General features: G+C 61.8%; 40 protein-coding genes and 1 tRNA gene (2 of these 41 running past the window's edge). 22 read left to right on the top strand and 19 right to left on the bottom strand.

The annotated features are described in order from the left end of the window. Positions 1-4,067, bottom strand: the 5' end (the start) of a protein-coding gene (locus ACILSO_RS05825; protein ID WP_395736432.1) for an Ig-like domain-containing protein. It extends 5,689 nt beyond the left edge of the window; the window shows 4,067 of its 9,756 coding nt (coding positions 1-4,067); the start codon lies at positions 4,065-4,067; its stop codon lies beyond the left edge, outside the window. 384 nt (positions 4,068-4,451) lie between these two features. On the opposite strand from ACILSO_RS05825, the gene ACILSO_RS05820 reads away from it, so the two are divergent. Both ACILSO_RS05820 and ACILSO_RS05815 read left to right on the top strand, forming a co-directional pair. Next, positions 4,452-6,482, top strand: coding sequence for a DNA gyrase/topoisomerase IV subunit A (locus tag ACILSO_RS05820; RefSeq protein ID WP_395736431.1), 2,031 nt, complete (start codon positions 4,452-4,454; stop codon positions 6,480-6,482). 288 nt (positions 6,483-6,770) lie between these two features. After that, the gene (locus tag ACILSO_RS05815; protein WP_395736430.1) at positions 6,771-7,022 is read left to right on the top strand and encodes a hypothetical protein; all 252 of its coding nucleotides are present in this window, start codon (positions 6,771-6,773) and stop codon (positions 7,020-7,022) included. A gap of 84 nt (positions 7,023-7,106) precedes the next feature. On the opposite strand, the gene ACILSO_RS05810 is transcribed toward ACILSO_RS05815, so the two are convergent. The 3 genes from ACILSO_RS05810 to purB all read right to left on the bottom strand — a co-directional run bounded on the left by ACILSO_RS05810 (position 7,107) and on the right by purB (position 10,054). Continuing rightward, on the bottom strand, positions 7,107-7,715 hold the full coding sequence (locus ACILSO_RS05810) for a hypothetical protein (protein ID WP_395736429.1): 609 nt from the start codon (positions 7,713-7,715) through the stop codon (positions 7,107-7,109). 248 nt (positions 7,716-7,963) lie between these two features. Further along, complete coding sequence (locus tag ACILSO_RS05805; RefSeq protein ID WP_395736428.1) at positions 7,964-8,557, bottom strand: SMI1/KNR4 family protein; 594 nt, start codon at positions 8,555-8,557, stop codon at positions 7,964-7,966. 69 nt (positions 8,558-8,626) lie between these two features. Next, on the bottom strand, positions 8,627-10,054 hold the full coding sequence (purB, locus tag ACILSO_RS05800; protein ID WP_395736427.1) for an adenylosuccinate lyase: 1,428 nt from the start codon (positions 10,052-10,054) through the stop codon (positions 8,627-8,629). 486 nt (positions 10,055-10,540) lie between these two features. On the opposite strand from purB, the gene ACILSO_RS05795 reads away from it, so the two are divergent. Then, entirely contained in the window at positions 10,541-11,107 is a 567-nt protein-coding gene (locus tag ACILSO_RS05795) for a response regulator (RefSeq protein ID WP_184338467.1), read from the top strand. A 390-nt stretch (positions 11,108-11,497) separates the two neighbouring features. Here ACILSO_RS05795 and ACILSO_RS05790 read toward each other — a convergent pair whose 3' ends face one another. The 4 genes from ACILSO_RS05790 to ACILSO_RS05775 form a co-directional block, all read right to left on the bottom strand. Beyond that, complete coding sequence (locus ACILSO_RS05790) at positions 11,498-11,932, bottom strand: hypothetical protein (RefSeq protein WP_395736426.1); 435 nt, start codon at positions 11,930-11,932, stop codon at positions 11,498-11,500. A gap of 354 nt (positions 11,933-12,286) precedes the next feature. Next, positions 12,287-12,844: a putative Fe-S cluster assembly protein SufT gene (gene sufT / locus ACILSO_RS05785; RefSeq protein WP_395736425.1), complete on the bottom strand. Its 558-nt coding sequence runs from the start codon at positions 12,842-12,844 to the stop codon at positions 12,287-12,289. Positions 12,845-12,886: 42 nt separating this feature from the next. After that, positions 12,887-13,369: an iron-sulfur cluster assembly scaffold protein gene (locus ACILSO_RS05780; RefSeq protein ID WP_395736424.1), complete on the bottom strand. Its 483-nt coding sequence runs from the start codon at positions 13,367-13,369 to the stop codon at positions 12,887-12,889. Positions 13,370-13,378: 9 nt separating this feature from the next. Then, positions 13,379-13,942, bottom strand: a complete 564-nt coding sequence (locus ACILSO_RS05775; protein WP_395736423.1) for a rhodanese-like domain-containing protein — start codon at positions 13,940-13,942, stop codon at positions 13,379-13,381. A gap of 224 nt (positions 13,943-14,166) precedes the next feature. On the opposite strand from ACILSO_RS05775, the gene ACILSO_RS05770 reads away from it, so the two are divergent. From ACILSO_RS05770 to ACILSO_RS05730, 9 genes are all read left to right on the top strand, one after another. Then, positions 14,167-15,132 carry a BPSS1187 family protein gene (locus tag ACILSO_RS05770; protein ID WP_395736422.1) on the top strand — a complete coding sequence of 322 codons (966 nt, stop codon included), beginning with the start codon at positions 14,167-14,169 and terminating at the stop codon, positions 15,130-15,132. 141 nt (positions 15,133-15,273) lie between these two features. Continuing rightward, entirely contained in the window at positions 15,274-16,185 is a 912-nt protein-coding gene (gene pssA, locus ACILSO_RS05765; protein WP_395736421.1) for a CDP-diacylglycerol--serine O-phosphatidyltransferase, read from the top strand. Between the two features lie 55 nt (positions 16,186-16,240). After that, positions 16,241-17,464 carry a hypothetical protein gene (locus ACILSO_RS05760; RefSeq protein WP_395736420.1) on the top strand — a complete coding sequence of 408 codons (1,224 nt, stop codon included), beginning with the start codon at positions 16,241-16,243 and terminating at the stop codon, positions 17,462-17,464. 77 nt (positions 17,465-17,541) lie between these two features. Continuing rightward, on the top strand, positions 17,542-20,541 hold the full coding sequence (locus ACILSO_RS05755; protein ID WP_395736419.1) for a PAS domain S-box protein: 3,000 nt from the start codon (positions 17,542-17,544) through the stop codon (positions 20,539-20,541). Between the two features lie 86 nt (positions 20,542-20,627). After that, positions 20,628-21,635 carry a succinylglutamate desuccinylase/aspartoacylase family protein gene (locus ACILSO_RS05750; protein WP_395736418.1) on the top strand — a complete coding sequence of 336 codons (1,008 nt, stop codon included), beginning with the start codon at positions 20,628-20,630 and terminating at the stop codon, positions 21,633-21,635. Then, on the top strand, positions 21,632-22,900 hold the full coding sequence (locus ACILSO_RS05745; RefSeq protein WP_395736417.1) for an MFS transporter: 1,269 nt from the start codon (positions 21,632-21,634) through the stop codon (positions 22,898-22,900). Before ACILSO_RS05750 ends, ACILSO_RS05745 begins: the two co-directional genes overlap by 4 nt. 22 nt (positions 22,901-22,922) lie before the next feature. Continuing rightward, positions 22,923-25,559 carry a prolyl oligopeptidase family serine peptidase gene (locus ACILSO_RS05740; RefSeq protein ID WP_395736416.1) on the top strand — a complete coding sequence of 879 codons (2,637 nt, stop codon included), beginning with the start codon at positions 22,923-22,925 and terminating at the stop codon, positions 25,557-25,559. A gap of 12 nt (positions 25,560-25,571) precedes the next feature. Further along, positions 25,572-27,071 (top strand): M81 family metallopeptidase, encoded by a 1,500-nt coding sequence (locus tag ACILSO_RS05735; protein ID WP_395736415.1) that lies wholly within the window; start codon positions 25,572-25,574, stop codon positions 27,069-27,071. Next, complete coding sequence (locus ACILSO_RS05730; protein WP_395736414.1) at positions 27,068-28,201, top strand: mandelate racemase/muconate lactonizing enzyme family protein; 1,134 nt, start codon at positions 27,068-27,070, stop codon at positions 28,199-28,201. Before ACILSO_RS05735 ends, ACILSO_RS05730 begins: the two co-directional genes overlap by 4 nt. A gap of 374 nt (positions 28,202-28,575) precedes the next feature. Here ACILSO_RS05730 and ACILSO_RS05725 read toward each other — a convergent pair. Beyond that, positions 28,576-28,648 (bottom strand) — tRNA-Phe (locus ACILSO_RS05725). A gap of 74 nt (positions 28,649-28,722) precedes the next feature. Further along, positions 28,723-29,106 (bottom strand): DUF423 domain-containing protein, encoded by a 384-nt coding sequence (locus ACILSO_RS05720; protein WP_395736413.1) that lies wholly within the window; start codon positions 29,104-29,106, stop codon positions 28,723-28,725. A gap of 218 nt (positions 29,107-29,324) precedes the next feature. Between ACILSO_RS05720 and ACILSO_RS05715 the strand changes: the two genes are divergently transcribed. Further along, positions 29,325-30,401 carry a right-handed parallel beta-helix repeat-containing protein gene (locus ACILSO_RS05715; RefSeq protein ID WP_395736412.1) on the top strand — a complete coding sequence of 359 codons (1,077 nt, stop codon included), beginning with the start codon at positions 29,325-29,327 and terminating at the stop codon, positions 30,399-30,401. Here the strand turns inward: ACILSO_RS05715 and ACILSO_RS05710 are convergent. The 3 genes from ACILSO_RS05710 to ACILSO_RS05700 are packed head-to-tail and all read right to left on the bottom strand — an operon-like array spanning position 30,386 to position 32,178. Next, a complete protein-coding gene (locus ACILSO_RS05710; RefSeq protein ID WP_395736411.1) occupies positions 30,386-31,060 on the bottom strand; it encodes an N-(5'-phosphoribosyl)anthranilate isomerase in 675 nt (224 codons plus the stop codon). The two genes, ACILSO_RS05715 and ACILSO_RS05710, sit on opposite strands and share 16 nt — an antisense overlap. Continuing rightward, entirely contained in the window at positions 31,050-31,631 is a 582-nt protein-coding gene (locus tag ACILSO_RS05705) for a hypothetical protein (protein ID WP_395736410.1), read from the bottom strand. Before ACILSO_RS05705 ends, ACILSO_RS05710 begins: the two co-directional genes overlap by 11 nt. 10 nt (positions 31,632-31,641) lie before the next feature. Next, positions 31,642-32,178 carry a hypothetical protein gene (locus ACILSO_RS05700; RefSeq protein WP_395736409.1) on the bottom strand — a complete coding sequence of 179 codons (537 nt, stop codon included), beginning with the start codon at positions 32,176-32,178 and terminating at the stop codon, positions 31,642-31,644. Positions 32,179-32,486: 308 nt separating this feature from the next. Between ACILSO_RS05700 and ACILSO_RS05695 the strand changes: the two genes are divergently transcribed. The 4 genes from ACILSO_RS05695 (at position 32,487) to ACILSO_RS05680 (ending at position 43,148) form a co-directional block, all read left to right on the top strand. After that, positions 32,487-33,083, top strand: a complete 597-nt coding sequence (locus ACILSO_RS05695; protein WP_395736408.1) for a hypothetical protein — start codon at positions 32,487-32,489, stop codon at positions 33,081-33,083. Beyond that, positions 33,080-34,567, top strand: a complete 1,488-nt coding sequence (locus ACILSO_RS05690; protein WP_395736407.1) for an amidase — start codon at positions 33,080-33,082, stop codon at positions 34,565-34,567. Before ACILSO_RS05695 ends, ACILSO_RS05690 begins: the two co-directional genes overlap by 4 nt. Positions 34,568-34,695: 128 nt before the next feature. Beyond that, positions 34,696-42,462, top strand: a complete 7,767-nt coding sequence (locus tag ACILSO_RS05685) for a beta strand repeat-containing protein (protein ID WP_395736406.1) — start codon at positions 34,696-34,698, stop codon at positions 42,460-42,462. A 32-nt stretch (positions 42,463-42,494) separates the two neighbouring features. Beyond that, positions 42,495-43,148 carry a hypothetical protein gene (locus tag ACILSO_RS05680; protein ID WP_395736405.1) on the top strand — a complete coding sequence of 218 codons (654 nt, stop codon included), beginning with the start codon at positions 42,495-42,497 and terminating at the stop codon, positions 43,146-43,148. Between the two features lie 487 nt (positions 43,149-43,635). On the opposite strand, the gene ACILSO_RS05675 is transcribed toward ACILSO_RS05680, so the two are convergent. From ACILSO_RS05675 to ACILSO_RS05655, 5 genes are all read right to left on the bottom strand, one after another. Then, positions 43,636-45,540, bottom strand: coding sequence for a DUF3987 domain-containing protein (locus tag ACILSO_RS05675; protein ID WP_395736404.1), 1,905 nt, complete (start codon positions 45,538-45,540; stop codon positions 43,636-43,638). Positions 45,541-45,572: 32 nt separating this feature from the next. After that, complete coding sequence (locus tag ACILSO_RS05670; RefSeq protein WP_395736403.1) at positions 45,573-46,601, bottom strand: toprim domain-containing protein; 1,029 nt, start codon at positions 46,599-46,601, stop codon at positions 45,573-45,575. A gap of 108 nt (positions 46,602-46,709) precedes the next feature. Further along, positions 46,710-46,985 carry a helix-turn-helix domain-containing protein gene (locus tag ACILSO_RS05665; protein WP_395736402.1) on the bottom strand — a complete coding sequence of 92 codons (276 nt, stop codon included), beginning with the start codon at positions 46,983-46,985 and terminating at the stop codon, positions 46,710-46,712. A gap of 450 nt (positions 46,986-47,435) precedes the next feature. Beyond that, a complete protein-coding gene (locus ACILSO_RS05660) occupies positions 47,436-47,822 on the bottom strand; it encodes a sigma factor (RefSeq protein ID WP_395736401.1) in 387 nt (128 codons plus the stop codon). Between the two features lie 155 nt (positions 47,823-47,977). Continuing rightward, complete coding sequence (locus tag ACILSO_RS05655; RefSeq protein ID WP_395736400.1) at positions 47,978-48,733, bottom strand: helix-turn-helix domain-containing protein; 756 nt, start codon at positions 48,731-48,733, stop codon at positions 47,978-47,980. 72 nt (positions 48,734-48,805) lie between these two features. Between ACILSO_RS05655 and ACILSO_RS05650 the strand changes: the two genes are divergently transcribed. The 5 genes from ACILSO_RS05650 to ACILSO_RS05630 all read left to right on the top strand — a co-directional run bounded on the left by ACILSO_RS05650 (position 48,806) and on the right by ACILSO_RS05630 (position 57,642). Next, a complete protein-coding gene (locus ACILSO_RS05650) occupies positions 48,806-49,174 on the top strand; it encodes a hypothetical protein (RefSeq protein WP_395736399.1) in 369 nt (122 codons plus the stop codon). 349 nt (positions 49,175-49,523) lie between these two features. Beyond that, on the top strand, positions 49,524-52,676 hold the full coding sequence (locus ACILSO_RS05645; protein ID WP_395736398.1) for a DUF1553 domain-containing protein: 3,153 nt from the start codon (positions 49,524-49,526) through the stop codon (positions 52,674-52,676). A 148-nt stretch (positions 52,677-52,824) separates the two neighbouring features. Continuing rightward, positions 52,825-53,238, top strand: a complete 414-nt coding sequence (locus ACILSO_RS05640; protein ID WP_395736397.1) for a four helix bundle protein — start codon at positions 52,825-52,827, stop codon at positions 53,236-53,238. 72 nt (positions 53,239-53,310) lie between these two features. Then, positions 53,311-54,759, top strand: coding sequence for a DUF1501 domain-containing protein (locus tag ACILSO_RS05635; RefSeq protein WP_395736396.1), 1,449 nt, complete (start codon positions 53,311-53,313; stop codon positions 54,757-54,759). Positions 54,760-55,029: 270 nt separating this feature from the next. Next, entirely contained in the window at positions 55,030-57,642 is a 2,613-nt protein-coding gene (locus ACILSO_RS05630) for a COR domain-containing protein (RefSeq protein ID WP_395736395.1), read from the top strand. 24 nt (positions 57,643-57,666) lie between these two features. Here the strand turns inward: ACILSO_RS05630 and ACILSO_RS05625 are convergent, their stop codons facing one another. Further along, a protein-coding gene (locus ACILSO_RS05625; RefSeq protein ID WP_395736394.1) for a helix-turn-helix domain-containing protein crosses the window boundary here: on the bottom strand, positions 57,667-57,671 show its final stretch. The gene runs 703 nt beyond the window's last position; the window shows 5 of its 708 coding nt (coding positions 704-708); its start codon lies off the right edge, out of view — the gene reads right to left on this strand; its stop codon occupies positions 57,667-57,669.

Raw genomic sequence — 57,671 nt, 5'->3', positions numbered from 1 at the left:
AGCGGCGTCCCGGTGTTTTCTCCAGACACACGCGGAGTGATGAAGCGGGAGGCGTACACACGCGCGCTGTCCGCGGAGATGGACAGATGCCGCACCGGCCCTCCGGCATCCACCGCAGCCAGCTGTGCGCCGGTGCCAGGGTTCAGCTTCAGTACGGTTCCCGTGCCCTCCAGCGCCAGCCATGCGGCCGTGCCTGCTGGATCAAAGGCGAGGCCAAACGGCCGCGTGCCAGACGGGAGCGTGACAGTGGCGGCCACCGCGCGCGTGCCGGTGTTGATGATGCTGACGGTGGCGCTCTCCACATTCGTCACCCACAGCCTGCCATCCGGAGCCAGGGCCAGACTGCGCGGCGAAGTGCCCACCGTGATCTCCGCATATCGCGCACGCGTCACCACATCAAAGGCAGTCACGCTGTTGTTATCCGGATTCACACACCACACGCGGTCGTTCCCCGTGGCGGGATGTTCATAGACGATGCTGCTGGAGGCCGCAGGCTTCAGCGTGGTCAGCGCTGCATACACCGCCTGGTAAAAAGTGCTTGTGATGGTGATGCCAGTGTCATCGGTGGCCGTGAGCGTGACCAGATAGCGGCCCGGCCCGGCATACGTGTGCGTGATGCTGGTGGTCGTGAGCCATGCAGTCTCGGGTGTGCCATCGCCAAAGTTCCATTTGTAGCGTGGATTGACGCCGTTCGCGGATTGTGCGGTGAAGGTCAGCGAGCTACCCGTGGACCTCGGCGTGGCCGCCAGCGGCTGCAACGTGAGACCCGCGGAGACATTCCAGGTAAAGCTGGCAGTGCCAGGAGCGCTGATACCATCGCTGGCACGAACGGTGACGCTGTAAGTGCCTGCCGCCGTCACAGAGCCGGAGATGACGCCTGAAGTGGTGGAGATCGTCAGGCCTGTGGGCAAACCGGTGGCGCTGAAGGTGATCGGATCATTCTCGGGATCGTTGGCCACGACTGGCAGAGACACCACCGCATTGAGGAGCGAGGTCTGCGCACCGGGATCGGTGAGCTGCGGGGACTGGTTCACCACGACGATGGTGTTGGCGTGGCGCAGATCACGCAGCGCCAAAATGTCCGCCGGTGAGAGCGGCGCCTGATGCAGTGTGACCTCGTCCACCGCTCCCGCAAAGAAGGAAGTTCCAGGACTGTCCGCTGCACCGACGACGAACGGTTTGGCACCGTTTGGCACGTAGGTGCCGGTGTCTTCATTGACGAGCGTGCCGTTGATGTAGAGTCTGCGCACGCCGGTCAAGGTCTGCCCCGTGGCGCTTGTGGTTCGAAACGTGGCCGCCACATGCGTCCACTGCCCCACGGTGACGGCGCCGCCTTTCAAGCCCGAAGCATCTGCGCCGGTGCGCAACTGCCAGAAACCATCCGCCGTGACCCACAGGCCATAGCCCTTTTTGGTGCCGGTGGATTCATCCCGCGACGCGAGAATGCAGCGCACCGTGCCCAGCGCCGCATCGTTCCGCACCCACGCGGCAACAGTGAAGTCATTGGGATTCAAAGCCGCATTGTAGGGCATGACGACGCTCTGCGTGGTGCCGTTGAACTGGGCGCTGCCGCCCGTGCCTGGATTGCCGCTGAGTGCAGGATTGTTCGGCGTGGTGTTTGCGCCGCTGGACGTGCCATTGATGGCATAGAGGCTCGTCGCCGTGGACTTCACTTCGCCCGCCGTGCCGTTCCAGCTTGCTTCATCGAAGTTCCACGTGACCACCGGATTCTCGACCGGCAGATAAGGCGAGAGATAAGTGCCCGCGATGACCGCCACCGCTGTGTCTCCTGGCTTCATCCAGCCGACGGACAGGTGATCATCACCCGTGCCATCCTTCATCAGGGCCTCGATGTAGTAGCGTTTTCCGGCCTGGAGCGTGATCTGGGCGGAAGCCTGCTGCGGGTACCACGTCCACGTCTCCGGCGGGCACCATGCTGGCATGCTGGCGATCTCGACGGCATTGGCCGGATTCGCGTCCGTGCTGAGTCTCAGGCTCGACTGGTCATCACTGGCGATGTAAAAACGATACTGCCCCGTGACCGGCACGTAGAGGAATCCGCGCAGGCGCTGGCCGGTCTGGTCGTCCCAGTTCGAGGGACCTTCAAAAGAGCCGAGCATGTCGCGCCCGTTGGGATTGGCCGGAAACAGCGTGTTGTCAGTCAGGCTCGCGACGGTGATTCCATTGATGCTGGTCCAGTATTCGCGCATGATCTGGCCGGTCCCGAGATTGGGCAGCAGCACGATCCAGTTAAAGGAAACAGAGGTCACCTGCCCTGCCGCGCTCACCAGGATGGTGCTGCGATAGGTTCCCGGCGTGGCCGTAACGCTGCCGGAGATCAAACCGGTGCCTGCATCGATGTTCAACCCCGCGGGAAGTCCGCTGGCAGTATAGCTCAGCGCTCCGCCCGTGGCGCTCGCATTGATGGGCAGAGAAACCACGCTGTTTTGATTTACGGTCTGTGTACCAGGATTCGTCACCACCGGCAGCGTGGCATTCGTCACCTGAATGATGCGCGAGACGGACCATACTCCATTCGCATCCACGGCAAACATCATCCAGTAGCCCGGGGTCAGCACATTGATGCTCGAGGGCGCGGTCACGGCATACACGCCCGCCGAGGGGCTGGTATGCGTGAAGCGCACATGGCGCAGGCCGGTGCTGACCGAATGCGTGAGTGCCGACATGCTGATGGCGCTGAAGTACTGCACGCCGTTGCTGGCATTCACGGTAAACACAGACGCGGGACTGATGCGGTCCGGCGCGGCGGTGATCACAGGACGCACGGCGGGCGTGCCATCCGCGTTGAAAAGCTGCGGCGGTGTGAAGACCTGCGCATCCTGATGATCTGTGAGCGCATCTCCGGAAAGGCCGCCACCACCGGACCACACACGGCCATCGGGCAGCAGCATCGCCAGGGAGTGGTAGTTTCGCGGCACGCTCATGTCCGCCACCACACGCCATTGCCCGGTGGTGGGATTCCAGATTTCCGGTGTCATGATCGCGCCCACATCGCTGAAAAACTCACCGGTGCTGTTGCCGCCAACGACCATCACTTCCCCGTTTGGCAGGATGACGGAATTGGAAAACGAGCGCGCATTCGCCATCGACGCCGTGGGGGCGGTCACCGGCGTGGCTCCATTGAGATCCACCGTGAAAGCCTTCGTCACGACGGTTCCATCATCGATCGCCTTCAACCCGCCCGCCACGATCACCTTGCCGGGAGCATACATCGCCCATGCCCCTTGTTTCGGGTAGTGCGTACCGGGAATGCTGGCTCCAGCGGCAGTCATCGCCCCTGTGCCCGTGGCCGTGATCCAGTCCAGCGCCTGATGCGGACCAAAATGCGCCACACGGCCGTCCGGCGCCACGAGGAAGAAAGGGTGCCAGTTCGTTTCAATCGCGTTGGCGATGGGAGGGTTGGCCACCGCCTGCCAGTTGATGCCGCTCATGCGCCGCCAGCCAGAGCTGGCATTCCATTGCTCGATGGTGCCATTGCCATTCGCGCCCGCATTTCCCCCGGCGGTAAGCACCTCGCCATTAGGCAGGGAGATGCTCGTGTTGTACCAGCGGCCGTCGGCCATGGTCTGCGCCGGCACCCATTCATTCGTGCGCCAGTCAAACAAACTCGCCAGCGCCGTGGTGCCATTGATGCCATTGCCCCCGCTCACCAGCAGACGCCCGTCCTGCAGCAGCGAGAGACCGCCGCAGAACATGTCGTGCCTGCCGTTGTTGATCTCGGTGAAAATGCCCGTGGCCGGATCCCACACCGCCGCATAAGTAAACTGCGGGCCGTCAGGGAAAGTCGTGCGCTGATTGGAGGCAAAGGTCAGCAGCCTGCCGTCTGGCAGCAGCGCCGCGGAGGTGGGAATGTGCGGCGTCCAGGGAATGACGCCGCCCCAGCTGCCTTTGGTCACGTATTCGGTGGGCGAAACAACTCCGATATTCAGCACCACGGCCTCCGCCATCGGTGCCAGGCGCGCGGCTTCCGCCAGCAGCGCATCCGCCTCAGCATGGCTGCCCACATCGGCCCGCACCTCTGTCGCGGCAAGCAGCAAGAGAGGCATGCAGAGTCCACCCATGAAGCATCGCCCCGCCCCTCTAAAAAATTCGATTATGCGATTCATATTTGCACGATTTTTCAAAGTTGGAACAAGTGACCAACCCCCGTGCGGGACAATTCAGTAGATTGTAAATGAGCTTTTGAGCCCTGAACCTTTGGCAACTCCTGACAATCGCGACGCCCGGTAGCGTCCAGCGCCCGGGCGGTATCAGAAGTAGCTTTGGACTTGGTGTCCCCCAGACCCAGTCCCCCTTCCCCTCGGACACCTGCCGTACGGAGCCTGCTTCCCGCCCTGAGACAAATTTTCGGTTTGCGCAGGGCCGAATGAGTTCCTAATAGAACCGTTTGCTCAGCAACCTGTTCATCTGCACTCTGTCTCTTTCCAACCGTGGCCAAAAAATCCTCCAAAAAATCCGCTGACGAAGCCTACTCCCCCATCCTTCCCTCCGCCGCGCCGGTGGAGCACAAGCCGGTGGACACGCTCTATGGTGACTGGTTCCTCGATTATGCCAGCTACGTCATCCTGGAGCGCGCCGTTCCCCACATCAACGACGGCCTGAAGCCGGTGCATCGCCGCATCCTCCACAGCATGGACGAGCTGGAGGACGGCCGTTACAACAAGGTGGCCAACATCGTCGGCAACACGATGAAATACCATCCGCATGGCGATGCCTCCATTGGCGATGCCATGGTGCAGCTGGGCCAGAAGGACCTCCTCATCGACACCCAGGGGAACTGGGGCAACACGCTCACCGGAGACAACGCCGCCGCGCCGCGATACATCGAAGCACGCCTCTCCAAATTTGCGCTGGATGTCGTTTACAGCCCCAAGGTCACCGAATGGGTGGCCTCCTACGACGGCCGCAACAAGGAGCCCGTCACCCTGCCGGTGAAGTTCCCGCTCCTGCTCGCGCAGGGCGTGGAAGGCATCGCCGTGGGCCTGTCCTGCCGCATCCTGCCGCACAACTTCATCGAGCTGTGCGATGCCAGCATCGCCGCGCTGCGCGGTGAGGAGGTGGACCTGAAGCCCGACTTTGCCACCGGCGGCACCATGGACGCCAGCGACTACAATGGCGGCCTGCGCGGCGGACGCATCCGCGTGCGAGCGAAGATCGAGGAAGGCGACAAGAAAAACACGCTCGTCATCACAGAGATCCCCTTCAGCACCACCACGGACGGCGTGCGGGACAGCATCGTGGCCGCCAACGACAAGGGTAAAATCAAGATCGCCCGCGTCGATGACAACACGGCGGACAAAGTCGAGATCGTCGTGCAGCTCCCGCCTGGCACGGATGCGGAGCAGACCATCCAGGCGCTCTACGCTTTCACCGATTGCGAGGTCTCCATCTCGCCAAATGCCGTCGTCATTCAGGACGACAAGCCGCGCTTCCTGGGCGTGAACGATCTGCTCAAGGCCAGCGCCGAGAACACCAAGAGGATCCTCGGCGAGGAACTCGGCATCCTCCTCGGCGAACTCAACGAGAAGTGGCATTTCAGCTCGCTGGAAAAGATCTTCATCGAGAACCGCATTTACCGCCGCATCGAAGAAGCTGAAACCTGGGACGCCGTCATGGAGGCCATCTGGAAGGGCCTCAAGCCCCACCTCCATGTGCTCAAGCGCGAAGTCACCAATGACGACGTGGCGCGCCTGACCGAGATCAAGATCAAGCGCATCTCCAAGTTCAACAGCTTCGAGGCCGACGAGCACATCCGCGAGCTGGAGGAGGAGATCGACCAGGCCGAGAAGTTCCTCAAGGGCCTGACCAAGTACACCATCCGCCATTTTGAAGAACTCAAGAAGACCTACGGTGCCGGACGCGAGCGCAAGACCATCATCAGCGGCTTCGAGCGCGTGGCAGCAGCAGAAGTCATCGTGCAGGGCGAGACCTTGTACCTCAATGCCAAGGACGGCTTTGCCGGCACCAGCTTGAAGCGCGAAGGCGAACCGATCTGCAAATGCTCCCCGCTGGACGACGTGCTCTTCTTCACCCGCGAGGGCAACATGACCGTGACCAAGGCTGCCGCGAAGTTCTTCGTGGGCAAGAACCCGCTCTACGTCAATCTCTTCAAGAAGGACGAAAGCGCCGTCTATACCATGATCTACCGCGACGGCCGCCAGGGCAGCCTCATGGCCAAGCGCTTCCGCATCGGCGGCGTCACCCGCGACAAGGAATACGTCCTCACCAAGGGAACGCCTGGCAGCAACGTCCTCTACTTCATCCGCCACGAAACCGAGGAGGACTCCAACGCCCAAAACGTCGTCGTCCACCTCAAGCCCGCCCTGTATCTGCGCAACCTTTCCATCAAATTCCCCTTCAACTCCATCGCCATCAAAGGCCGCGAGTCCCAGGGGAACATCATCACCAAGCACGCCGTCGATCGCGTGGTGCGTGAGCCGAAGTCCGGAGAGACCGCCTAAAATACTGGTGAGCTTCAGCTCACACTGGAAAGCGCCGCGCCTTCCAGAGTGAGCTGAAGCTTTCGGGTGCTTCTCACCGGCTGCATGCCATGCGCCGTTCGAAAGCGGCGGCTATCGCTGCCGTACCCCTGAAGCCTCGTTGCCATCCAGTGGATGCTCGGGCCTTATCCTCGTGGCACAAACCATGCACGTCCGTTCATTTCAACGTGGACTCCGCGGGAGCCAGCCCAACCTAGCTCGGACTCCGGTGTCGGATAAATCACAAGCCAACGATTGAGCGGCTCGCCCGTGCCCTTCCATCTGCCGGAGTTGTCGGGCGGTGAACCATCCTGCCACCTGACCTCCTTGGGATTTCCCCAATCCAGTCCAGCCTTCCTGACGAACTCATTGGCGGCGGCAACGACCGTCGAAGTCGGAGTAGATGCCGACAAGGAAGCAGCGGATGCTTCCTTCTTCTGCTTTGCGGCACTGGAACAACCTGAAAGGGTGCCCACCAAAGCAATCATCAAAATCCAGGCCATCGTTTTCATTGAGTCCTAAGGAGTAACATCTGAGGCAGTGGCCCTGAAAACAAGACAAATGTGGCGTCCTTGCATTAGACCGCAAAAGCATGTCACCACTTGGTCAATTCATCACGGAAATGCGGCATGGTCTCCAAGTTTTGCATTTCTTGCAAATCGCAGTCCAGCCTGCTCTTCCACACTCGCCTGCCCATGTCTCTGGGGAGCTTGAGAAGTAAATCCATTCCATGGGAGCCAGGCATTCAAGGCATTTGGGGTAATCATCAGGCGGCTGGCCGGCATTCCCAAATGCTTTTATCTTCCCGCTAAGAACGGCCTCGATTTCTCTCCATTCGTAGGGTGGGCCGTGGTGGTTGCTCCAATTCTGGTCCTCCTCCATTTTACGCATATCATCAATGGTATAATGACGGTCACCGCCGTGCGAGTTCCATGCATCAGCCCACTCTTGCAGCCTTTGCTCTGTGGATATGTGTGCTCTTTCGAGATCCAGTGTTTCCTCAACCACCTTGCCCAGCAGCTCTTCCACCAAGTAATAAGTCCAGGATTCCCGAAGATGTTCGGGCAATTTTTTGCAATACTTCCGATGATCGACCGCATCCCACATTTTCTGAAACCGGTCTTTGAGGTCAGCGTCACCGATCAACTCCCCTTCAAACCATTCCAAGATGCGCTTCGCACCCTTCTCCAGTCCGATTACTCGATAGCGTGTCATTTTGTGTTTGGCTAAATTATTCGATGCGCCCCGTCGTTGTCGAGAACATCAAACCATTTTGCTGAGCGCCTTGAGCGTGGCCCCTGGCTAACAGCCGCGCATCTTCAACTCAAGCGTCTCAAAGTGAAACTCGCTCATGGCAGAGCATGCGGGGCAGCGAATGTCCCAATGGCGGGCAAAGTTGATTCTGCAGCCTGGAAGCTGTCGCTGCACCTCGGGGCACTGTGCCAAATACGCCTCTCACGCGGCTAGTGCGACTGCCTGCCCAAATGCAGATCCGCATCTGGGGCAGATCTGCCGGCGCACGCGGCGAGAAAGCTCGCGGCGAGCGGGACGTGCTCGTCCGGCGCCCACCCGAAGCTTCCGGCGTGTGCCCAGACGATGGGAGGTTCATCTGCCGGATCGCGCATATCGAAGAGATAAAATCCGCCGCCGCCATCCATGGCAAATGGCAGGGCAAACGGCATGTACTGGGGGATACGGTACGCCAGCAACATGGCACGCAAGCCGTGAACCGGGTCGGTGGCCGGAAAGAACTGAAACCAGCGGTCGCCGGTGCGGAACTCGCCTCCATTCGACCAGGAGAGAAAATCCAGATAGTCGGCTGGCAGAGCGCCAGCCGGGAACTTCCATCGACGCGGATCGAAGGGAGCATAGCTGGCATAGAGCGGATGAGTGGGCGGGTATGGATTGATCTGTCCAGACCTAATCGCGCTCAACTCTTCCGCCGACAAGGCCACGCCAAAAGTATGCACGAGCAACGAGATCTCATGCTCCCCAGCTCCAGGCACTGGATAAAGCTCTTCAAAGATGCGTGGCCAGTCAGTCACGTGCATAAACATCCTCTAAAAGCAGATAATGTGATGCAGAAGACCTCCAGCGTCTTGAAGATTCCCATCCAAGCTAGGGACTCACAGAATCACCCCCGGCTCATACTTCGCGGCATGGGGAAACTCCTTCTTGATGGCGGCCACCTGGTCGCAGAAGGCGTCCACCTGCTGCGGGGCATCACCGGCGTTTGCTTTGCCGGCATCCACCAGCCGCTGCATGTCTTCGGCGGTGAGGGTCAGGCGCACGTCTTCCACGAGGCGGGTGAGGAGGTCGTTCTCGCGCACCTTGCCGGTGCGCAGGTCCTTGGCGACTTGCACGGCGTGCTCCTTGATGACTTCGTGTGCGGTCTCGCGGCCGGCACCGGCTTTCACGGCTTCCATCATCACGGTGGTGGTGAGGAGGAAAGGCAGGTAGCGCATGAGCTCCTGCTCCACGACGGCATCAAAGACCTCCATCTGATTCAGCACCGTGAGCAGTGTCTCCAGCAGGCCGTCCATGGCGAGGAAAGCGTCTGGCAGCATGACGCGGCGCACCACGGAGCAAGAGACGTCCCCTTCATTCCACTGATCGCCCGCCAGCCCGGAGGCCATGGTGAGGTAGCCTTTGAGGATCACGTGCAGGCCGTTGATGCGCTCGCAGGAGCGGCTGTTCATCTTGTGCGGCATGGCGGAGGAGCCCACCTGCCCTTTGGCAAAGCCTTCGCTGGCCAGTTCCTGCCCGGCCATGAGGCGCAGCGTGCGTGCAAAGCTGGAAGGGCCGCTGGCCAGCTGGCAAAGGGACGCGACCACCTGCAGGTCCAGGCTGCGCGGGTACACCTGACCCACCGCATTGAAGGCCGCGGGCATGCCGAGGTGCTTCAGGATGCTGCTCTCCAGCTCCGCCGCTTTTTTCGCGTCTCCATTAAAGAGAGTGATCTGATCCAGCCGGGTGCCCACGGCACCCTTCAGCCCACGGGCGGGGTAGCTGGCAATGAGATGCTGCAGGTCACCAAAGGCCACGAGCAGCTCCTCGCCAAACATCGCCAGGCGCTTGCCCAGGGTGGTCACCTGCGCGGCAACATTGTGCGTGCGGGCGGTCAGCGGAATGTCCCGCGTTTCCTTGGCACGGCGCGCCAGACCCGCGAGTGCGGCCACGCATTTAGACCGGATCTCAAGAAGCGCGCGGAAAACCTGAAGTTGCTCCACGTTCTCAGTAAGGTCGCGGCTGGTCATGCCTTTATGAAGGTGCTCGTGTCCCGCGAGGTCGCAGAATTCCTCGATGCGTGCCTTCACGTCATGCCGCGTCACGCGCTCGCGCTCCATGATGGAGGCCACGTTCACCTGATCCTTCACCTTCTCATAAGCTTCGATCACCCCATCCGGCACCGGAATGCCGAGATCGCGCTGGCCTTTCAAAACTGCGATCCAGTAATCGCGCTCCAGTCTCACTTTTCCCTCGGGCGACCACAGGGCGCGCATGGAAGAGGTGGCGTAACGTTCGGCAAGGACATTGGGGATGGAATCAGACATGGGAGGGTTTCTCTAGGCCATCTGCGGCGGCTTGGCAAATGGGTGGGTGGGGTTTGCGGTGCTCTTGCTGGTTTGCAGTCGCGACGGGCTGCTTGCATCCCCTCATTGAGACAAAAACAACCATGGCCCGGGCGTGCGCGTAACTCTTTGGAATACAAACATTCATTGTAGACTCCATGGAGAATCACACAAACCTATGGACTGGCTCTATTCGGCACGCTGGTTCTGTGGGTTCTGGCTTGATGCCAGTTGTATGAAATTCTTCAGGATTTCCGAAGTTTTTTAGTTCGCATGCACTTTTGATTTGCAATTGTGGCTACAAATCGCAAATCTATCAATTATCTCGAACCACACATTTAGCTGAACGCCGATAATTCCCTTGTAATAATAGAAATTATAAACGAGCATTGTGAATAACCTTCCAACGCGACTCAATTTCGATTTTTGAAAAGACGATTCTAGGCAACACGACACCCACCTCACCTTATGGCCGACCTAGCAACACCCGAACTCATGACCGTGAAAGAGACGGCGGAATACCTCCGCATCCCTCTTCCCACAGTCTACTACCTCGTACAGCGCGGCCAGTTGCCTGCGGTGCAAATCGGTGGCCGCTGGCGCATCAAACGCAGTCTGCTCGATCGTGACGTGCTGCGCAAGGAAGACGAAGCCGGACAGCCTACCGTGATGGTGGTGGATGATGATCCCGCGCTCCAGGCGCTCTTCAAACAGTTCCTCAAGAAGGCGGGTTTCGGCCGCCTTGTGGTCGGCACCGGCGCGGAAGCCATCGCCATGGCCAAGAAGCAGAAGTTTGACTTCGTCTTCCTGGACCTCAAGCTTCCGGACGTACCTGGAGACGAAGTTTATTCCCAGCTCAAGGCCCTGTATCCGGACCTTCCCATCGTGGTGATCACCGGCTACCCTGACAGCGAAATCCTCAGCCGCATCCTCGGCCACGGCCCCGTGACCGTGATCAAGAAGCCGATCGAGTACGACCAGCTCAATCTGGCGGTGAAACAGCTCGGCCACAAAGGTGCCGAAGCCGCCGTCTGAGTCTAATTGATCGATTTCAGACACAGACAGCCAGTCGCTCTGCGATTCCCCAATTCGAAAGCCCCGTCAGCATCCCTGGCGGGGCTTTTGTTTGGACGTGGGGCGCTTTTGTCGCAGGTCGGCCGTGTTGGGCGTCGAGGGCGCTCGCAAGCTGCCTCGCTCACTCCGCCAAACCGCCCGACTGCGAGAATGTTCGTCCGCTGATGCGATTGGAGCACGGCCCTAGACGGGTGGGCGGGCGCCACACCCATCCCACGACCGGTGTCAACGCGGAGCAGCCCCAGCCCGCAGCTGCGCCGCAACCGTACAGCTTCAAATCATCCCCAGCTTCATCTTTCCTTCGATGCTGATCATGCCCTGGTCCCACGCACCCCCAGATATGTCCTTGGACTACGGCGCTACGTTCAATCCCTCCAGGCCAGCAAGCACCCGCTGCTTTTGATCGAAGCTCAGGAATGCATCCGCTTTCAGCATGACTGCTGCGGCGGTATGGGTGATGTCATAAGCACGCGAACCCGTGGTGAGCGTGTGGACAACGCTGATCCTGCGGCAGGCTTCCCAGTGCAGGTCCGAGTCCAAAGGCGCGGCTATGAGGATGCCTTGCAGCAGATCACTTTCGATTTCGGACAAGGCTCGCTTCAGCTCTGTTGACGTGATGCGCCCGCGATAGCAGGCAAGACGCAAGGCATTTTCCGTCTCAAACCGCAGTGCTCCAGTCAACAAGATCGGCTCAGCATTGGCCGCCATCCATGCACGAGCTGCCGGCGTGTTGACGTCCACACCATAAAGCGACACAAGAAAGCTGGCGTCCGCAGTGACGGTCATGCCTCGCCACGGTTTTCATTCACAATGTCTCTAAGGTCACGGTCTGGCACTGAAGCCAGAGGCGCAAACCGGCGCGCAAAAAGCTCGCTTCGGCTGCTGGCTGCCGGAAACGACGGCGAAGAAGCCTCAAGCCTGTCATCGCCCAGAGCTAGTGCAAGACTGTCGCGCAGAAGCCGCTCGAGGCGTGATGCTTTGGAGGGATCAAGGCGTTGCAGCGCAAGATCGATTTCCAGGGCCAGTGAACTCATGTCCTGAGTATCCCTGTGCGCGCTTGAATTGTCAACGGTGGGTGGGTGCGTCCGAAGTCAGGCGCCAGCCGGAGGCCAGCCTCAGCTGCGGCGCAACTGGGCGGCTTCAAATCATCCCCAGCTTCATCTTTCCTTCGATGCTGATCATGCCCTGGTTCCACGCGGGGTCCCAGACAAGTTCCACGGCAGCGTCGTCCATGTCTTCGATGGTCATGATGCGGCTCTGCGCATCCGCGGCGATCGTCGGCCCCATGCCGCAGCCGGGGGCGGTGAGGGTCATCTTCACGGTGGCTTTGTTTTTGCCTTCCGCATCGGTGTCCACCTTGCAGTCATAGACGAGCCCCAGATCCACGATGTTGACCGGGATTTCCGGGTCATAGACGTTTTTGAGCTGGTTCCACACCTGGCCTTCGAGATCGCTCACGTCCGCAGGAATGTTGGAAGAGGTGCTGTCCTGCTCCTTCTTGCTTGCTTCCGGGTCGATACCCAGGGCATCCACGTCAGCCGCCTGAATGCGTGCCAGACCAAAGTCCGTGGCCACGGTGTAGGTGCCGCCGAGCGACTGCGTGATGATGACCTTCATGCCGAGCGGCAGCTTGATCAGATCGCCACTCGGAATCTGGACGGCATCGACTTCGCGTTTGAGTTCAAGGGAGGAATGCATTTGAGGAAAGGAGGATGAGGAAGGATAAAGGCTGAAGCCGGACTAGGATGTCAGAACGATTTTGATTTTGCCCTGCGTCTTGCCAGCGGCACTGAGGGCATCTGCAAGAGTGCCGGATTGATCGACAGCCATGGGCGCGGCGGAAGCAGGCGCGGCCTTCTGTTCGGCTTCCAGCGCAGCACGCAGCGCGCCTTCCACCATCTGGCCGCAGTGAATCTTCATGGGTGGCAGCGGGCCGAGGGGCTTGCTGAGTTCTTCGGCGGAAAGGGACAGAGCTTCTTCCTTGGTTTTGCCACGAATCAACTCGGTCGCGATGCTGGCGACGGCGATGGCGGTCTGGCAGCCGAAGCTCTGGAAGCTGGCTTTGTCGATGACCTTTCTGCCGTCCTTCTCTTTGTATTTGATCCAAAGCCGCACCATGTCGCCACAGTCGGGGCTGCCCACCGTGCCCACGGCATCGGCGTCAGGCATTTCGCCGAGATTCTGGGTGTCCGTGAGGGCTTGCTGGAGGGCGGCTTCGTCCATGATTGTGGTTCAGTCTTCGATTTCGATACGATAGCGCGGCAGGCTTGGATCAACCTGCGTGCTGTAGGCGTCGATCCCGCCTGTGAGGCATTTCGTTTCCGCGAAGCCGTGCCCGATGAAATACGCCGCGGCATCCAGAGAGCGCGATCCGGTGTGGTCGTAGAGCACGAGAGTCTTTGTTTTGTCGCCGTTGGTAAAGATGTCCTGCACCAGCTCCTGGGTGAGCAGCCGTGCCCCCGGCAGCTTCACCGCCTCATGCTCCTCTCGGGTGCGCACGTCCAGCAGCGCCAGGTCGGGCATGTTGCGCAGCAGCACTTCCAGTTCCTGCGGAGAGATCTGCAGCGAGGCATCCCCCTTGTGGCTTTCCTGAATGTGCGCCACGGCCTCCGCCACAGGGATGTTTTCATTCCGCTCGCACACCTGCGCCAGCGTCTCTCCCGGCTGAAAGCCGCAGCTTTTGCAGCCGCCGATGTGATAACGCGCAAACAACGCCCTCTGCGCCCCAGGGTAGGCCTGGAGCACCTGGCTCATGGTCATGTCGCCGGTCAGTGGCGGAAGGTCAGCAGTGGGCATGGTGGAAAGGATGCCATAACGGCAAAACCACCCAATGCAAGTGGGAGGGGGTAAAGGAAGAGACCGGAGAAGCGACACGCCCGATCGGACTTCCCCCCGCCACCCCCGCTCTTTGCTCATTGCCCGCACTGTGCCCCCGCTTAGCGTGGGGCATGGCTCCCTCCCGACGTCGTCTGGTTCTTTCCTGCCTATGGCTTCTCGCCCTGGCTTCAGCTCCCTGGTGCATGGCGCAAAGGTCCCGTGTCACCGACGGCGTGACTCACACGCTTTTCAAGCCCAGCGCCATTCATCCCGATGTGGATCCCAAATTCGACGAGCCGCACTGGGTGTATGTGCAGCGGGACATCGTGGTGCAGCACAATCCCATGCTGCCTGCGGACCGGCATCAGCTGCTGCTCTTCATTCCCGGCACCAAGCCGGCGAACCAAAAGGAACTGGAGCCGGGAACGGTGCGTGTTTACGCCTCACATGCCTTCTGCCTCACGGCGGCCTCGCTGGGGTATCACGTCATCTCCTTGAGCTATCCCAACAGCATCTCCGCCTCCGCCTGCAACAAGGAGGAAGACCCCGAAGCATTCGAAAAGTTTCGCCTTAGCATCATTCAGGGCGGCACTTCCCCCTTCATCTCCGTCAATCGCGCAAACAGCATCGAGAACCGGCTCATCGAGCTTCTCGGCCTGCTTGCCAAACGCTATCCTCAGGAGGACTGGGGCGCTTACAGAAATGACGACGGCACGCCGAAGTGGGAAAAGATCGCCGTGGCCGGCCAGTCCCAGGGCGGCGGGCATGCGGCCCTCATTGGCATTCACCATAAAGTGGCCCGTGTTCTCTGTTTTGGAGCGCCCAAAGACTTCAGCGTGGCTTTGCAAAAACCCGCGGCCTGGTATCTCCGGCCCGCGGCCACGCCTGCCAGCGCCTGCTTTGCCTTCAATCACGATCAAGACCGTCAGGGGTGCACTCCCGCGCAGCAGATCGCCAATCTCAAAGCGCTCAAGCTCGATCAGTTTGGCCCGCCCACCTCGGTGGATGGCGCCGCCGCGCCTTACGGCGGCTCACACATCCTCATGACGAACCACCCTGGCACCAAGGTGGACTCCCTCACCGCTCACGGCACCATGCTCAGCCCGAAAAACAAAGAACGCTATATCGAGGCATGGAAATACATGCTCACGGCGGAGACGGAGAAGTGAGCCTGCTCAGACCGCTCCGCAGAATACGAAGAACCGGAGTCTGAACCAGCTCCGTATACTCAGTGCATTCCATGCACCCTGGCCCTCCCCTGAGCCAGCATCTAGCATTCGACATTCGCCATTCTGCATTCACCTTGTCCCATGTCTCCCGATCAAGAGCCACGCATCCCCGTCCTGCCCACAATGATGACGGCGGGAAACATTCTCTGCGGTTTCGTTGCCATCCTGGAGATTTTCGACGGCCGTCATCTGGCGATGAACACGGTCCCAAACCATTACCAGCATTACCACTACGCCATTGTTTTCATCCTGCTGGCCTGTCTGTTTGATGCACTGGACGGTCGCGTGGCCCGCATGGGCGGCACGGAGAGCCCCTTTGGCCGGGAGCTGGACTCCCTGGCGGACATCGTCTCTTTCGGGGTGGCGCCCGCGCTGCTGGTGCATGACATCGTGCTGAAAGAGATCGACACACCCAAAGGTCTCGGCTGGCTGATCTCCTGCGTGTATCTGGTGTGCGGAGCCATGCGTCTGGCGCGGTTCAACTGCCTTGCCGCAGCGGACGTGAAGTGCAGCATGAAGGGTTTCCGCGGCTGCCCCATCCCGGCGGCGGCGGGTGTCATTTCCTCATTGACGCTCCTCATCATCTGGCTGGACAGCACGGAGCGCGAGATCGGAAACTGGAAGTACGCTCTCGCCGGCCTCATGGCCCTGCTCTCCTACCTCATGGTCAGCAGCCTGGAATACCCCAGCTTCAAGGCGGTGAACTGGCGCACCAAGCGCTCCTTCCACTGGGTGCTCATCAGCATTTTCGTCGTCGCCTTCACCGTGATGAACTGGCACTGGATGCCCGCCGTGCTGTTTGTGAGCTATTTGCTCTATGGTCTGGCGCGCCCATGGGTTTCGCGCAAATGGCGGCAGGAGATCGAGATCGAAGCGGAAACACTGGAGATCGACCCCGGTTTGGAAACGCTGGCGCTCAACGGCACGGACGCCGACGCCGAAGACGATGCCAGCAGGCAGCGCCCCGGCAGCGACACTACCGTGCAGATTTAAACATTTTCGTTTCGCGCAGCGCAGGGACTGTGTATTTGAGGGTTTCCCCAACCCCATGGCAGATTTTTACCAGCACGCTCGCGTGCCCACACTCCACCACCTGGCTCACGGCGACAGCTCTGCACGTGAAGCCGAGATGCAGGACTGGGCCGCAGACAAGCCGGTGGCGCTTCTCCTGCCCGCCCTCTATGCCGAGTGCGAACGCCCTGCCCTGCCCCGTATTTTGGAGGAAGTCTCGCAGGCCGGACACATCTCGGAGGTGGTCCTGAGCATGAACGGCATGAACGCCGCCGAGCATGAGCGCGCGCTGGTCCTCATCCGCCAGAACCTCCGTGGAAAGAAAGCGCACGTGCTCTGGAATGACGGCCCGCAGCTCACGCAGGTGTATCACCGCATGGACGAGGCCGGCCTGGCCGGGCCGCATGCCGGCAAAGGCTCCAACATCTGGATGGGCATTGCCTTCCTGCATGCGCGCCGGTTTGAAGGCAACATCGTCAGTCACGACACGGACATCCTGAATTACAGCCGGGACATTCTCTGGCGTCTCTGCTACCCGCTGCTGCACCCGCGCATGGGCTACCGGTTTGCCAAAGGCTACTACAGCCGCGTCTCAGACCGCCTCTATGGCCGCGTCACCCGCCTGCTCATCTTCCCGCTCATCCAGGCCTGCCGGGATGTGCTGGGCAGCAAGCCCCTGCTCGAATACCTTGACAGCTTCCGTTATCCTCTCTCCGGCGAATTTGCCGCGGACATGCAGTCTCTGGAGCACTTCTGCCTGCCGGGAGGCTGGGGGCTGGAGATCGCCATTCTTTGCGAATCCTTCCGTCATCTGCCGTGTGAAAAACAGTGTCAGGTGGATCTTGGCTTCCACTTTGAGCACCGGCACCGCAGCCTGGCCCACGATCAGATCGGTGTGAATGAACCCGGCCTCATCAGCGCTGCGGCCGATGTGGCGCGCTGCCTTGCGTTCCAGGTTTTGCGTGAAGCCGAGCCCCGCTCTGCCGAGAGCCTCATGCGGCTCATCATTGAGCGCTACCGCCCGCGTGCCGCCGAGTGGCTGCAGCGCTACGAGCACGTGGCGCTGCTCAATGGTCTGCGGCATGATCCAGCGGAGGAAAGTGCTGCCGTCACGGCTTTCGGCCAGGCGCTGGACCGCCTGCTGCACAGCATGGGAAATGACACGCTGCACGTCCCTGCCCTGCGGGACACACCTTTCCGCACTCTGGCAAAGATTCCCGGCCTCGCCGAAGAGATCGTGGCCAGCTGCGTCACCCTCTGAGCATCAAGCCAAGGAGCTTGCTTAGATGTTCGGCAGTGGCTAGAGTCGACCCGCTAAACTCGGTGAACGTCTTTTCCATGAAGAAACCTCCCCAGACTGCATCCGCCAGACGCAAAGCCACGGCCGCGGCTGGATCTTTTCCCGGGGAAAACGCCGCACCTCCCACCAGTGAACAGTTCGCCCAGCTCTACAATCATGTGGATGCCGCGCTCTTCAGCCTCGCGGTGGAGCCGCGGCAGCAGCTGCGCCTGGTCTTTGCCAACACTTGCTTTCTTGCGACTGCCAGCCTGAAGACCGGGCAGGTCTTGGGCAGGAAGCTGGACGAATTCCTCCAGGAGCCCGCCTGCACCCGCGTGCTCAAGCACTGCCGCCAGGCCATTCGCACACGCCACACTGTGCGCTGGGACGAGACATGTGTGATCGGCTCGGAAATCAAATACGGCAAGATTTCTGTCACCCCCGTGATGGACGGCTCGGGACGTGTGACCCACCTGTCCGGCAGCATCAATGACATCACCAAGCGCCGGCGGTCGGAGATCGCCCTGCATGAGAGCGAGGAGCGATACCGCCGCATCGTGCAGACTGCCGTCGAAGGCATCTGGACCATCGATGCCGACGCCCTGACGGACTACGTCAATCCCAAGATGGCGCAGATGATGGGGTACAAGGAAAAGGAAATGATCGGCCGCCCGATCAGCGATTTCCTCGACGATGAAGGCAAAGCGCTGCTGGAATATCACCTCAGAAACCGCAGGAACGGCATCTCTGCACAGTTTGAATTCAAATACATCCGCAAGGACGGCTCCGCCCTGTGGGCCTACGTTTCCACCAACCCCATTCACAACAGCCAGGGCGTCTACGTCGGCGCGCTGGCCCTGCTGACAGACATCACCGCAAGCCGGGCTGCCGAAGAAAGCAAGCGCGAGAGCGATGCGCAGTTCCGCGCCGTCTTTGAGCAGGCCGCCATCGGCGTGGCTTTGATCGACAGCAACACGGGCCGCTTCATCAACGTCAATCAACGCGCCTGCGACATCACCCGGTTGAACTGCAAAAAAATGACCGGCTTCACCTTCGCCGACATCATTCATCCCGAAGACCTGCAGGCCAACGTGAACCACATGCAGAGCCTCAAGGCCGGGCTGCTGCAGACCTTCACCATTGAGCAGCGCCTCCTCCACAAGGATCGCAGCGTCACCTGGGTTGCACTCACGGTCTCTCCCCTCTGGAAAAAAGGCGACCCGCCCTCACGGCACATCGCCATCATGAAGGACATCACCCAGCGCAAAATCACCGAGCAAAAGCTCTCCCGCACCACCGAGCTGCTGGAGCGCACCGGGGAGATGGCGAAGATCGGGGGCTGGGAGCTGGACGTGCAAACGCAGACGCTCTTTTGGTCCCTCGAAACCTGCCGCCTGTTCGAGATCGACTCTGCCAGCGCTCCCTCTCTTGCGCAGGCGATTCAGTTTTACGCCCCGCAGGCGCAGCCGCTCATCCGTGCGGCGGTGAAAGAAGCGATCGACCATGGCAAATCCTACGAGCTGGAACTTCCTGTCATCACAGCCAAAGGCCGTCACTTCTGGGCGCGTTCTCAAGGCACCGCCGTCCGGCGCCATGGCAAGACCGTCAAGCTCATCGGCACGTTTCAGGACATCACCGAGCACAAGAAGGCGGAGCAGGACTTGATCGAAAGCGAGGTGCGCTTCCGTGCCGTCTTTGAGCAGGCCGTCGTCGGTGTGGGACTCATTGATTTTGCGACCGGCCGTTTTGTGGACGTCAACAAGCGCTACTGCACCATCACCGGCAGATCCCGCAAGGAGATGCTCAAGATCAGCTTCGAGGAGATCACCTTTCCGGATGACCGCGCCAGGAGCTGGAACCTGCACGCACAGCTCAAGGAGAGCAAATCTCCGGAATTCCAATGGGAGAAGCGCTATGTGCGCCCGGACGGCTCCGTCGTCTGGGTGAACCTCAACGCCTCGCTGCTCAGCACCATGAGCGGACGCCCCAACCAGGTGCTCGCCATGGTGGAGGACATCACCCGCCGAAAGCTTGCCGAGGCCAACTTCAGGCGCGAGCAGGCCTTCAATGAAATCCTGGCCAGCCACACCTCCGCCATCATCATCCTGCTGGACCGTCACGGCCGCCTCATTCACATGAACGAGGCCACGCTGCAGATGCTCGGCTTCAAGCGGAACGATCTGGTGGGCAAGCTGCCCCCCTGGGAGTCCAAGTTCATGGATGCCGCGGAAAAGTCCCGCTCCCAAAAACGCTTCCGCGAGATGCTCAACGGCAAGAACATCCCCACCAGCGAGGTCACTCTCATTGGCAAGGACCGCAAGCGCCACATCGTCGCCCTTTCAAGCATCATCACCAAGACTCCCGAAGGCGTCGTAGACCGCATCATTGTCACCGGCACAGACCTCACGGAGCGCTATCGCCTGCAAAAAGAGATCCTTAAAATCTCGGAGCAGGAGCAGGCGCGCATCGGCCACAATCTTCATGACGGCGTCGGTCAGACGATGACCGGCGTTTCCAGCCTGATCGAGGCCTTGGAACACGAGCTTTCTGGCGAGCAGCGCGAGAGCGCCTCCCGCATCCATCACCTCATGAAGGATGCCATTCAGGAAGTCCGCCACATGTCCCACAGCCTTTCGCCTGCCTCCGTGAAAAACCGCGGGCTCGTCGGTGCTCTTCATCTTCTGGCGGATACCATCCGCACCAATCACCGCACTGCATGCTCCTGCGAGATCGATTCCGACATCCGGATTGAGGACGCGGAGAAGGAGACGCACATCTACCGCATCGCGCAGGAAGCCGCCAACAACGCCCTGCGCCACGGCCACCCCAGCAGGATCAAGCTTTCCCTGCAGCGCCGCGGGGACCTCGAAGCCGTGCTCAAGATCGAGGACAATGGCACCGGAATCCGCAAGAACACGACGGAAAATGGGGGCATCGGCCTCCGCGTCATGCATTATCGTGCCGATCTCATCGACGGCAGCCTCACCCTCAAATCCCGCCCCCGCGGTGGTGTCAGTGTGATCTGCCGCTTCCCCTACAAAGGCGTGAAGCACGTCTGATTTTCTCATCGGTGCCGTGGCAGGCTGCGGGGCCACGATGGCAAATTAGTTCGTGAGGTGCCGCTCCCTGGCAGCGTAGGTGTTTCATGGTCATCACCTCCCTCGATTTCGGCAAACAGGGCAAGCAGCAGGGCTTTTTGCAAGTGCCCTACTCCCACAACCTCGGCGGCTGGGCCAATGTGATGATCCCCATCACCGTCGTCTCCCGCGGCAAAGGCCCGACCGTGCTCGTGCTGGGGGGCAATCATGGGGACGAGTACCAGGGCCAGATCGCCGCCATGAATCTCGCACGCGAACTCACCCCTGAAAAAGTCACGGGCCGCATCATCCTCATTCCCTCGCTGAACCTGCCCGCGGCACGTGCCGCCACGCGCCTCTCTCCGCTTGATGGCATGAACATGAACCGCGCCTTTCCTGGCGAAGCCGAAGGCCCGGTCACCAGCCAGATTGCGCATTACCTGCGCACCGTTCTGTTTCCGCTCAGCGATGTCGTCATCGACATGCACTCCGGCGGGCGCAGCATGGAGTTTGTGCCCTGCGCGCACATGCACCTGGTGCCGGACCGCGAGCAGCGCGCGCGCATGTTTGCCGCCATGCTCGCCTGGGGCACCGAGTTCTGTTTCATCTACGCGGACATCGCTGGTACAGGCCTGCTGCCGGTGGAGGCGGAGAACCAGGGGAAGCTCGTCGTCACCACCGAACTCGGCGGAGGCGAATGCATTCCCGCCAGCGTGCATCGCATCACGCAGGGCGGCTTGAAGAATGTGCTCATTCATGTGGGCGCGCTCAAAGGTCGTGTGCTGCCGCGCAAAGCGCCCGCCATCATCACGCAGGCCACCAATCGTGAAGACTACATCCTCGCGCCGGAGTCAGGCATCTTTGAAATCACCGTGGATCTCGGGGCGAAGGTCAGGAAAGGCCAGACTGTCGGCTGCATCCACCACATGGAGCGGCCTGACCGTGCGCCGGAACCCATCCTCGCGCAGAGCGCCGGCTATTTGATCACCATGCGTGCGCCCTGCCTGACGCAGCAGGGCGACTGCGTGGCAGTGATCGCCAGACAAGTCAGCGAACGTGAAGTGCTGCGCGCATGAATCCCGCACCATCGCGCCCCGTTCCACCGCAGGCTGCGAAGAGCGCCATGATGCTCGTCGCGTTCATGTGGTTCGCGTATTTCCTCAACTACTGCGACCGCCAGGCCGTCTTCTCGATGTTCCCTGCGCTGAAGACAGGGCTTCAAATGAGCGATCAGCAGCTCGGCCTCGTTGGCGCGATGTTTCTCTGGGTCTATGCCGTCGGCTGCCCGGTGTCCGGCTACCTGGGAGACCGCTTCTCCAAGCGGCTGCTGGTGGTGCTCAGTCTCGTCGTGTGGAGCCTCGTCACGGTCGGCACCGGTCTTGTCGCCTCGGGTGCGGCTCTGCTGGCCATGCGTGCGGCCATGGGTGTTTCGGAGTCTCTCTACATGTCCAGCGCTGTGGCGCTCACGGCCGCAGCCTACCCTGCGGCACGCCGCTCGCGTGCGGTGTCCGTGCTCATGACGGGGCAGATCGCAGGAACCGTGGCTGGAAGCTGGTTTGGCGGCTGGATGGCGGACCGCGGGGAATGGCGCGTGGCCTTCTTTGCGCTCGGTGCGGTCGGCGTGCTGTATGCCCTGCCTTACTTCGCCTTCCTCCGCCGCGTGGAAGAACCACGCGCGGAAGAGACCTCGGCGGCAAAGGGCCTCACCTTCAGCGCCCTCCTGCGGTCGGGCACCTTCCTGCTGCTGTGCCTCGTCTTCCCCGTGTTCGTCTTCGGCATCTGGCTGCTTTATGGCTGGCTGCCCGTTTTTCTGCACGACAAATTCCACCTCAATCAGGCAGACGCCGCCTTCAATGCCACCGTCTTCCTGCAAACGGCCACCTTTGCCGGAGTGATCGGCGGCGGCATGATCGCAGACGCGCTCTACCACCGCACCCAGTCCGCCCGCTTCTGGCTCATGGTGTGCGGCCTCGTGCTTTCCGCCCCCTGCATCCATGCGCTGGGCAACAGCGACACGCTCCTCGCCACCCGCATCGCCGCGACAGGCTTTGGACTCTTCAGCGGACTTTTCATCGCGAACATCTTTCCCGCCACCTTCGACATCATCGCCTCCTCCGCCCGCGCCACTGCCGTCGGCATGCTGAACTTCTTTGGCGCCATCACCTCCGGCTTCGCCACGCTTTTCGGCGGCATGTGGAAGCAGACGCTTGGCATTGACCGCATGCTTTCCTTCACCGCGCTGGCTTACCTCCTGGCAGGTGCCGCCCTTGTCGCTGGCATCAAAACCTGGGTCAGGCGCGACCTCGCCTCCAAACTGGAACCCCGACTGCAGAATGAGTAAACACACTCCTCATTTGAAACCGATGAGCCCCCTTCTCTCCTTCATCGCCCTCCTGCTGACGCAGGCTGGCGCGCTGTTCGCCGAGCCGCAGGACATCGCCTTCAAGTCCTCGCTTGATGGCACGGAGCAGCGCTATGTGGAGCTGCTGCCGGAGTCCTATGAATACCTGCTGGCCTGCGATGCCGTGATCGCGCTTCATGGCCATGGCTCCGACCGCTGGCAGTTCATCAAGGATCCGCGTGGTGAATGCAAAGGACTGCGCGATGTGGCGGAGAAGTTTGGACTCATCCTCGTCTCGCCCGACTACCGCGCGAGGACTTCGTGGATGGGACCTGCGGCAGAGGCGGATGTGGTGCAGATCATCAGCGAAGTGAAACGGAGGCACCATGTGAACCGCGTGTTCATCGCCGGAGGATCCATGGGTGGCACGGCGGCGCTGACTTTTGCGGCGCTGCATCCAGATCTTGTGGCAGGGGTATGCAGCCTCAATGGCACGGCCAATCTGCTGGAGTATGAAAAGTTTCAGGACGCACGCACCGCTTCCTACGGCGGCTCCAAGACTGAAAAGCCCGAGGAGTATCAGAAGCGCAGTGCTGAACTCTGGCCGGAGAAGTTCACCATGCCCGTGGCATTCACGACTGGAGGCAAGGACGACGTCGTTCCACCGCAGAGCGTGCTGCGGCTGGCGGAAACCTTGCGGCTGGGCAAACGCAAGGTGCTCAGCATCCACCGTGAGGCGGGCGGGCACTCGACGACTTACGAAGACACCGTCACCGCCATGGAATACGTGCTGCGTGAAGCAGGCGCACTGACCTTCGAGCAGAAAGGGCTGCTGGCGGTGCGGCTGTCCACCGCGCCCGTGCTGGGACGTTCTGAAATCGAGCGCGAGCGGATCAGCGGAGACATCGGCGTATTCTCGGCGGGAGTGGAGCGCGCGCTGTCCTTCGACACCGGCTTCTCACCAGCGGACATCACGCTCATCGAACGCGCCGTTGAGCGGGACGCAGAACGCATGGCATCCAAAGATGCGCCTTGGGCCGCCAAGAAGGGAAAAGTCATTCGCGGTTTCATCTCCGCCATCGACGGCTCCACGCAGCCTTATGGCGTGATCATCCCAAAAAAATACGACGGCAGCAAACCCATGCGCCTCGATGTCGTGCTGCACGGCAGCTCCAAACCCGTTGGCATGAGCGAGCTCAAGTTCATCAGCCGTTTTGATGAAGGCGACGAAGACAAAGGCAATGCGCCTGACGTGGACTACATTGAGCTGCATCCGCTGGGCCGGGTGGAAAACTGCTACCGCTGGGCGGGCGAGACGGATGTGTTTGAGGCGATCGAAGCCGTGTGCAAAAACTACAAGATCGACCGCAGCCGCATCGTGCTGCGCGGCATGTCCATGGGCGCATCGGGCACCTGGCACCTCGGCCTGAAGCACCCGGACCGCTTCGTCGCCATCGGGCCGTATTGCGGCTACGTGGACACGCACCGCTTCTCCGAAACGCCCATCCCAGGCTTCGTCAAAGTCGGTCCGCTGCCGCCGCACCAGGAGATGGGACTGCACATGCTCGACTCCGTGGACTATGCAGCCAATGCCGCCATGGTGCCTGAGATCGCCTGCATCGGCGACAAGGATGTTTTCTTCCAGGCGCACGTCATCATGGGCGAGGCGTTTGCAAAGGAAGGCGTTCCCTTCACCAATCTCATCTCCCAGGGCACGGGGCATGTCATCGAGCCCAAGACTCATGCCGAGCAGATGCGCCGCATCGGTGAATACGCCGCCAAAGGTCTCGATCACGATCCGCAGCAGCTTCGCTTCGTGACGTGGACGCTGAAATACAACCGCTGCCACTGGCTGGAAATCCTGAAGCTGGGCAGGCACTACGAGCGCGCTGAATTCCGCGCCAGCATCACCGTAGACGGCATGCGTGTGAGCGAGGCGCGCAACATCACGCGCTTTGCGATTCATCGTCCAGTGGGAACGCTGAGCATCGATGGCGTGGAGATCCCGCTCCCCGCGCAGCCGGAAGGCAGCGCCCTCGTCTTCACTCATTCCGGCGGCGCGTGGCGTTGCGAGGGTGTGCGAGAGCAGGTGGAACTCACGGGCAAACAACCCGGCCTGCAAGGCCCCATCGACGATGCCTTCACCACGCCCTTCCTCTGCGTGCGTGGCACCGGTCAGTCATGGAATGCGGCGGTGAACACGTGGGCGCATGCGGAGCTGAAGCGCTTCGAATACGAATGGGCGCGCTACATGCGTGGCAGCCTGCCCGTGAAGGACGACACCGATGTAACGGAGCAGGACCTCCGCGAAAAGAACCTCATCCTCTTTGGAGATCCCGGCAGCAATTCATGGATTGGCAAGGCGCTGCCCCAGCTTCCAGTGACGTGGACCCGCGACGAAGTCCGCCTGGGCGCGGAGGTGCAGTCGGCGCGGGATCATGCCCCGGCCTTCATCACCGCCAGTCCGCTGGCGAAAGGACGCTACCTCGTCATCAACAGCGGCCACACCTTCCATGAGAAAGAGTTTGCCGCCTTCAACTACCTGCTCTTCCCACGTCTCGGAGACTGGGCGGTCATCAAGGTGGGTGCTGAAGGAAAAACCGTCCTGGCCGGATACTTTGATGAAGACTGGCGGAAGGCTGGCGCAATTGGACCGTAGAATAGCTCTCCCATGCCCCGAATCCTCATCGCTGAATGCAAACAGGAAGTCTCCACCTTCAATCCCCACCTGAGCGGATACGATGACTTCACGCTCCGCCACGGGCAGTCGATTCTTGATTATCACCGTCAGGTACGCAGCGAGGTGGGCGGCGCGCTGAGCGTGTTCGATTCCACGCCGGGCGTGGAGCTGGTACCCACCTGCAGCGCCCACTTCATCACCTCGGGAGGCACGCTGGCAGACGCGGCATTTGAGCGCATCGCGGAGGAGATTCTCTCCAGCATTCGTGCCGCTCCGCCAGTGGACGGCATTTACTTTTCCCTGCATGGCGCGATGGCCACTCAGAGCGTGAATGATCCCGAAGGCTGGCTGCTCAAGGAGACGCGCAAGATCGTCGGCGAGAAAGTGCCCATCGTCATCTCGCTCGATCTGCATGGCATCCTCACTGAGCTGATGCTGGAGCAGAGCGATGCGGCTGTGGCTTTTCACACCTATCCGCATGTGGATTTCTTCAGCACTGGCGAACGTTCTGCACGGCTGCTTCTCCGCATCCTGGCAGGCGAGGTAAAACCCGTCACCGCCATGGTGCGTGTGCCCGCGCTGGTGCGCGGCGATGAATTGATCACCGCCTCGGGCTCCATTCGCCACGCGGTGAATGCAGCGATGGAGATCGAGCAAAGCGCGGGCGGGCTCTCCGCGGCGATGATGTGGGGCAATCCCTTCACGGACGTGCCAGCGCTCGCCTCGAACAGTTTTGTGGTCGCCAACAACGACCCAGCCTATGCCGAGCGCGAGGCCCTGCGCATCGCTGGTTTGTTTTGGGAACATCATGAGAAGATGCAGGTCCCTCTCACCAGCCTTGAGGATGCCGCGCAGCAGACCATCGCGAATGACCACGGCACCGTCGTGCTCGTGGATGCGGCGGATGCCACCAGCTCCGGCGCTTCGGGAGACAGCAATGCGATCCTGCGTGCGCTGCTTGATGCAGGCTATGCAGGCACCGCCTTGATTCCCATCGTGGATGCTGCGGCGGTGGAGGCGGCGTTTCGTGCCGGAATAGGCCAGGAGATCAGCACCACGGTCGGCGGCGCTTTGGATCCCGCACGCTTCACACCACTGCCCATCACCGGGCGCGTGCGCATGCTCTCAGACGGCTGGTTTCACAGCGAGACCACGCGTGAGCTGTGGCAGGCCGGAAACACCGCGGTGATCCAGGCGGGCGGCATCACGCTCATCGTCACCAGCCGCGCCGTGAGCCTCTATGATCGCGCACTGTTTTACGCACATGGCTGCGATCCGCAGCACTTTGGCGCCGTGGTCGTAAAGTCGCCGCAATGCGAGCGGCACATGTTCAAAGACTGGGCCGCACGCTACATTGATGTGGATGCGCCAGGCTCCACCAGCGCCAATCTTCGCAGCCTCGGCCACACCCGCTGCGCGCGGCCGATGTTTCCGCTCGACTCCGAAGTCCCCTTTCAACCCCAAGCCCGACTGTTCCAACGCCATCCATGAAAATCCGAGAAATCCGCTGCGCAGGTTTGCGCGGAGCCACCCCTGAAGGCGGCTGGAGCAATGAGCTCCGGCCCGAAGACTGTGTCCACACCCTCATCGCCGTGCATACGGACGAAGGAGCGGTGGGCCTGGGCAGTGTGTTCACCAATGATGCGCTCGTACGCTCCGCACTGGCCGTGCTGGAGCCGCTGTATCGTGGTGAAAACGCACTGGAGCCCGAGCGCGTGAGCGAAAAGCTGCACCAAAACATGTTCTGGCTCGGTCGCGGCGGCTCCATCACGCATACCATCAGCGGCATCGATATCGCGCTGTGGGATCTTCTTGGCAAAGCCACCGGACAACCTGTGGGGCGACTGCTGGGCGGGCGCTATCGCGAACGCGTGCAGCCCTATGCCTCTCTGCTCATGGACGAGCCGGAGAAGCTGCGTGATCACCTTCTGCAAGTGAAAGCCCAGGGCTTCCGCGCCTTCAAGATCGGCTGGGGGCCCTTTGGCAGGCGCAGCGCGGCCATGGATGAAGCCATCGTCCATGCCGCCCGTGAAGCCGTGGGGCCGGACAACAAGCTCATGGTCGATGCCGGCGGCAGCGATGCGCACTGGACCAACGGCTACAAGTGGGCGCTCAACACCGCCAAGATGCTTTCCGATTACGACGTGCACTGGTTTGAAGAAGCGCTCACGCCCGACTCGCTCGAAGACTTCGCCAAACTTCGTGAGCACTCGCCCGTGCCGATCAGCGGCGGCGAAGTCCTCACCCGCCGCCAGGCTTTCCAGCCCTTCCTCGAAGCGCGCGCCTTCGACATCATCCAGCCCGACGTCACCAAGGTCGGCGGCATCAGCGAAGAACGCCGCATCGCCTGGATGGCGCAGGAGCATGGCGTGCAGTTCATCCCGCACGGGTGGAACACCGCCGTCGGCCTCGCCGCGGATCTCCATCTCGCCTCCGCCTTCCCAGGCACCGATCTCGTCGAATACCTCACCGGCTCGCCGTTCATCGATGAAATCACCCTCGGCGGCTGGAAACTCGATGAGGATGGGATGCTCGCAATTCCGACGACACCTGGTTTGGGATTGGAGCTGAATCCAGAAGCGGTGGAGAAGTATACGGGAGGAGAGAGGTTGCTGGGGTGAGGTGAGGAATTCTGTGTCGATTTGTGTCTGATAAGAGCACGTGTGCAAACGCGGTTCTCCCTCTCCCCGCCCCTGGAAAACGATGACACCTGATTCTTCCTTCGGGGAGAGGGTTGGGGTGAGGGGTCAAGGCTAGACCTCGCAGGCCTTGTGTGCCCCCTCACCCGTCCTCTCCCCCCAGGTGATTCTGGGCGATGCCAAATCATCGAGGGGGAGAGGGGATTCGCGTTTGAGCACGCGAGGACAAATTTGGATGAAGGATACTAAATGTTTAAAGACGCTCGGTTAGCCCCTGGATACTCCACACGACTACGCAGTGATGCACTTGGTTGCCTCCTCGGCTTATCCTCCACCTCTTATCATCTGTTAAGAGGTGGCTCGGGACGGAATCGAACCGCCGACACGGGGATTTTCAATCCCCTGCTCTACCGACTGAGCTACCGAGCCTCTGTTTGAAGGGCCGGTATAGGAGCAAGCTCCGAACATGACGCAACGTGTTTTTCACATGTCTTGCAGATTGATCACGCCGGCTGTTTTCCCTTGGCCGACATGGCGATGAGAACCCAGCCGGTCATCAAGCTCAATCCACCGAAGGGAGTGATGGCTCCCAGCTTGGTGATGCCAGTGTAGGCAAGCAGGTAAAGCGAGCCGCTGAAGAGAAGAATGCCCGCGAAAAACAGGCGCCACGCCCAGATCATGAGCGGTCGGGTGCCTGCCAGAAGCGCCAGCAGAAGCAGCACCACCGCATGTGGCAGGTGATACTGCACCGCTGTTTCCCAGTTGGCGATTTTTCCGATGCCCACCAGCTTGTCATGCACAGGCCCATGCGCCCCCGAAGCTCCAAGCACGATGGAGAGGAAGCCCATGAGGGCGGAGATGCGGAGGCGGAGAGGATCGGGTTGCATAAAAAAGATAGGCGGGACTGCTGCTGAGCCGCACAGAACGGGAAACACAACCGCTGGCAGCCCAAAGGATACGAGGCCTATCAATGACGCTTGCCCGCTTTTGCACAAGCCCCGTCTTTTCCACTCCAAACACAGCACGACTGCCGGCCCCTGCGGCAGCCTGCTTTCAGGTCCAGATACAGCCGCACCTCCGGTCTGATGCGAATCTCAGGCAAACCATGATACGCGAAGTGCTCTGGAAATCCCCTGCTGCAAAGCCTGCCTTGCTCTGCCTCGCGCTGGCGCTGGGACTGGGACCCGCAACATCCAGCGTGGCGGAGCAGCGCCAGTCCCTTCGCGTGCCGCCCGCAGAAGGCGGCGCCGGCATCAACAAAGCACTGGCCGCACTTCAGAAAACGGGTGGCGAAGTGGTGCTCGCCTCCGGCACCTACGTCATCAGTTCGCCGGTCATCATCCATTCCGACAACATCACCCTGCGCGGTGCGGGGCCCTCCACGCTTCTCAGGCTGGCATCCAGGGCCAACTGCCCGGTGGTGGTCATCGGCGATGAAGCCAATGCACCCAGGCACACTGTGCGCGGTGTCTGCGTGGCAGACCTCCGCATCGATGGCAACCGGGCGCAGCAGCAGGGCGAATGCTGGAATGGCGTGTGCGACACCGGCCCCTCCACCGCCATCCGCAGCTCCGGCGTGGTCATTCGCCGGGCACGGGACATCCTCGTGCTGCGTGTCTCCGCCAGCCATTGCCGCTCCGGCGGCATGGTCACGGAGAAGGTGTGCCGACGGCTCGTGGTGCAGGAGTTCTCCGCCAGTGACAATGAATTCGACGGCCTGGCCTGCTACGAAACCGAGCGCAGCCAGTTCACCGGCCTGGATCTGCACCACAACAAAAGCGCGGGCATCTCCACGGACATCCACTTCGACCACAACACCTTCTTCAACGTCCGCATGTTTCACGACGGCAGCCATGGCATCTTCATGCGCAACTCCAGCGAAAACACCTTCGAGAATCTGGAGGTGCGGCACAGCGGCCGTGCAGGCATCTTTGTGGATCAGGTGGACAAAGGCAGCCGCACCGGCTCCGTGGGCAACCATTTCACGAAGGTGCAGGTCACCGCATCCGGCGGCCCCGGCTTTCAGGTCAATGCCACGAGCTGCAAGAACACGGTTTTGACCCACTCCCTGCTGGTGGACAATTCCGTGGGCGTGTGGGAGGCGGCGCCAAAACTGGTGCAGCAGGAAGACGTGGTCGTGAAAGGCAGGGGCGGCCGCGTGCAGGCTCAGCCCGGGCGCTGAGTCTCCACCGCCCAGCCTTCCCGCGCTTCCGCGATGAATTTCGCGACCTGCAGCAGATCCTTGCTGCCCGGCATGGACTCCACGCCGCTGGCCACATCCACGGCCACCGGGCGCGTCTGCTGCACCGCCTGTTTCACATTGTCCGCATTCAGTCCGCCGGAGAGCAGGATCTTTTTCCCGGGAAACATCTCCTTTGCCCGCACCGCCAGCTCCCAGGGAAAGGCGTGCCCGCCGCCGCCGTAGGTGCCGGGGTTGTAGGCATCCAGCAGGATCGACTCACAGGGAAACTCGCCGATTTTTTCCAGCGATGCCGCATCGCGCACCTGCAGCGCCTTGATGACATGGACACCGCGCTGCATCACGCGCTCCACATCGCGCGGAGTTTCATCGCCATGCAGTTGCAGCGTCTGAAAAAGCCCGCTGGAAATGGCAGCGTCCAGCTGGGCATCATCCGCATTCACCAGCACGGCCACGAGCGTGTTTTTCGCCGCCACGTTTGCCAGCGAATTCACTGCGACATCCAGCGGCATGTGGCGCTTGGACTTGGGCCACAGATTGATCCCCACCGCATCCGCGCCGAGGGCAAACAAAACGGCGGCCTGCTGCGGCGCGGTGATGCCGCAGATTTTGATGCTGAGACGCTCGGGATCAGGAAACATTCGTGGAAGGAGTGAAGGGTGGGGAAAGCGACGGAGGAAAGGCCAGGCCGCCCTGGCGCTCTGGCAGCAGCGTGGAAGTCACGGAGAGCAGTACATCCAGCTTTGGCGGCAGCGGCATGCTGCCGCGCACGCGCACATCCCGCTGCAGTTCCTGAAACTTCATCGCATCTCCCGGCTGAATGAGGAAGACCACGGGCGGCGAGGCATGCACCCCCTTGTGCACCATGGGGTAGGCCTTGCTCAGCAGGCGGTCCAGCATGTCTCCCGCCATGTCTGGCAGAGGCAGCGAGAAAAGGAAGAGCGAATACTCGCGCTGCAGCGCCAGCTCAAAGGCGCGCTCGCCGCTGGGCGCGTCATCCACCTCGCACAGGCGGAAGGCCATCAGCGCCTCGCGGATCACGCGCCGGTAGGGCAGGCTTTCCTCCGCCAGCAGCACGCGGGGAATGGCGGGCGCAGCAGGGGGCGCCGGGACGGAAAAGGGGGCGGAGGCGGCGCCCATCACAGCGGCGTCAACGAGGACACTTTTGCTCGCCTCATCGGGACTCGAGACCGGGTAAACTCTTCGTTTCATGAAAGCCCTTTCAGCTCTCAGGATACACCGCCACGGCCATCACCCCTTCGCTGGGCAGCCAGCCGACGACTTCCACGCGCTTGAGCGGCTTGGCGGAGGAGCCCATGCCTTTGCGCACGGTTTCCAAAACTTGCTTCTGCGTGTCCTCCGTGACGGTGGAGCCAAACAGTCCCGCCAGATCGGAAAGCATCGGCGCGGGGGCGCTGACGCCGCCTGCGGTCGTGACCGGCGTGCGGGTCTGGCCGCAGGCGAGAATGGTGTCCCGAATGGCTTCCGGCGTCATCGTTCCGGAAACCACCACCAGCCTGCGCAGGCGCGTCTCCGAGGTGGGAGCCTGCACGATGGACGGCGCGGGCTGTGCCACCGAAGGTTCAGTGACCGGCGGCTTGATCGACTTCGAAGGTTTCAAAAAGCCGCGGGGTCCGTTGCCAGGAAAAGCGGCCGAACCCGGCGCTCCCAAAGCCCTGGGCAGCATCGGCTCCTCCGCGACAAGGGCGGCGGCCGAGACAAGAAAGGCTGTGACGAGGCGAAGAGCGGACAATTTCACGAAAGAAGGCGCGGTTTTTATCATGCCGGCTTCCCTGAGACAATAACAAAAGTGAGAAAGGGGGGAATTTTAAGACCGACGGGAGGTTGGGGACCGATTTGGCATTTCTTCCGTGGGCTGTGTGTGGAAACTCGCCCCGGGGCGCGGAATGGATTTCGTCCTGGTATTCGAAGCCTTGGCGAATACGCCAGAACTCCGCAGGAGCAAGGCACCCGGAGCCACTCCAAAAGTCCCGCCACACCCGATGCCTAGCCGCCCGCCTGCCAAAAGCCTCGACACCCTCCCGGCTGCCACGGTAGCATCACTCCATGAAGTCTGCTTTGCTCCTCGTCATCCTTACCGTTACCATCGGCGAAGGGAGAATGAAACGAGGCGAAGGATGGGCTCGGAGTTTGATATCGAGTTGGACTCAACTTTCCTGCATGGGGGATCCCATCCCTTCATTGCTACAGGTCCCCACCCCGTCCTTGGATGAGCAGCCTGTCATTATGGATGGATTGGACGGACACCTCTACGAGCCCGATGAATTAAGCCTTCTCTACATGCCTAGCATTGATCCACTCGATGGTTGGTGGGACCAGGACAACGCCGCTTGGATCAAAACCGAGGCATTGGCTTTGCCCTCAGGCATAAGGCACATCCTCGACAAACGTGAGCTCAGGGGAGCTTACTGGATTCGAGGCCATGTACGCGAACCGTGGGTGGCGCTGGCCGATGATTCGGAGTCTGCACGGAAACGTCATCCACCGTTTTCCTGGGTGAAAGACCTCCCCGTTCCGCCGGACATTCGCACCTCCCTGTCTGACCGGTTGATGCTATATCCGCCCTTGCCCGCTCGGTCCCCCTTCGCAATGCCGCTCTATATCTTTCCTTGGTACTTGCTAAAATCCACACCGTCCCCATGAACCGCCGCCGTATGATCCTCTCCACTGCTGCTGCGACCTTGGGTCCGGCGTCCTGTGTGCGGACGCACAAGGTGCCGCCGCTTTACTCCACGCTCAGCACGCTCTCCGCGATGCTCAAGGCGGAAGAGACTGAGCCCGCGCTGCTGGTGCAGCATTTCCTCAAGCGCATCGCCGAGATCGATAAAGCGGGTCCGTGTGTGAATGCGGTGCTGGAAATCAATCCAGACGCGCAAAGGCTGGCCGACAGCGCCGCGCAAGGAGCGCTGCATGGCCTGCCCATCCTGCTCAAGGACAACATCGAAACCGCCGATGCCATGCGCACCACGGCAGGCTCGCTGGCGCTGAGAAATCACACGCCGAAGGCCGATGCTCCGCTCGTGACCAAGCTGCGGGCGGCTGGGGCCATCATCCTCGGCAAGACGAACCTCAGCGAGTGGGCAAACATCCGCTCGCCGAATTCCACCAGCGGCTGGAGCGCGCGCGGCGGCCTCACGCGCAATCCTCACAAGCTCACGCACAGCGCCAGCGGCAGCAGCTCAGGCTCCGCAGCCGCGGTGGCCGCAGGGCTGGCTCCGGCAGCGATCGGCACGGAGACAAACGGCTCCATCGTCAGCCCCGCCAGCGCCTGCGGCATCGTCGGGTTCAAGCCCACCGTCGGCCTCATCAGCGGCGCGGGCATCATCCCCATCACGCATCATCAGGACACCGCAGGCCCCATGACGCTGTCCGTGCGCGATGCCGCGCTGCTCATGCAGGTCCTCGCGAAAGACTTCAGTGTCGATCTGAAACCAGATGCCCTCAAAGGCGCACGCCTCGGCGTCCTGCGCGGCCACTGCGGCAAAAATCCGCAGGTGCTCGCGCTGTTTGAAAACGCCCTCGAAAAACTCCGCGCCGCCGGAGCCATCATCGTCGATCCCGTCAAGCTCCCGAACTTTCGCGAAGCCGGAGCCAACTCGTGGAAAGCCATGCTCATCGAGCTGCGCACGGACCTCAATGCCTACCTCGAGCAGCGCGGCGGCGATGTGCGTTCGCTGGCCGAACTCATAGCCTTCAATGAAGCGCACCGCAGCGAAGAGATGCCGCACTTTGCGCAGGAGTTCTTCGAGCAGTCGGAAAAACTCGGCACGCCCGAGATCATCGCCGAAGGAGAAACCGCCCGCGAAAAAGCCCGGCGCCTGGCCGGCCCTGAAGGCATCGATGCCGCGCTGAAGGAACACCGCCTCGACGCCCTCATCTGCCCCACCAACGATCCCGCGGGCCTCATCGACCTCGCCAAAGGAGACACCAACGAACGCGTGGCCAGCACCCCCGCCGCCGTGGCCGGTTATCCCCACCTCACCGTGCCGCTGGGCTTCGTGGACGACCTCCCCGTCGGCTTCTCCTTCATGGGCACCGCGAATGCCGATGCGCAGATCCTCGCGCTGGGGCATGCGTTTGAGGAGATCACGTTTGCGATGAAGCGGCCGCAGTTTCTGCCGGGCTGAAGGTCAGGCGCCCGAAAATATAGTTCAAACGGGAGGGTAACACAGCGGCTGAAAGGCTGTGGATGACCTCTAGTATGAATTTTTATTCAGCAACAAAGAGCCTAAGGTTCGCAATCTACGCCGCCTTTTTGGGTGGCAGCCTTGCGGCCGAACAGCCTCCCAAAGGCCTGAGCAGCTCAGACTGGCAGGGCATCCGCGCAGCGCGCGAAGCCAGGCAGCACGCCTTCGAGCCCGTGGCAGACGGCTGGCAGGCGTGGAATCCCGGCCAGCGCTGGACCACGCGGTTTGATGCCCACGGCTTCACCGCGCAGCCGCAGGGTGCTGCGTGGAGCTGGGGTCTGGAACTGCGCAGCTACGGCTTTGGCAGCCGGCAGCAGAGCGTGCCCGCCAGGGCGAAGGCCACCACCGCGGGCCAGCGCCTGAGCTACCGCTGGAGTGATGCTCTGGAGGAATGGTGGGTGAATGACAGGCGCGGCCTGGAGCACGGCTACACCGTGGCCCGGCGGCCCGAGGCTGGGAAAGACGATGCCGAGCTGGCCTTCGTGCTGGACGTGCGCGGGACGCTCAAGCCGGTGCTCAGCGCCGATGCCCAAGGCGTGATGTTTCAGGACGCCTCCGGCATCACGGTGCTGAACTACAGCGGACTGAAGGTGTGGGACGCCACCGGGAAAGTCATTCCCTCGCGTTTTGAATCCGCCGGCAGCGATTCCGTGCGCATGCTGGTGAATGACCAGGGCGCGCAGTATCCGCTGACGATCGACCCCATCGCGCAGCAGGCGTATGTGAAGGCCTCGAACACGGGGGCCAGTGACAACTTTGGGAAAGCGGTGGGGATCTCCGGAAACACGGTGGTGGTGGGAGCGTGGGACGAGGACGGCACCGGCCTGGGAGTGAACCCGGCGGACAACAACAGCGGCAGCAACACGGGCGCCGCCTATGTCTTCGTGCGAAGTGGCAGCACCTGGAGCCAGCAAGCCTATTTGAAATCCTCCACGGCCTCTTCCGTCTGGTTCGGCATCGGTGTGGCCATCGATGGTGACACGGTGGCCGTGGGTGCTGCGGACGGGGGCGGTGCCGTGCACGTCTTCACGCGCAGCGGCACCACCTGGACTTTCCAGCAGAAAGTGGTCTCCCTCAATCTCGGCGCCAGCGACAACTTCGGCCAGGCGGTTTCCTTGTCGGGAGACACGATGCTGGTGGGCGCACCGAATGAAGACGGCAGCGGCACGGGCATCAATCCCACAAGCAATGAATCCTCCTCCAATGCGGGCGCGGCCTATGCCTTTGTGCGCAGCGGCTCCACCTGGACGCAGCAGGCCTACATCAAGGCCTCGAACACGGGGTCGAGCGATGCCTTCGGTTCGGTTGTGTCGGTTTCGGGAAACACCGCAGTAGTGGGAGCACCGGCGGAGGACACGGCGGGGACGGACGCGGGCAGTGCCTATGTGTTTGTGCGCAGCGGCAGCACCTGGAGCCAGCAGGCTTTCCTCACCGGGGTGAACACCGCCGCCACTGATGGGTTTGGAAATGACGTCTCCATCTCCGGAGAAACCATCGTCGTCGGTGCTCCCAATGAGGATGGCAGCGGCACGGGCGTGAACCCGACGACCAACGAACTGGCCTCCAATGCAGGTGCGGCCTACGTGTTCATCCGCAGCGGAACCACGTGGGGGCAGCAGGCCTATTTGAAAGCGTCCAACAGCGGCACCAACGACACCTTCGGCACGGCCGTGTCCATCAGTGGAGACACCCTGGTCGTCGGGGCAAACGGCGAGGACGGCAGCGGCACGGGAGTCAATCCCACCAGCAATGAATCAGCGTCTGTCGCGGGCGCGGCTTATGTCTTCATCCGCACCAACGGCAATTGGAGCCAGCAGGCCTACCTCAAAGCCTCGAACACCGGACTGGGCGACAACTTCGGCCTGGCGGTGGCCGTCTCAGGACGCACCACGGTCATTGGGGCGCAGGCAGAAGGCGGCAGCGGCACCGGCATCAATCCGGCGGACAACAACGGAGCCTCCAGTTCGGGCGCGGCATACATCTTTGACGGCGTCGGTCCGGACCCGGCAGTCATCGCTCTCTCCGGAAACTCCGTGAACATCGTCAATGGAGACAGCACGCCGTCCACCACGGACAGCACCGACTTCGGCAGTGTGGCGGTGGCCGGCAGCGCCAGCACCTCAAAGACCTTCACCATCTCCAACACCGGCTCCACCAATCTCAACCTGAGCAGCCTCACCATCGGCGGAACCAATGCCGCAGACTTCACCCTCACCGCCGCGGCCAGCACGCCCGTCATTCCAGCCGGCACCACCACCTTCACCGTCAGCTTCAATCCCAGCTTCAGCGGCACACGCACCGCGACGATCAACATCGGCAGTGACGACACCACCCACAATCCCTTCACTTTCACCATTCAGGGCACGGGGCTGGACACGCCGCCCGTGGCCGTGGCGGACAGCTTTACCACAGCCCCGGGTGTCGGCCAGATCCTGCCCGCATCCTTTCTACTGGGCAATGACACAGACAGCGATGGTGACACGCTCACGCTGACCTCGGTGCAAAGCGCCACCAACGGCAGTGTGAGCCTGGCCAGCGGCTTCATACTTTTCACTCCCACGGCAGGCTTCAGCGGTACGGCCTCCTTCACCTACACCATCAGCGACGGCCTGGGAGGCACGGCGAACGGCACCGTCACGGTCAACGTGAACGCCACCGCACCCATCGCTGTGAATGGCGGCATGCTCGTCTTCTCCAGCAGCACCACCGTGCAGAATCCGGTGACGATGACCGGCACCAGCACGATCGACACCACGGGCACGGTGACCTTCTCCGCAGGCATCAGCGGCAGCGGGCAGATCCAGAAGACAGGAGCAGGCACGCTGAACCTGAACGCGCCCAGCACCTTCAGCGGCGGCTTTGTGGCCACGGGAGGCGAGGTGGGCATCGGCGATGACGCCGCGCTGGGCACCGGCACCGTCACGCTCGGCGGCGCCACGATCAATGCCGTGGGCGCGCAGCGTGTGCTGAGCAATCCGGTGGTGATCTCCGCCAACACCACCATCAAAGGAGAAGGCCTCGGCCTGGCGGGCACAGTGAGCGTCAGTGGTGCGCAGGTGCTCACGACCCAGGGCACGCTGGACATCGACGGCTCGGTGCAGGGCAGCGCGACGCTGGTAAAGCTCGGCAGCGGCCTGCTCATCCTCGGCGGCAGCAATACTTTCACCGGTGGCATCACCGCCACGGAAGGCTCGCTCGGCATCGCCAGCAGCACGGCAGCGGGCAGCGGCACACTCACGCTCGCAGGAGCCAGCCTGCTGATTTTTGAAGGCGCGCAGACGCTGGCAAACAATGTCGTCATCTCGAATGACACTGCCATCGCCGGAGACAACCTCACGCTGACCGGACAGGTGAATGTGCTGGGAGACCAGACGCTGCTGCTGGAGTCCCTGCTGCAGATCAGCGGCCTGCTGCGCAGCGGAAACTCCCAGACTCCGGCCAGCCTCGTGAAAGACGGCGGCGGAGAGCTGGTGCTGGGCCCTGCGAGCAAGGTGGACGTGCCCATCACCGTGAGCGATGGCGCAGTCAATCCGCTCGGCATCGTCACTGTTCCCATCCAGGTGCTCAATCCCGGCATCCCGGTGCCCACCGTGCGCGAAGGCGGCTACATCTCCCAGGCGATCGTGCAGGGCCGCCCGGCCATGAGCTTTCAGGAGTCCATCTTTGGAGATCTGAAATACCGCATCGCCTCGGACAAGGACGGCACCGCCTTTGAGCCCACCATCACCATCGACAGCGCGCAGAATGTCGGCCAGTTCACCAGCCTCTGCGTGGTGAATGGAAACCCCGCCATCTCCTACTTCGACGAAGAGAACCAGGACCTGAAATACGTGCGCGCCTCCAATGCCCTGGGCACCGCCTGGGGTGCGCCGGTCACGGTCATGTCCGCGGGAAAAGTGGGACGCCACAGCTCCCTGTGTGTGGTGGCCGGGCGTCCCGCCATCGCCTTCTATGACTCGGTGAAATGCGATCTCATGTACGTGCGCGCCAATGATGCCAGCGGCACCTCATGGCCCGCAGCGCAGCGCATCGTAAGCGACCAAAACGTGGGGCAGTTTGCCAGCATGAAAATTCTCGCCGGCATACCGGCCATCGCCTATTACAACGCCACCAACAAGAACCTGTGCATGATTTGGTCGGATGACAGCACCGGAAGTTCCTGGCCTCCCGGCACCATCACTGTGCAGAGCATGGGAAATGTCGGCCAGTATCTCTCTTTCGAAATCGTCAACGGTGGCCCCTGCTTGTCCTATTTCGATGCGACCGTCAACACCATCAACCGTTCCCAGACACACCAATACCTGACCTATGCTCAGGGATACTTGCAGTCTGTCTTGATTACTGGAGGAACGCGTCATGAAGGCTATGACGTTTACTTCGACGTACCCGTGGTGTTGGACCAGACTTCAGCCAGCGTCGGAGGTTATACTTCGCTCTCCGTCATCAACGGGCACCCGGCCGTCAGCTACCGCGACGGCGCCAACCGCACGCTCAAGTATGCATGGTCTTCCGTCGGGGATTTCATCACCTGGCCTTCCAATCAGCGCATGACTCTCCAGCCCTTGGGAGAGGTGGGCGCGGCGACCTCGCTGCGTCTGGTGGATGGCAGGCCGGGCATCGCCTACTATGACACCAGGACCTGGCAGCCGGGCTTCATGCGCTTCAAAGAAGTCAAGGACACCAGCGGCGCTCCCGTGACTGCTGCGGAGAAAATTGCCAATCGAAACATTATCCAGCGCGATCTCCCGTCCAAATACGCCACCGCAGTCTCGCTCGCCAATCAGAAGAAGCCGGTCATCAAAGGCAAGAACACGAAGAGCAAGACACCCGCGGCCACTCCCACCCATGTGGGCGGATTCGTCGGCGGCACTCCGGCGAACTTCGGTGCGGGAAATCAGGGCACCGCCGTCCACAGCATCGGTGCCAGCCCTGGCTTTGTGGAGGAGGCGAACAACCTCATTTGGGAGGCCGGATTCACCATGAACTGGGAGATCAATGACGCCACGGGCTCTGCAGGCCTGAGCTGGGACAGCACGAAGGTGGGCGGGAATCTCCAGATCATCGCCACGGCCACGGCACCGATTACGCTGGATGTGATCTCGCTGCAGGCTGACAACAGCGAGGGCGATGTGCCGCATTTCAATCCCTACATTACGCAGACGTGGAAGATCGTGAGCGCGGGCAGCATCACGGGATTCGATGCCTCGGCTTTCCAGATCCGCACGGACCGCTTCAGCAATGACACGCAGGGCGGCAGCTTTTCCCTCGCGCAATCGGGTGGCGATCTGAACCTCATCTTCACACCTGCGGTGACGACTCCACCGGACATCACCGTGCTGGATGGCAGCACCTCTCTGACCAGCGGCGGCGCGCCGATCAATCTCGGCACCATCGCGGCAGGTGCGAGCGTGACGCATACCTTCACCGTGCGCAATGACGGCGCGGCACCGCTCACGGACATCGACATCGGCGGTGGAGATCCGCTGGTGGGAGACAGCACAGTGGAGCTCTCCTTCAACGTGCCTGAAACGCCGACGCTGAACCCCGGAGATTCGCTGACCTTTGATGTCACCGTGACCAATGGCCAGGCCACCGCTGCCGCTCTTGCCTCCAGCTTTGAAATCAAAAGCAGTGATGGCGATGAAGCCGTCTTCACCATCACGCTCAGCGGCAATGGCCTCAGCACGCTCCCCGCGCCTGAGATCACCCTCGTGCGCACGGCGGGCTCCGCCAACATCACCAGCGGCGGCGCCACGGCGGTGGACTTTGGCAATGTGAACACGGGTGCCGTGGTCACGCAGACGATCACGCTTTCCAACACCGGCACCGCTGACCTGAACAACATCGACTACCTCATCGATGGCGCGAGCAGCATCGACTATCGCATTCTCGACACGATGGTCAGCTACCTCGCACCAGGAGACAGCCAGCTGCTCACCGTGGAGTTCACCCCATCCGCCTCCGGTGTGCGCAATGCGACCCTGCGCATCCGCTCCAATGACACGGACGAAACCATCTTCGCCGTGCCGCTCACCGGCATCGGCAATGCGGCGCCGGAGATCGACGTCCAGACCAGCAGCGGCAGCCTCACCAGTGCAGATGCCAATCCCGTGAGCTTTGGCGCGGTGAGTGTGAATGCCACGCAGGACGTGAGCTTCACCGTGAGCAATCTCGGCCTGCTCAATCTCACCGGCCTCACGCCCACGCTCAGCGGCACGGATTCAGGGCAGTTCGCCATCCAGACCGCGCTGACCTCCAGCACGCTCACGCCCGGCAGCTCCGGCGTGCTCGTCATCCGCTTCGCCCCCACCACCAGCGGGGCCAAGACCGCGCAGCTGCGGCTTGCCAGCAATGACGCGGATGAGAATCCCTTCATCATCAATCTCAGCGGCAGCGCAGCCATCGCGCCAGAGATCTCCGTGGAGAAATCCGGCACGGTGCTGGCGCTGAATGCCGTGGTCAATGTGGGCTCCACCTCTCCGGGCAGTTCATCGAATGTCACGCTCACCATCCGCAATCTCGGCTCCGCCAATCTCACCGGATTGACGATGTCCACCTCGGGGGATGCCGCCGCTGACTTCACGCTCGGCGCGCTCACCACCCCTGCCCCTCTCGCAGGCCCCTCCGGCAGCACGACTTTCACCGTGACCTTCAGCCCGAGCGTCGGCGGCCAGCGCCGCGCCACGCTGCAGATCCTGAGCAATGACAGCGATGAAGGCACCTTCTCGCTCGTGCTCTCCGGCGAGGGCACGGTCGCACCTACGGCCATCGCTTTGAGCTCGCAGTCCATTCAGGAAAATCGCGGACCGAATGCGCTCGTGGGCACCTTCAGCGACACGGACCTCAACAGCACCGGAGACGCCGTTTACACGCTCGTCAGCGGCAGCGGCTCCGCCGACAACAGCGCCTTCACCATTCAAGGCACCAGCTTGCTCATGAATGCCAGCGCCGACTTTGAAACGAAGGACACCTATCTCATTCGCGTGCGCGCCACGGACCCCGAAGGCCTCTTCATTGAAAGCCCCTTCACCATCACCATTCTCAATGTGAATGAAGCCCCCGGATTCACCGCAGGCGCAGACCCGAGCCTCGTCGTGGGCAATACCGCGCCGCAAGTGCTGAACAACTGGGCCTCCGGCATGAACGATGGAGACAGCACCACCGCGCAGGCGCTGAGCTTTGAGATCATTGGCAACACCAACCCCGGACTCTTCACCTCGCCGCCGGCCATCACCCCCACCGGCACGCTGGGGTATGCCGCCAGCGGCGCTGCGGGAGAGGCCGTCATCACCGTGGCGCTCACGGATGATGACACGATCGATGGCAACCCCTGGTCCGTCACGCGCACCTTCACCATCCGTGCCGTCGGCGTGCTGCAAAACTGGCGTCAGCAGCAGCTCGGCAGCTCCGCCAATTCCGGCCTCGCGGCGGACACCAGCGACTACGATGGCGATGGCGTGGTGAACCTGCTTGAGTTCGCCTTTGGCACCAATCCCGCCAGCAACGCCAGCGGCCCCTCCAAGCTCGCCTACACCGGCACCTTTGCCGGCGGCGGCACCATCTCCGCGACCGGACAGCCCACCGCAGCCTTTGAGACCACGCTCACCGTGCCGGACAACCGCGCCCTGTTTGTGCGCCGCACCGACTACTCGCTCTCCGGCCTCACCTACACCGTGCAGTTCAGCGCAGATTTGACCACCTGGCAGACCACCACCGCCACGCCCTCCGTCCTCGCCGATGACGGCACCTACCAGATCCTCAGCGTGCCTTACCTCAACTTCATCGGCGGGAAAAAGGCGCGCTACTTCCGCGTCCAGGTCAATGCAGCACCATGAAAAATCATAACATACCAGCCGAGGCTGCCTCCATGAACACCTCCCGTCTCCACTCCGGCATTCTGGCGCTCCTTTGCGCGCTCGCGCTCGCCCCGCTGCCCGCGCTGCAGGCCGCCGTCGTTTACAGCGGCGTGCAGGACGTCTCCATTCCCTTCACGCTCGACGGCGTGTATGTGAATGTCGCCACCGGAGCCACCAGCACCACCCAGCCGGGCACCTGGGACACCGCCCCGTGGATCAATCCCTTCTACGGCGGCACCCTCATCGCCAGCAACAGCGTGCTGCGCCCCAGCGTGGTCACCGGCATCTCTGGAAACGAGCGCGTGCTCAATCTGCCCTCCAGCACGCTCATCGATGCCGCCCAGCACTTCGCCGCCGGCTACAATGGCAGCGACAGCCACATCGGCGCCGCAGCAGATCAGTTTCAGACCGGCTCCCCTGGCCTGCTCGGTTTCAGCTTCGACCTCTCCGGCAGCACCTACTACGGCTGGATGCGCATGACGCCCAGCAACAGCAGCTCCGGCACCGTGGTGGACTGGGCGTATGAAGACACGCCCAACACCGCCCTCCTCGCCGGCATCACCACCTCCGCCGCGCCCGAGCCCCAGCGCCTCACCCTGCTCCTCCTCGCCTCCACCAGCCTCCTCCTGCGCCGCCAGCGCCGTTGCGGCCCTGTCTGGCATTGAGCACGCATTCATGCATCAGCTCCCGGCACTCTGGAACGTAGGTTGGGCGTGTTTGGCGCCGAGGGTGTTCACATGCTGCCTCGCACACTCCGCCAAACCGCCCGACTGCGAGGACATTCGTACGCCGCAGACCTCGCAGCACGCCCACAGACGGGCCCATTCTTCGCACTTCGTTCGTCGAAGGGCACACGGGCTTTCACCACACCCGCCCCTCCCAAACCAAGGGACCAAGATGGTCCCCCTCCTGCCGGAGGTCCGCCCGCCCTCCCATTCCCACGCCACCGGGCAAAGGCAGAAACTCCAAACCAGCCTCACCGGGCATGTCCCTCTCGCGCGCGGAGCTCCTGACAAAGTCATTTCGCTCATTTCGCTCATTTCGCGGGGTGTCTCTCTCTCGCGCGCGCGGAACTCCTGACAAAGTCATTTCGCCCATTTCGCTCATTTCGCAGGGTGTCTCTCTCTCGCGTCACAGTCAGCAGTGCCATGCTCAATCCCAGTGGAAGGAGTAGGTGCCACATCTGCGAACCTTGGAAATCTGCTGACAGCGGCCTTTGGCGATGAGATGTGGAATGATCTCGTCATAGAGCCGGGAGACGGTCAGGCCTCCGTGGCGGCCAGGGTGGGAGACAAAACGGCGGGTCAGCTCGGTCTTGCTCAGCACCGCACTTTTGATGGCAGGATCTGTCAGGTGGGCTCCGGCGATCTGCGCCAGCAGCCACTCGCCCATGTCGTCCACCTCGCAGCGCTTGCCGATGCCTTCCAGCTCCACCAAGGCATCCAGGCAGGCGTTTTGATGCGCCTCGGCCATTTCCAGGATGTCTTCGGTGATGATGAAAGGATCCTCAATGCTGCCCTTGGCCCACCGGCAGGCCTGAAAGATGATGGCCAGCTTCAGACAGCGCACGGGAGATTCATTGAGGCTGGACATCAAATCCTCGCTCCCACGGGTGTAGCCGCGAATGCTGTTGCAGCGCTCACGGTTGCGCGTCTGCAGGCCGGACCAGTAGCGCCGCGCCTCAGGTGTAAGGCTGGTCTTTTTGATCGTGCCCTCAAGACGGCTCAGATGAAGGAAGCGGTCCGCCAGGCGCTCAAACTCATCCTGCTCCATGCTTTCCGGCCAGTCGATCTGCCGCACCACCTGGGTGGCCACATAGAAGCCAAAGCGGCGGCGCAGTCCGCTCCCGGCATCCAGATGATCCAGCCTGGCCACGCCAAAGGTCGCGCCGATGCACAGGCTCAGCGAGGCCTGCGCGATGTGGCGCTCCGCCTTGCCATCCTCACTGTTTTTGACTTCACGCCGGAAGTTCTGGTGCCACGGCGCGCCATCATAGAGCTTCAGGTAGCGTGCGGAGACCTCGCGCCCGTAGGAGGTCGTCTCCCAGCTGCGCAGGATGGTGTTTCCCTCATCTTCAAACTGCAGGCGGTGCGGCTGGCTCTCAAAGCTGTCAAACAAGGCCGAGTCGCTGGCATTTCCCGCCAGAATCTCATCGTTCATCAGCACGTGGCGCGCGATCCTCTCCGCAGGCGCAAAGGTGGTGCTCTTTCTCAGACCCGCAGGGCTGGCGATGAAATTGTAGAGCGTCATCGGCTTCACGCTGCCAAAGTCCAGCACGACCTTCGGCGTGAGCAGCTTGGCACAAAGCGCGAGCACGGGAGCCACGATCAGCCCGTCCGGCAACTCGGAGAGCTGGCGCACAAAGTCGCGATAATCCGCCAGAATGGAGTCTTCCGGGATGGGATGCTCACGCACCGCCTCCGTCACAACGAGCGGAATGGCCGAAGCCTCTCCTTCCAAACGGTCCGCAGGCGCGAGAGACACACCCTGCGAAATGGGCGAAATGGGCGAAATGGGCGAAATGGGCGAAATGGGCGAAATGGGCGAAATCACTTTATCAGGCCCTTCACTCGCGAGAGACACACCCCGCGAAATCGGCGAAATGGGCGAAATCACTTTATCAGGCCCTCCGCTCGCGCGAGACACACCCGGTGAATTTGGCGAAGTGGGTGAAGTTTGCACTTCAGGCCCTTTACGTGCGGGAGACAAAACCTGCGAAATGGGCGAAGTCTCGACTCCAGGCTCGTTGGACTGCAGTTGCTTCTGCATCGGCGCGGTGCCGGATTCGCTTTGCGGTTTCTCAGCGGGCCGCGCCGGCGTCTGCCGCTCCACGCGGGAGTCCGGCAGCATTGCAGCACCGGCTTTTTCGTCCTTCGCAGCCTTGGCGGAGAAGGCAGCCGGCTCTGGTTCTGGATGCTGCATCGGCGGCGCAATGCTGGGGCGGTAGTCCTTGCGGGCGCGGACCTCATTGGTGCAGAAGAGGTCGTCGTCGGGGATGGGGCCGTGCTGATTGCGGGCATGGGCGGCGGCGTGGGCTTGGGCGTGGGCGGTGTTCATGATGTCGTGTCTTGGATGGTATTTTATGGTATTCAGGCCTTCTTTCGGGTCTCAAAAATGCGGTCCAGCGTCGGCTGGGGGTCGTCGGACTTGAGGAAGTCTCCCAGGTCCTTGCTGCCGCCGGGCAGGCGGATGACCTGGGCGCTGATGCCGTGCGCTTCCAAATCGGCCAGCCAGGAGCCAGAGGCATTGATGCCGGCCTCGTCCTCATCCCGCACGATGCGCACCGTCTTGCCTTTGAGCCGCTCCAGCAGCGCGGGATCGCGCGCAAAGCGTGAGGACGCGCTGGTGGCGGCGAGGACGCTCCACGCGTGCTCGGTATCCACCAGCAGCATCGCCGCGAGGCCTTCAAGGAGGCCGATGGCCCCTTCCACCAGCAGCACGTGCGTGGTGCCCTGAAGCCAGCTCTGACCGATGAAGGCTCCCTGTGATCCCTGAAAATTCCGCGCCTTCAGCGCTGTGCCATCCGCCTTTTGCAGCGGTTTGCCATCCAAACGGCGGGCCTGGGCAAAGGTGCCCTCCACCAGCGCAAAGCAGCGCTGCCCCTGCACCGTGACGCCTTTGAGAAATCCATGCCGCTGCGCCAGATCCACCGCATCCGGGGAGATGCGACGCAGCCGCGCGATGGTGGCGATGTCCTCCTGCGTCAGCTCTGTGAACTGCGGCCACGCCTTGCGCTGCCGGGCCCTCCGTTCGTCCTCGTTTTCAAAGTCGGGTGCCGTGCGGTCGGTTGCGGAAGCGGCAGACAACTCGGCCGCGTATTTCGCCAGCAGAAAACCGGGAGCACTCGTGCCGTTGGTGGCGGCGCTGCGCAGCTTGTACCGCAGTTCGCTCTCGCTCCACGGCGGCTGGCAGTCACGGTTCCAATGGGCCAGGATGGGCAGGGCCGCCTGCTCGGAAAGATTGAAGCCTCGGACGAGGGCCACGGCGGCTGTGAAGGCGGCACGATGCCCGTCCTGCCCCGAGACGGAGACGGGCATGGTTTCCAGGTGAGCGCTGGCCAGCTCTTCGACAGATTTCTTCGTTTTAGTCGGTTCGCGATGGGTTGACGGCGTGTGCATGAGCGTGTGGTATTTCCCGGTTCTTTGTGGTGTGGCGGCTTTCCCCCGTCAGCCACCCGGCCTCCCTGTTTCTTCCAGGAGGCCGGGGGCGGCGGGGCGTGGCCAGGCTCAGGCGGCGGTGCCCTGCTCGTACTTCGCCAGCGCGGCCCTGACCTTCTGCAGGTCAAAGCGGCAGGTCCTCCCGATCTTGGTCATGGGGATGATCTTCTGCGCTGTCCAGTTGCTCAGGGTGCGGCGGCTGATGCTGAAGACCCGCGCCAGCTGCTCCGGCGTCAGCAGCACGGTCTCGTTTGCGAGAGGGGGCTGCATGCCGGTGGCGGAAGCGGAGGAAGAGGCTGCGATGGTGGTGCTGTCGTTTGCGGTTTCGGTGCTGTTCGTTTTCATGGTATTCTATGTGTCTTTGTATTTTGTCGTGGTATTGCGTTGTCGTTTTGAGGCATACGGTTGCACGGAGGCGCGATGAGGAGCCGAAGTGGTGGGCCGGATGCGTGGTTCCGGGGCTTGCAGACGGTCCGTGGCGGGGTTGATGACCACCGGGAAACGGCGGGCGTCAGAACGGCCACGGATGGCTGTGTCACCTTGCAGGTTGCGGGTTCGGAGTTCTTCACTGCCTCCCTCGCTGTCCACTTCAAGCACCCGTTATTGGAATGACGGACTGTTTGAAGCTGATAAAGCAGATTGGGCCCGTTTTTGGAATGTCAACGCGATTTGTTTTAAAATGCAACCATCTGCCACCTGGAGCAGCAAAAGAGGCCTTGGAGGTGCTGCGTGCAGCAAAGGATTGGCCGGAGATATGCGGGGGTGGCTCTCATGCATGCCACGCGCTTTCAGCCATCAAGCGGGCAGGGCGAGATCCTCATCGCAGCCCATGTCCGGCTTCATCGGCGCAAAGCATTCAGCAAACTTCTTCGTCACCTCGCGCCGGATCGACTGCCGGATCCACCACCCTGCAAAGACGGCAAACGCCCCTTCCTTCTCGGGATCAAACTTCGTGCCCGCCTTCACCAACCCGATGTTTCCAGCCGCAATGAGATCCAGCAGCGGCACCTCACAGAGGGTGCGCTGTTCCTGCGCCAGCTTCACCACCAGCAGCAGGTTCGACCGGATCAGCGCCGCCCTCCGCTCGCGCTCGTCCGCCCCTTCTCCCAATGCCGGAGCCTGGCCTGCCGCCTTCTCGATCTCCTTCACATAGATTTTCAGCCACTCGTCACGATTCATCATAGGAAAACCTTTCACCCCCACACAACGCAGCAGCCCCGCCTTTCTTGGAGCTCGTTTCCGTTTATCTCCCAAGATGAGGCACCCAGCCTTGGGTTTTCGTCTCATTCTCCGTTTCTTCCGTGTGTTCCGCAGGCTGCCATCTCAGCATCCAGCCTCTACCCCCTCCGCGCCCCTTTCGGCACCCTTTGTTTCCGATACTCCGCCGGCGTCATCCCCATGATGCTGCGGAAGCAGCGCGTGAAGTGCGCGTGATCAAAGAACCCCAGCTCCACCGCCAGCGCCGCCACCGTCTCCTCCGTCTCGGCCAGTCTCCGGCATGCCGCCTCCACGCGCACGCGCAGCAAGTATTGCCGCGCCGAAGAGCCAAACACACGCCTGAAGCTGCGGTCAAACTGGCTCTGCGAAAGGCCGCACCTCCGCGCCATCTCCGCGCTGCTCAGTGCCGCCTCCGGGTGCTTGTGCATCTGCTCGATCACCTTGGCAAACCGCGCCTCCCCTGAGCTGCGGCTGCGCACCTGCTCCAGCTCCCGCGAAAAGCCCGCCACACCGATGATGCGCCCCTCCGCATCGCGCAGCGGGATCTTGCTGGACATGACGAGGCGCGGGCTGCCCTCCGCCTCCGGCGCGCTTTCCAGCCGATTCGCGATCGGCTTGCCCGTGCGCATCACGATCTCGTCGTCCTTCCGATACTCCGCCGCCCGGCTGTGCGGAAAGAAATCGAAGTCCGTCCTGCCGATGGCGTCCTTCTCATGCTTCACGCCGCAGTAGTCGCAGCCGCGGCGGTTCACCGCCATGAAGCGCCCCTGCGCGTCCTTGATGAAAAACGACATGTCCGGCAGCAGGTCAAACAAGCCCGCCAGCTCCGCGCCGCGTACCCTCCGCAAAAATCCCTGTGGTGAAATCTCCGCCATAATGCGCTTATTTTACACAAGGATGCGATGCCCGTGCAAGACGCCATTCGCCCCTCCGGCGTATTCTACCTCATGCCGAAAGCCCTCCATTTCCTGCCCCTGCCCCAGCGCCGCGAGCGGCTCCGGCGGGTGGCCGCCAGCCTGCACCGTGGGAACACGCGCGACCTGCCTCTGCTCGATGAAATGCTGCGCGATGCCGAAGTCGTGGCCTCTTTTAATGACGACGACCTGAAAAACCTCATCCTCGTGGTCAAGCACCACCGTCCGGACCTCGCGCTCAATCTCCTCACTCACGTGCGTGCGCCCAAGGAGCGCCTCAGCCTTGGCAACTGCCTCGCCACGATCTGGAGCCGCATCGACATCAATGCCGCCTGGCGCGCCATCACCGCCAGCAGCCTCCCGGAGGCTGAGCGTCTGGCTCTGCGGAGCGCCATGGTGTGATCCGCCTCACATCGTCCTCACGTTCTTCCTCCTACTCGAACTCGTCCTCCTACTCGAACTCGTCCTCCTACTCGAACTCGTCCTCGATCCAATCGCCCCGCACCATCCACTTCTCCGAGCAGCTTCTTCCTCCTCCTCCTCCTCCTCTTCCTCCTCTTCCTCCCTGTTCCGGAAAAGGGAGCAGAAGTAAAAGTAAGAGTAGGAAGAACATCAGGATCGCCTCCCCCTCCCCTACGCCAGCATTCGCCCCAAAGTTCGCCAGATTGACGTAAAATCACCCCCTCGGCCTCCGTAATCACATTCATACCAGTCCGAGACACTTCCATACCAAACCGCTTTCCCCCACCGCATGCGCATCGACCTCACCCTGCTCCTCACGCTTCTCGCCACTTCCGCGGCGACAGCAGCGCAGCCCATCGGCTTTAACAAAGACATCCGCCCCATCCTCGCGGACGCCTGCTTCCACTGCCACGGCCCTGACCCAGGCACGCGCAAAGCGGGACTGCGCCTCGACACCGAAGCCGGATTCTTCACGGCCAAGGAAGGCGAGCAGCCCACCGTCATCAAAAACAAGCCCGAGGTCAGCGCCCTCTTTCAGCGCCTCATCACCAAAGATGAAGACGACATCATGCCGCCGCCGGATTCCCACAAGACGCTGAAGCCCGCGCAGATCGCGCTGATCAAAGAGTGGATCGCTCAGGGCGCGCCGTGGCAGCCGCATTGGTCGCTCATCGCGCCCAAGAAATCCGCACTGCCTGCGGTGAAAGACAGCGCCTGGGTGAAGACCCCTGTGGACCGCTTCATCCTCTCCAAGCTCGAAGCCGCAGGCCTCGCCCCTGCCGCGCAGGCGGAGGACCACGCGCTCATCCGCCGTGTGTCCTTGGACATCACCGGCCTGCCGCCATCGCCCGAGCTGATGGCCCGCTACCTGCCGCTCACCGAGCAGAAGTACTCCGCGCTGGTGGACGAGCTTCTCAAATCGCCCGCTTACGGCGAGCACCGCGCCCGCTACTGGCTGGATGCCGCACGTTACGCCGACACCCACGGCCTGCACTTTGACAAGCCACGCGAGATCTGGCCCTACCGCGACTGGGTGGTGAAAGCCTACAACAACAACGAGCCCTTCGACAAATTCACCGTCGAGCAGATCGCCGGCGACCTGCTGACCAAGCCCACCGAAGACCAGCTCGTCGCCACCGGATTCCAGCGCTGCAACATCACCACCAATGAAGGCGGCACCATCGATGAAGAAAACCTCGCCAACTACGCCTCCGATCGCGTGCAGACCATGGGCTGGGTGTACTTCGGCCTCACCACGAACTGCGCCCAGTGCCATGACCACAAGTTCGATCCGCTCACGCAGAAGGACTACTACTCCATGGCCGCCTTCTTCCGCAACACCACCCAGAAGCCGAAGGACGGCAATGTGAAGGACGGCCTCGGCCCCATCCTCGTGCTGCCTACCGACAAGGACCGCCCGCGCTGGAACGCGCTGCCCACGGAAATCGCCGCCGCCAAAGTGAAGCAGGACGGTGCACGCAAAACCGCGAAGCCCCTCTTCGATCTCTGGCTCACCACCGCCAAGCCGGAAGACCTGGACAAAGACGTGCCAACGAAGGGCATCGCCGCGCATGTGCCGCTCACTGAAGGCACCGGCAGCGAAGTCGCCGCCACCTGCGGCAGCGCCAAGACCTTCAAGGCCACCGGCGAGGTCACCTGGAAGCCCGATGGCAAACTCGGCCCCGCACCCGTGATCAGCCCGAAGAGCACCTTTGAGATCGGCGACGTGGGCGACTATGAAAAAGATCACGCCTTCAGCTACGGCGCGTGGATTCGCGCGGGCAAGGTCACCGGCATCTCCGGCAGCATCCTCAGCCGCATGGATGAAAAGAACGGGCATCGCGGCTGGGACCTCTTCCAGAGCGATAATAAACTCTCCGTGCACATCGTCAGCAACTGGCCGGGCGATGCCATCAAGATCAGCACCGCCAAGCCCGCCCTGCGCCCCAATGTCTGGCAGCATGTGTTCGTCACCTACGACGGCAAAGGCAAGGCCGGCGGCATCCGCATCTTTGTGGATGGCGTCGAGGCTCCCATCCGCCCGGATGTGAACGCCCTCAAAGGCAGCATCAAAACCACCACACCCACCCGCATCGGCCAGCGCAGCCACGGCGCCTACTTCACCGATGGCGGCGTGCAGGACGTGCGCGTGTATGATCGTCAGCTCAGCGCCACGGAAGTCATGACTCTTTCCAAAGTCGGCCCGCTCCGCAGCATGCTCGCCGCCAAGAAGCAGGGACCCAAGCAGCAGGAGGCGCTGTTTGAGCACTATCTCGTAACCCGCGATAGCGCCTATCAGGCAGCCCTCGCCGCCAGCACCAAGCTCACCGCCGAGCAGGAAGCCATCAAGGCCCGCAGCCCCATGACCCACGTGCAGGAGGAAAAGATGGACACCAAGCCCATGGCCAACATCCTCATGCGCGGCCAGTATGACAAAGTGGGAGACGCCGTGGAGGCCGCCGTGCCCGCATCGCTCGGCAAGCTGCCCGCCGATGCTCCGAAGAACCGCCTCGGCCTCGCCAAGTGGCTCGTCAGCGACAACAACACCCTCACCGCCCGCGTGACCGTGAACCGCATGTGGCAGGAGCTTTTTGGCAGCGGCCTGGTGAAGACCAGCGAAGACTTCGGCATCATGGGCAGCGCCCCTTCCAACCCCGAGCTGCTCGACTGGCTCGCGGTGGAGTTCAAAGAAAGCGGCTGGGATGTAAAGCGCTTCTACAAGATGCTCGTCACCTCCGCCGCCTACCGTCAGGCCGCCGTCATCACGCCCGCCAAGCTGGAGAAAGACCGGGACAACGCCCTGCTCTCCCGCGGCCCGCGCTTCCGCATGGATGCCGAGATGATCCGCGACTACGCCCTCGCCGCCAGCGCCACCCTTTCCCCGCGCATGGGCGGCCCCGGCACCCTGCCCTACCAGCCGGAAAACATCTGGGAAGTCGTCGGCATGGGGACGGAAAAGTACGTGCAGGACAAAGGCGAAAACCTGTATCGCCGCACCCTCTACGACTTCTGGAAGCGCATGGCCCCGCCCGCGAACATGGACATCTTCAACGCCCCCAGCCGCGAGATGAGCTGCGTCCGCCGCGACCGCACCAACACCCCGCTGCAGGCCCTCGTCACCATGAACGACCCCCAGTTCATCGAAGCCGCCCGCAACCTCGCCCAGCACACCCTGGAGCAAGTGAAAGGCGACGACACCGCCAAGCTCGAGTCCATCTACTCCCGCCTCCTCTGCCGCCCCCTGAAGGACGCCGAGAAACCCATCCTCGCTGCCAGCCTCGCGGACATGCGGAAGTTCTACAGCAGCAATGCAGCGGACGCCGAAGCGCTCATCAAAGTCGGTGAATCCAAAGCCGATGAAAAGCTCGCGAAGCCCGAACTCGCTGCGTGGACGATGCTTTGCAATGAAGTCATGAACCTCGATGAAGTGCTGAACAAGTAGGCCAAAGTTAAAAGTTTAAGGTTAAAAGTTTCAAGTTTTCTAACGCGAACACTCCATGGCTAACAGCGAGCAACTGCCCCATTTTTGAAAGCGCTCACAAACTCGTTCCAACTTCAAACCTTAAACTTGAAACTTTAAACTCTTCCCCATGGCCAACATCGAACAATTTGAGGACATCCTCGCCTGGCAAAAGGGGCGGGAGCTCACCAAGCTTGTTTATAGAGCCTCCCGAAAGGGCGAGTTCGCGAAGGACTTCGCACTGCGCGATCAAATTCGCAGCGCGTTAATCTCCATCACTTCAAACATTGCCGAAGGCTTCGAACGCGGAGGCACCAAAGAATTCATTCAATTCCTAGGTCACTCCAAAGGTTCCTGCGGCGAAGTCCGCTCCCAGCTCTACGTAGCTCTGGACGAATCCTACCTGACTCAGCCCGAGTGGCAGGAACTCCACAACCGCTGCCTCGAAGTCAGCCGCCTCCTTGACGGCTTCATCAAATACCTTCGCCAAACCGAAATCAAAGGCCGCAAATTCCAAACTGCCTCCGCAGGCCCAAAAGGCTAACTCCTCCCACGCCTCCGTCACCCGCGAAGCGTCCCCAACTTGAAACTTTAAACCTTAAACTTTAAACTCTGTATGAGCCTCCTCCACGAATGGGACACCTACCAAACCCGCCGCCAGCTTTTCGCACGCGGTAAAAACGTTCTCGGCGGTGCCGCGCTGGCTTCACTTCTCGGCGAATCCTTTGCAAACGCATCGAGCGGCGGCGCCATGGGGCCGCACTTTGCGCCGAAGGCGAAGCGCGTGATCTACCTGCACATGGTCGGCGGACCGGCGCAGATGGATCTCTTCGACTACAAGCCGGAGATGATGAAGTGGTATGACAAGGATCTGCCACCAAGCATCCGCAACGGCCAGCGCCTCACCACGATGACCAGCGGCCAGGCGCGGTTTCCCATCGCGCCGTCGAAGTTCAACTTCGCGCAGCGCGGCCAGTGCGGCATGTGGATGAATTCCGACCTGCTGCCCCATCTTGCCAAGAACGCGGACGACATCTGCTGGATGCGCTCGCTGCACACCGAGGCCATCAATCATGAGCCCGCCATCTGCGCCATGCAGACGGGGAACCAGATCACCGGCCGCCCCTGCCTCGGCTCCTGGGCTTCGTACGGCCTGGGCAGCATGAACTCGAACCTGCCCACCTTCGTTGTCCTCATCGCCACACCGACGAATCGCGAGCAGGAGCAGGCCATCTCCTCGCGCCTGTGGTCCAGCGGTTACCTGCCCGGCGAGCACGCGGGCGTTTCCTTCCGCAGCAAGGGCGATCCCATCCTCTTCATCAACAACCCCGCCGGCGTGCCCAGCAGCGTGCGCAAGCGCACCATCGAAGGCCTCAACTCGCTCAACGAGATCAACTACAAGGAAGTGGGCGATCCCGAAACGCACACGCGCATCCAGCAGTACGAGATGGCCTTCCGCATGCAGGCCAGCGTGCCCGAGCTTACCGACATCAACAGCGAACCCGAGCACATCTTCAAAATGTATGGCGATGAAGCGAAGAAGCCCGGCACCTTTGCCAACAGCGTGCTCATGGCCCGCCGCCTCGCCGAGCGCGGCGTGCGTTTCACCCAGATCTACCTCAACAACTGGGACCACCACAGCAACGTCGGCGGCCGCATGCCCAGCCAGTGCAAGGACGTGGACCAGGCCTGCCACGCGCTCATCGAAGACCTCAAGCAGCGCGGCATGTTTGACGACACCCTCATCATCTGGGGCGGCGAATTCGGCCGCACCATCTACAGCCAGGGCGGCCTCTCCAAGGAGAACTACGGCCGCGACCACCACCCGCGCTGCTTCACCATGTGGATGGCCGGCGGCGGAGCCAAAGGCGGCGCCATCTACGGCGAGACCGACGACTTCAGCTACAACATCGTCAAAGACCCGCTCCACATCAGCGACTTCCACGCCACCGTGCTGAACCTCCTCGGCTACAACGCCGACCGCTTCACCTACAAGTTCCAGGGCCTCGACCAAAAGCTCATCGGCATCAATCCCGCCAAACCCATCAAGGCGCTCATGGCGTAGAAATATCACCTTTCATTGGCAGGTTAAACTGCCATAATCGAATTAAACCACCCACGTTGTAGTGGCAGCGTGCAGAATTGGGATTAGCCATCGATCCCCCATGTCTCCATGTAGCAATCGTAACCTTTTCGACATACTGCCGAACAAGGGGTCGTGCCGCACTGACAGGCCTTGTGAAACTTGATAGCGCGCTCCCCTCGTCACGCACCTTCATGGCCCAGTGTCGGAGAACAGATTCGACATTCGCATTTTTGTCATTCACTTTTCGCCATGGCCGAGATCCCCCCCATGACGCCCGCAGCACAGGAAGCCTATGCCGAGGCACTGCGGCGCATCGCGGAATGCCAGAAGAGCGGGAAGGCGGCCGCAGTGCTGGACCTGAAGCGCCTTGGACTCACCACGCTGCCGCCGGAGATCGGCCAGCTCAGGGCGCTGACGGAATTTAACCTCGAATACAATAAGCTCCGCACGCTGCCGCCGGAGATCGGCCAGCTCACTGCGCTGAAGGAGCTACGCCTCTATAACAACCACCTCAACACGCTGCCGCCCGAAATCGGCCAGCTCACGGAGCTGACGATACTAGACCTCTCCAACAACATGCTTTGTAAGCTGCCATCAGAGATTGGCCAGCTGACGGCGCTCAGGATGCTTTCCCTCCACAACAACCATCTCAACTTATTACCATCAGAGATCGGCCAGCTCACGGCGCTCACGATGCTTTCCCTCCACAACAACAACCTCCTCACGTTGCCGCAGGAGATCGCTCAACTCACGGCACTCAAGACACTCTACCTGCATGGCAATGTGGTTCTGGGCCTACCACCGGAAGTGCTGGGGCCTAGGTGGGTGGATAGCTATGAAAACAAAACACCCGCCGCCCCCCATGAGATCTTGTATTATTATTTCGTCCATCGGCAGGCGGTGGAGGATGAAGGGACCGAAGCGTTGATGGAAGCGAAGGTGCTAGTGCTTGGAGAAGCCAGTGTGGGCAAGAGCTGCCTCATCTCGGCATTGACGCAGGGGAGGCGACGAACGGAGCTGGATGGCAAAGGCACCAGCGGCATCGTGCGCCAGCTCTGGGAGGTACCGGTGATGGGGTCGGAAATGGCCCCAAAGCCGAAGGCACCCGGGGTGGAGACGCTGCGGCTGAACTGCTGGGACTTCGGCGGGCAGGAGATCTACCACTCCGCCCACACGCTGTTCCTGACCACACGGGCAGTGTATCTCATCGTGCTTAGCAAGCGGGACAATGAGCGGCAGAACAACGTGGACTACTGGCTGCGCATGGCGGCTAGCTTTGGCGGGCCTGATGCGGTGGTCTATGTGGTGGTGAACAAGTGCGATGAGAAGGTGGGGCACCCGCCGGATGAGCAGGCGCTGCGCCTGCGGCATCCGCACCTGCGCGGCTTCTTGTACACGAGCTGCGACACCCTGACGGGCATCGGCGAAGCACGCATTGTGGTGGTGCGTGAGGCGCTGCGGCTGGTAGGTGTGCGCACGCCGGTGGCGAAGACGTGGCTGGCCGTAAAGAAGAAGCTGGAGAAGATGCCGGAGCACACCCTGTCCATGGTGGAGTGGGCACAGCTGTGCGGCAGCAAGATCAGCACCCCCGAGGCCCGGCGCGAGCTGCTGCACCTGTGCGACCGCCTAGGCACGGTGCGCTACTTTCCCACCACGAAGGAGCAGATGGTGGACGCCTGCGAGACGGCCATCCTGAACCCGGAGTGGGTGACGCTGGGCATCTACGCTCTGCTGGATGATGCAGCGACGCAGAAACGCGGCGGTCTGTTGGACCGCACGCAGATGACTGCCATCCTAAAGCAGCGCGGCTATCCCTCGGCACACGAGAAGATCATCGAGGAGGTGATGCGGCGCTTCGACCTGCTCTACGACTCCGCCGAGCACGGCCCGATGCACCGCATGCTGATCCCGCTGATGCTGCGGGAGCGCATGCCCGAGTTTGCCTGGCCGCAGGCGGGCACGCTGGAGTTCGTCTATCAGTATGAGGTGATGCCCGCCGGCCTGCTGCCCGCCTTCATGGCCCGCCAGCATGGGAATCTGGACGCCACGGTGCCCAACTGGCGGCACGGTTGCGTCCTGGAGCTGAAGCAGTGTCGCGTGCGCGTGATCGCTGACATGGAATTGCGGCGGGTGATGATCAGTGTGAGCGGAGAGGAAGCCCTGCGACGCGAGGCCTTGGACCAGGTGCGCCACACCTTCGAGGCGCTACACGGCACTGTAGAGAACCTGCCCGTGCAGGAACTCATCCCCGTGCCCGGACGACCGGATGCGCCGATGCTCGACTACAGCCTGCTGCGCTCTCTGTCGTGGAACGGCATCGCTAAGCACAACGTCAGCGGCACACGTCCTGGTGAAATCCTCCGCATCGACGTGGAGGAGGCTCTTAATGGCGTGCGCGGCACCGAGCAGCGGAAACAGGATGAGGAGCAGCGCCAACGCGGCGGCGACATCCACAACCACTTCCACGGCGACAATCCGAAGGTCAGCAATTCTATGAACACCGACAGCCACAACCTCACCATCCACGGCAACGTCACCAACGCCCAGGTGGGCCAGACCTTGACGAACTGCACGAACACGATCAACGAGCAGCCAGCGGGAGAACGGAGGGATCTGCTGCAAGAGCTGACAAAGCAGGTGGAGGCGCTGATCCAGCAGTTGCCACCGGACAAGGCGAAGGAAGCCCCCAAGGTGGCCAACAAACTCAACCAATTGATCACCCAGGCGACCAGCCCTGAGCCGGAGCGGGAGTGGTATGACATCTCCGCCAAGGGCCTGCTGGAGGCCGCGAAGTGGGTGCATGACTTCGCCGGCAACATCACGGGAAACGTTGAAAAGCTGGGCAAGCTGCTGGGCTTCTGATGATGCGGGCAGCAGCGGGCGGGATCACT

The organism is Prosthecobacter sp. (genome assembly GCF_044226605.1).
GTDB lineage: Bacteria > Verrucomicrobiota > Verrucomicrobiia > Verrucomicrobiales > Verrucomicrobiaceae > Prosthecobacter.
Note: the sequence above shows the minus strand (reverse complement) of the source record. Positions and strands in the feature narration are given on the sequence as shown.

Excerpts from the sequence above, each read along its gene's own strand:
- ACILSO_RS05630 (WP_395736395.1), top strand. The coding sequence starts at position 55,030 with ATGGCCGAGATCCCCCCCATGACGCCCGCAGCACAGGAAGCCTATGCC.
- ACILSO_RS05640 (WP_395736397.1), top strand. The coding sequence starts at position 52,825 with ATGGCCAACATCGAACAATTTGAGGACATCCTCGCCTGGCAAAAGGGG.
- ACILSO_RS05780 (WP_395736424.1), bottom strand. The coding sequence starts at position 13,369 with ATGGACGAAGCCGCCCTCCAGCAAGCCCTCACGGACACCCAGAATCTC.
- ACILSO_RS05750 (WP_395736418.1), top strand. The coding sequence starts at position 20,628 with ATGGTCATCACCTCCCTCGATTTCGGCAAACAGGGCAAGCAGCAGGGC.
- ACILSO_RS05645 (WP_395736398.1), top strand. The coding sequence starts at position 49,524 with ATGCGCATCGACCTCACCCTGCTCCTCACGCTTCTCGCCACTTCCGCG.
- ACILSO_RS05650 (WP_395736399.1), top strand. The coding sequence starts at position 48,806 with ATGCCGAAAGCCCTCCATTTCCTGCCCCTGCCCCAGCGCCGCGAGCGG.
- ACILSO_RS05675 (WP_395736404.1), bottom strand. The coding sequence starts at position 45,540 with ATGAACACCGCCCACGCCCAAGCCCACGCCGCCGCCCATGCCCGCAAT.
- ACILSO_RS05810 (WP_395736429.1), bottom strand. The coding sequence starts at position 7,715 with ATGACACGCTATCGAGTAATCGGACTGGAGAAGGGTGCGAAGCGCATC.
- ACILSO_RS05670 (WP_395736403.1), bottom strand. The coding sequence starts at position 46,601 with ATGCACACGCCGTCAACCCATCGCGAACCGACTAAAACGAAGAAATCT.
- ACILSO_RS05705 (WP_395736410.1), bottom strand. The coding sequence starts at position 31,631 with ATGAAACGAAGAGTTTACCCGGTCTCGAGTCCCGATGAGGCGAGCAAA.
- ACILSO_RS05680 (WP_395736405.1), top strand. The coding sequence starts at position 42,495 with ATGAACACCTCCCGTCTCCACTCCGGCATTCTGGCGCTCCTTTGCGCG.
- ACILSO_RS05755 (WP_395736419.1), top strand. The coding sequence starts at position 17,542 with ATGAAGAAACCTCCCCAGACTGCATCCGCCAGACGCAAAGCCACGGCC.
- ACILSO_RS05690 (WP_395736407.1), top strand. The coding sequence starts at position 33,080 with ATGAACCGCCGCCGTATGATCCTCTCCACTGCTGCTGCGACCTTGGGT.
- ACILSO_RS05760 (WP_395736420.1), top strand. The coding sequence starts at position 16,241 with ATGGCAGATTTTTACCAGCACGCTCGCGTGCCCACACTCCACCACCTG.
- ACILSO_RS05735 (WP_395736415.1), top strand. The coding sequence starts at position 25,572 with ATGCCCCGAATCCTCATCGCTGAATGCAAACAGGAAGTCTCCACCTTC.
- ACILSO_RS05770 (WP_395736422.1), top strand. The coding sequence starts at position 14,167 with ATGGCGCAAAGGTCCCGTGTCACCGACGGCGTGACTCACACGCTTTTC.
- ACILSO_RS05665 (WP_395736402.1), bottom strand. The coding sequence starts at position 46,985 with ATGAAAACGAACAGCACCGAAACCGCAAACGACAGCACCACCATCGCA.
- ACILSO_RS05795 (WP_184338467.1), top strand. The coding sequence starts at position 10,541 with ATGGCCGACCTAGCAACACCCGAACTCATGACCGTGAAAGAGACGGCG.
- ACILSO_RS05730 (WP_395736414.1), top strand. The coding sequence starts at position 27,068 with ATGAAAATCCGAGAAATCCGCTGCGCAGGTTTGCGCGGAGCCACCCCT.
- ACILSO_RS05745 (WP_395736417.1), top strand. The coding sequence starts at position 21,632 with ATGAATCCCGCACCATCGCGCCCCGTTCCACCGCAGGCTGCGAAGAGC.
- purB (WP_395736427.1), bottom strand. The coding sequence starts at position 10,054 with ATGTCTGATTCCATCCCCAATGTCCTTGCCGAACGTTACGCCACCTCT.
- ACILSO_RS05655 (WP_395736400.1), bottom strand. The coding sequence starts at position 48,733 with ATGGCGGAGATTTCACCACAGGGATTTTTGCGGAGGGTACGCGGCGCG.
- ACILSO_RS05740 (WP_395736416.1), top strand. The coding sequence starts at position 22,923 with ATGAGCCCCCTTCTCTCCTTCATCGCCCTCCTGCTGACGCAGGCTGGC.
- ACILSO_RS05695 (WP_395736408.1), top strand. The coding sequence starts at position 32,487 with ATGAAGTCTGCTTTGCTCCTCGTCATCCTTACCGTTACCATCGGCGAA.
- ACILSO_RS05775 (WP_395736423.1), bottom strand. The coding sequence starts at position 13,942 with ATGCCCACTGCTGACCTTCCGCCACTGACCGGCGACATGACCATGAGC.
- ACILSO_RS05805 (WP_395736428.1), bottom strand. The coding sequence starts at position 8,557 with ATGTTTATGCACGTGACTGACTGGCCACGCATCTTTGAAGAGCTTTAT.
- pssA (WP_395736421.1), top strand. The coding sequence starts at position 15,274 with ATGTCTCCCGATCAAGAGCCACGCATCCCCGTCCTGCCCACAATGATG.
- ACILSO_RS05715 (WP_395736412.1), top strand. The coding sequence starts at position 29,325 with ATGATACGCGAAGTGCTCTGGAAATCCCCTGCTGCAAAGCCTGCCTTG.
- ACILSO_RS05790 (WP_395736426.1), bottom strand. The coding sequence starts at position 11,932 with ATGACCGTCACTGCGGACGCCAGCTTTCTTGTGTCGCTTTATGGTGTG.
- ACILSO_RS05710 (WP_395736411.1), bottom strand. The coding sequence starts at position 31,060 with ATGTTTCCTGATCCCGAGCGTCTCAGCATCAAAATCTGCGGCATCACC.
- ACILSO_RS05720 (WP_395736413.1), bottom strand. The coding sequence starts at position 29,106 with ATGCAACCCGATCCTCTCCGCCTCCGCATCTCCGCCCTCATGGGCTTC.
- ACILSO_RS05660 (WP_395736401.1), bottom strand. The coding sequence starts at position 47,822 with ATGATGAATCGTGACGAGTGGCTGAAAATCTATGTGAAGGAGATCGAG.
- sufT (WP_395736425.1), bottom strand. The coding sequence starts at position 12,844 with ATGCATTCCTCCCTTGAACTCAAACGCGAAGTCGATGCCGTCCAGATT.
- ACILSO_RS05635 (WP_395736396.1), top strand. The coding sequence starts at position 53,311 with ATGAGCCTCCTCCACGAATGGGACACCTACCAAACCCGCCGCCAGCTT.